This is a genomic window from Streptomyces sp. NPDC006711, from assembly GCF_042869775.1.
GTDB lineage: Bacteria > Actinomycetota > Actinomycetes > Streptomycetales > Streptomycetaceae > Streptomyces.
This window is the reverse complement of sequence record NZ_JBIAGO010000004.1, coordinates 1-57,671: the sequence shown is the minus strand read 5'-3', so window position 1 is coordinate 57,671 and position 57,671 is coordinate 1. Positions and strand designations below refer to the sequence as shown.

The 57,671-nt window shown below is 71.7% G+C and carries 32 protein-coding genes (1 of these 32 running past the window's edge); 12 read left to right on the top strand and 20 right to left on the bottom strand.

What is annotated here, in order from left to right; translation table 11 throughout:
• A protein-coding gene (gene meaB, locus ACFYM2_RS10770; protein ID WP_388462259.1) for a methylmalonyl Co-A mutase-associated GTPase MeaB crosses the window boundary here: on the top strand, positions 1-950 show its 3' portion. Its footprint begins 34 nt before the window's first position; 950 of the gene's 984 nt are visible here — the last part of the coding sequence; the start codon falls outside the window, past its left edge; its stop codon occupies positions 948-950.
• A gap of 102 nt (positions 951-1,052) precedes the next feature.
• Here the strand turns inward: meaB and ACFYM2_RS10765 are convergent, their stop codons facing one another.
• Entirely contained in the window at positions 1,053-1,406 is a 354-nt protein-coding gene (locus ACFYM2_RS10765; protein WP_388462261.1) for a VOC family protein, read from the bottom strand.
• 461 nt (positions 1,407-1,867) lie between these two features.
• Between ACFYM2_RS10765 and ACFYM2_RS10760 the strand changes: the two genes are divergently transcribed.
• Together ACFYM2_RS10760 and ACFYM2_RS10755 are read left to right on the top strand one after the other, a co-directional pair.
• On the top strand, positions 1,868-2,125 hold the full coding sequence (locus ACFYM2_RS10760; protein ID WP_388835178.1) for a hypothetical protein: 258 nt from the start codon (positions 1,868-1,870) through the stop codon (positions 2,123-2,125).
• Between the two features lie 110 nt (positions 2,126-2,235).
• The gene (locus tag ACFYM2_RS10755; protein WP_388835175.1) at positions 2,236-2,754 is read left to right on the top strand and encodes a hypothetical protein; all 519 of its coding nucleotides are present in this window, start codon (positions 2,236-2,238) and stop codon (positions 2,752-2,754) included.
• A 106-nt stretch (positions 2,755-2,860) separates the two neighbouring features.
• Here ACFYM2_RS10755 and ACFYM2_RS10750 read toward each other — a convergent pair whose 3' ends face one another.
• Positions 2,861-3,010, bottom strand: coding sequence for a hypothetical protein (locus ACFYM2_RS10750; RefSeq protein ID WP_359002404.1), 150 nt, complete (start codon positions 3,008-3,010; stop codon positions 2,861-2,863).
• Between ACFYM2_RS10750 and ACFYM2_RS10745 the strand changes: the two genes are divergently transcribed.
• A complete protein-coding gene (locus ACFYM2_RS10745; RefSeq protein WP_359002402.1) occupies positions 3,009-3,782 on the top strand; it encodes an SAM-dependent methyltransferase in 774 nt (257 codons plus the stop codon). The genes ACFYM2_RS10750 and ACFYM2_RS10745 overlap by 2 nt on opposite strands.
• Here the strand turns inward: ACFYM2_RS10745 and ACFYM2_RS10740 are convergent.
• The 4 genes from ACFYM2_RS10740 to ACFYM2_RS10725 all read right to left on the bottom strand — a co-directional run bounded on the left by ACFYM2_RS10740 (position 3,779) and on the right by ACFYM2_RS10725 (position 6,238).
• Positions 3,779-4,711, bottom strand: coding sequence for a helix-turn-helix domain-containing protein (locus tag ACFYM2_RS10740; protein ID WP_388462266.1), 933 nt, complete (start codon positions 4,709-4,711; stop codon positions 3,779-3,781). The two genes, ACFYM2_RS10745 and ACFYM2_RS10740, sit on opposite strands and share 4 nt — an antisense overlap.
• An 88-nt stretch (positions 4,712-4,799) precedes the next feature.
• Complete coding sequence (locus tag ACFYM2_RS10735) at positions 4,800-5,036, bottom strand: DUF397 domain-containing protein (RefSeq protein ID WP_359002398.1); 237 nt, start codon at positions 5,034-5,036, stop codon at positions 4,800-4,802.
• A 229-nt stretch (positions 5,037-5,265) separates the two neighbouring features.
• On the bottom strand, positions 5,266-5,640 hold the full coding sequence (locus tag ACFYM2_RS10730; protein ID WP_388462267.1) for a VOC family protein: 375 nt from the start codon (positions 5,638-5,640) through the stop codon (positions 5,266-5,268).
• Positions 5,641-5,761: 121 nt separating this feature from the next.
• Positions 5,762-6,238 (bottom strand): MarR family transcriptional regulator, encoded by a 477-nt coding sequence (locus ACFYM2_RS10725; protein WP_359002394.1) that lies wholly within the window; start codon positions 6,236-6,238, stop codon positions 5,762-5,764.
• A gap of 89 nt (positions 6,239-6,327) precedes the next feature.
• Here ACFYM2_RS10725 and ACFYM2_RS10720 point away from each other — a divergent pair, with 89 nt between their 5' ends.
• Positions 6,328-7,266, top strand: coding sequence for an alpha/beta hydrolase (locus ACFYM2_RS10720; RefSeq protein WP_359002392.1), 939 nt, complete (start codon positions 6,328-6,330; stop codon positions 7,264-7,266).
• Complete coding sequence (locus ACFYM2_RS10715) at positions 7,263-7,715, top strand: OsmC family protein (RefSeq protein WP_359002390.1); 453 nt, start codon at positions 7,263-7,265, stop codon at positions 7,713-7,715. Before ACFYM2_RS10720 ends, ACFYM2_RS10715 begins: the two co-directional genes overlap by 4 nt.
• A 54-nt stretch (positions 7,716-7,769) precedes the next feature.
• On the opposite strand, the gene ACFYM2_RS10710 is transcribed toward ACFYM2_RS10715, so the two are convergent.
• Both ACFYM2_RS10710 and ACFYM2_RS10705 read right to left on the bottom strand, forming a co-directional pair.
• Positions 7,770-8,729 (bottom strand): SDR family NAD(P)-dependent oxidoreductase, encoded by a 960-nt coding sequence (locus ACFYM2_RS10710; protein ID WP_388835172.1) that lies wholly within the window; start codon positions 8,727-8,729, stop codon positions 7,770-7,772.
• A gap of 65 nt (positions 8,730-8,794) precedes the next feature.
• On the bottom strand, positions 8,795-10,216 hold the full coding sequence (locus ACFYM2_RS10705) for an APC family permease (RefSeq protein WP_388835169.1): 1,422 nt from the start codon (positions 10,214-10,216) through the stop codon (positions 8,795-8,797).
• Positions 10,217-10,436: 220 nt separating this feature from the next.
• Here ACFYM2_RS10705 and ACFYM2_RS10700 point away from each other — a divergent pair, with 220 nt between their 5' ends.
• The 4 genes from ACFYM2_RS10700 to ACFYM2_RS10685 all read left to right on the top strand — a co-directional run bounded on the left by ACFYM2_RS10700 (position 10,437) and on the right by ACFYM2_RS10685 (position 13,517).
• Positions 10,437-11,405: a LysR family transcriptional regulator gene (locus tag ACFYM2_RS10700; protein WP_359002384.1), complete on the top strand. Its 969-nt coding sequence runs from the start codon at positions 10,437-10,439 to the stop codon at positions 11,403-11,405.
• Between the two features lie 80 nt (positions 11,406-11,485).
• The gene (locus ACFYM2_RS10695) at positions 11,486-12,028 is read left to right on the top strand and encodes a DapH/DapD/GlmU-related protein (protein ID WP_388835166.1); all 543 of its coding nucleotides are present in this window, start codon (positions 11,486-11,488) and stop codon (positions 12,026-12,028) included.
• 27 nt (positions 12,029-12,055) lie between these two features.
• The gene (locus ACFYM2_RS10690) at positions 12,056-12,688 is read left to right on the top strand and encodes a class I SAM-dependent methyltransferase (RefSeq protein ID WP_388835163.1); all 633 of its coding nucleotides are present in this window, start codon (positions 12,056-12,058) and stop codon (positions 12,686-12,688) included.
• Positions 12,689-12,884: 196 nt separating this feature from the next.
• Entirely contained in the window at positions 12,885-13,517 is a 633-nt protein-coding gene (locus tag ACFYM2_RS10685; RefSeq protein WP_388462275.1) for a hypothetical protein, read from the top strand.
• Here the strand turns inward: ACFYM2_RS10685 and ACFYM2_RS10680 are convergent.
• From ACFYM2_RS10680 to ACFYM2_RS10670, 3 genes are read right to left on the bottom strand one after another with little or no spacing between them, the layout of a single operon-like run.
• Positions 13,495-14,814 carry an MFS transporter gene (locus ACFYM2_RS10680; protein ID WP_388835160.1) on the bottom strand — a complete coding sequence of 440 codons (1,320 nt, stop codon included), beginning with the start codon at positions 14,812-14,814 and terminating at the stop codon, positions 13,495-13,497. The genes ACFYM2_RS10685 and ACFYM2_RS10680 overlap by 23 nt on opposite strands.
• A gap of 17 nt (positions 14,815-14,831) precedes the next feature.
• Positions 14,832-16,841, bottom strand: a complete 2,010-nt coding sequence (locus ACFYM2_RS10675) for a PEP/pyruvate-binding domain-containing protein (RefSeq protein WP_388835157.1) — start codon at positions 16,839-16,841, stop codon at positions 14,832-14,834.
• Positions 16,838-18,211, bottom strand: a complete 1,374-nt coding sequence (locus tag ACFYM2_RS10670; protein ID WP_359002373.1) for an ATP-grasp domain-containing protein — start codon at positions 18,209-18,211, stop codon at positions 16,838-16,840. The genes ACFYM2_RS10675 and ACFYM2_RS10670 overlap by 4 nt, the downstream gene beginning before the upstream one ends.
• Before the next feature lie 404 nt (positions 18,212-18,615).
• Here ACFYM2_RS10670 and ACFYM2_RS10665 point away from each other — a divergent pair, with 404 nt between their 5' ends.
• Positions 18,616-19,911, top strand: a complete 1,296-nt coding sequence (locus tag ACFYM2_RS10665) for a PAS domain S-box protein (RefSeq protein ID WP_388462279.1) — start codon at positions 18,616-18,618, stop codon at positions 19,909-19,911.
• Positions 19,912-19,957: 46 nt separating this feature from the next.
• On the opposite strand, the gene ACFYM2_RS10660 is transcribed toward ACFYM2_RS10665, so the two are convergent.
• The 4 genes from ACFYM2_RS10660 to ACFYM2_RS10645 form a co-directional block, all read right to left on the bottom strand.
• The gene (locus ACFYM2_RS10660; RefSeq protein ID WP_388835154.1) at positions 19,958-22,051 is read right to left on the bottom strand and encodes a xanthine dehydrogenase family protein molybdopterin-binding subunit; all 2,094 of its coding nucleotides are present in this window, start codon (positions 22,049-22,051) and stop codon (positions 19,958-19,960) included.
• An 82-nt stretch (positions 22,052-22,133) separates the two neighbouring features.
• Positions 22,134-23,120, bottom strand: a complete 987-nt coding sequence (locus tag ACFYM2_RS10655) for a xanthine dehydrogenase family protein subunit M (protein ID WP_359002368.1) — start codon at positions 23,118-23,120, stop codon at positions 22,134-22,136.
• Positions 23,117-23,731 (bottom strand): 2Fe-2S iron-sulfur cluster-binding protein, encoded by a 615-nt coding sequence (locus tag ACFYM2_RS10650; RefSeq protein ID WP_359002366.1) that lies wholly within the window; start codon positions 23,729-23,731, stop codon positions 23,117-23,119. Before ACFYM2_RS10650 ends, ACFYM2_RS10655 begins: the two co-directional genes overlap by 4 nt.
• A gap of 174 nt (positions 23,732-23,905) precedes the next feature.
• The gene (locus ACFYM2_RS10645) at positions 23,906-24,376 is read right to left on the bottom strand and encodes a Dps family protein (protein WP_388462284.1); all 471 of its coding nucleotides are present in this window, start codon (positions 24,374-24,376) and stop codon (positions 23,906-23,908) included.
• Positions 24,377-24,796: 420 nt separating this feature from the next.
• Between ACFYM2_RS10645 and ACFYM2_RS10640 the strand changes: the two genes are divergently transcribed.
• Positions 24,797-27,733 carry an AAA family ATPase gene (locus tag ACFYM2_RS10640; RefSeq protein ID WP_388835151.1) on the top strand — a complete coding sequence of 979 codons (2,937 nt, stop codon included), beginning with the start codon at positions 24,797-24,799 and terminating at the stop codon, positions 27,731-27,733.
• A 39-nt stretch (positions 27,734-27,772) separates the two neighbouring features.
• On the opposite strand, the gene ACFYM2_RS10635 is transcribed toward ACFYM2_RS10640, so the two are convergent.
• The 5 genes from ACFYM2_RS10635 to ACFYM2_RS10615 all read right to left on the bottom strand — a co-directional run.
• Positions 27,773-28,930, bottom strand: coding sequence for a hypothetical protein (locus tag ACFYM2_RS10635; RefSeq protein ID WP_388835148.1), 1,158 nt, complete (start codon positions 28,928-28,930; stop codon positions 27,773-27,775).
• A gap of 604 nt (positions 28,931-29,534) precedes the next feature.
• The gene (locus tag ACFYM2_RS10630) at positions 29,535-33,575 is read right to left on the bottom strand and encodes a type I polyketide synthase (RefSeq protein ID WP_388835790.1); all 4,041 of its coding nucleotides are present in this window, start codon (positions 33,573-33,575) and stop codon (positions 29,535-29,537) included.
• Between the two features lie 103 nt (positions 33,576-33,678).
• Complete coding sequence (locus ACFYM2_RS10625) at positions 33,679-50,019, bottom strand: SDR family NAD(P)-dependent oxidoreductase (protein WP_388835146.1); 16,341 nt, start codon at positions 50,017-50,019, stop codon at positions 33,679-33,681.
• A 105-nt stretch (positions 50,020-50,124) separates the two neighbouring features.
• Positions 50,125-55,185, bottom strand: a complete 5,061-nt coding sequence (locus ACFYM2_RS10620; protein ID WP_388835143.1) for a type I polyketide synthase — start codon at positions 55,183-55,185, stop codon at positions 50,125-50,127.
• A gap of 160 nt (positions 55,186-55,345) precedes the next feature.
• Positions 55,346-57,671 (bottom strand): type I polyketide synthase (locus ACFYM2_RS10615; protein ID WP_388835141.1); only part of this gene is annotated, 2,326 nt, incomplete at its 5' end.

The following is a 57,671-nucleotide window of genomic DNA, read 5'->3' as shown; positions in this document are numbered from 1 at the left end:
TCGACGGGAAGCGCGCGATCGTCGCGCGCGCCATCACGCTCGTCGAGTCCACCCACCCCCGTCACCGGGCGCCGGCCCAGGAGTTGCTGACCACGCTCCTGCCGCACAGCGGCAAGGCGCGCCGGATCGGTGTGAGCGGCGTGCCCGGTGTCGGCAAGTCGACGTTCATCGACGCGTTCGGCACCCGGCTGACCTCGGCCGGCCACCGGGTGGCGGTGCTCGCGGTGGACCCCTCCTCCAGCCGTACGGGGGGTTCGATCCTGGGTGACAAGACCCGGATGGAGCGCCTGGCCGTCGACCCGGCGGCGTTCGTACGCCCCTCCCCCACCGCCGGCACGCTCGGCGGGGTCGCCAAGGCGACGCGCGAGTCGATCGTGGTGATGGAGGCGGCGGGCTACGACGTCGTCCTGGTGGAGACGGTCGGCGTCGGCCAGTCGGAGACGGCGGTCGCCAACATGGTCGACTCCTTCCTGCTGCTGACGCTTGCCCGCACCGGTGATCAGCTCCAGGGCATCAAGAAGGGCGTCCTCGAACTCGCCGACGTGATCGCCGTCAACAAGGCGGACGGGCCGCACGAGCGCGACGCGCAGTCCGCCGCGCGGGAGCTGGCGGGCGCGCTGCGCCTGATGCACGGCAAGGACGCGTTCTGGACGCCGCCCGTCCTGAGTTGCAGCGCCCGGGAGTCGAAGGGCCTCGACGCGGTCTGGGAACGCCTCGAACACCACCGGGGCCTGCTCGAATCCACCGGCCGGCTCGCCGCGAAGCGCCGCGACCAGCAGGTCGACTGGACGTGGACGATGGTGCGCGAAGAACTCCTCGCCCGGCTGCGCTCCGACCCCGGCGTCCGCGCTCTGACGCCCGCGCTCGAACAGCGGGTCAGGGAAGGGGAGTTGACGGCCACGCTCGCCGCCGAGCAGATCCTGGAGACGTTCGGCGGGCTCCGGGACTGAGGCGGGGGTCCTCGCCCGGCCCGGGTCGTCAAGGTCGTGCGGCAGCCGCGCCTCGCTCCGAAACGGCCGCCCCGCGCCGGTTCCCCGCTGTCCGCCCGGCCCTCAGGGGTGGCTGAGGACGTTGATCACGCGGCCGTTCGGATCGCGCACGAAGAAGCGGCGTACGCCCCACTCCTCGTCCGTCAGGGGGTGGACGATCTCGGCGCCGCGCTCCACCATCGCCCGGTGGACCGCGTCCACGTCCGCGACCTCGATGCTCACATCGGGCGCGACCGGAGCCGTGAGGTCCTTGCTCATCAGGCTCAGCTGCACGGCGGGGTTGTCCCGGGAGGCGAGCGTGACGATCCAGCCGTGATTCATGACCTCCTCGAAGCCGAGCGCACCGTAGAAGTCCGAGCTCTCGGCCAGGGCCTCGCCCTCGGACTGGAAGTTGGGGACGATCCGGCGGACGTACATGGGCCACTCCCTGCGCTGGGGGAACATGCGGACGCCCCACGCTATCCGCCGCGCCCCCTGGGCCCCGCGTGAAATTGCGGACGACATTGGTGACGTTGTTCCCATGTTCATACGTTCGGGTTGCATGGGGGCGCTGATTCGAGGACCGGCTCGCGCAAGCCCCCGGTCTCGCCGCCGCTCAGCTCACCCCGCCCTGAACGGACATGCTCGCTCCTGACCGCTCCGGTCGCTCCTTGTCCGGCGATGACAACTGTGTGGCGCCATAGCCCGGTGGGACAGCGGGGGCAGCGGAATTCCCGTCCGCTTTCAGGGATTTCCCGGGGTTTGCGGGGCGCGCGCCGTGCTGATTGTGTTCGGGCCCCGGACATCAGTAAGGGCTCCGAAAGGCTGTCGGGCATCGCTCGCCCGACTCGAAGCCCTGACGCGTCCGGTCCCCACGCATCCATCTCCAGGAGGACACCGTGCTCGAACGCGTCTACCGGAAGCTCGCCATACTGCTTCCGGAGCGGCCCGGCCTCAGCGTTCCGCTGCATGTGATCGCCCAGAGCGCCGTGGTCGCCATCCTCGCCGTCACCGCCCATTGGGCCTCGGTGCTCGTGACCGCGACCGTGGCGGGCGTGGTGTGGAGAGGGCTGCCGCCCGAGGCCCTGATGATGGCCGCGCCGATGGCGTGGGCGGACCGGACGACGGTCACCTACCTGCGCGTCACCCGCCTTTAGCGCGGCCGCAGTTGGCGCGGTTCCACCCCCACGGTTTTCGGTCATTGTGCGCGGACCGTCCGCCCGCTTTCCGGCGGACGCGGTGTGCGCCCCCGCCGCGAGGAGTCCCGGTGCCATCGGGCCACTTACCCCACCCTTCCCCGCGCCGCGCCCTCCCGCGCCGCGCCCCCGGCACGACCACCCTCCGCCCGGCCCGCAGGGGTGCGACGCCCCCGGCGGCGAGCGCCCCCGAGATCGTCTTCGAAGCGTTCCGCACGCGTTACGGCGAGGTCTATGTCCGCTACGCACGGGTGCGCCTTGACAGCGTGGAGGCGGCGGAGCTCACCGTCCGGTCCGCCCTGGAGAGCGTCGCCTCCCAATGGCATCTCGTCCTGCGGGAGGCGTCACCCGCCGCCGCGTGCTGGTCGCTGGTCACCGCGCACATAGCCGCCCGAGCCCAAAAGCCGTACCTGCTGGGGCTGATGCGGCCGTGCGAGGCCGACATGTTCGTGCTGCGCCACCGGCTCGGGCTTCCCGTGGCTGAGGCGGCGGCGGTCATGGGGATGGGCGTAGCGGAGTTCACCGTCCGCCTCGGCGGCGCGATCCGCCTCCTCGCGTCTCCGGCCGGGATCCTCATACCGGATGAGTGAGGCGCGGGGAAGCGCGGGTCAGGGACTGACCGCTGCCGACCGGTCGGCCACCGGTCGCGTCCGCGTGGTGACGTACGGCGTCCGGAATACTCCCCCGCGCGGCCCGTCACCCCTGAGCGGACTGGTCGGCGTCCGGCGCCGCTCCTAGCATCTCTCCTGTCAACCAGCGGTCTTCGCAACCCTGTTGGCCGTGGCCGCGCCTGAAGAGGGAGAGCATCATTTCCATCGACGTCAGCACGCCCAGCGTGGCGCGCATGTACGACTTCCTCATCAACGGGACCGACAACTACGCATCGGACCGGGACGCGTGCCGGACCCTGCTGGAACTGGCGCCGAGCACCCGCGAACTCGCCCTGATCAACCGGGCGTTTTTGGTCCGCTCGGTGCGCTACCTCGCCCAGGAGTGCGGCATCCGTCGCTTCCTCGACCACGGCTCGGGCCTGCCGACCCGGCCCAACGTCCACCAGGTCGCCCAGGAGTTCCAGCCCGGCGCCCAGGTCGTCTACCTCGACAACGACCCCCTGGTGCACGCCCACGGCCGGCTCATGCTCGCCGAGGACATGAAGACCACCGCCGTGATCGAAGCCGACATGCGGGACGTGGCGGGCAACTTCGCGCGCCCCGAGGTGCGCCGGCTGCTGGAGGACGGCGAACCGGTCGCGGCCCTGTTCGTGTCGGTCCTGCACTGCGTCCCCGACGACGACGATCCCTGGCAGCTGGTGAAGGACGTGGCCGACCGCCTGCCCGACGGCAGCTTTCTGGTCATCTCCCAGCTCACCAGCGACGACGCCCAACTGCGGGAAAGCGTCACGGAGTTCATGCGGGAGACGACCGGCGGCACCTGGGGGCGCGTGCGTTCCTCGGCGGAGGTCAGGCGCTACTTCGACGGTCTCGTCCTGCACAAGGCCGACGGACCCGTCGAGGTCTCCACCTGGTATCCGGACACCGACATCGCACCGCGTCAGGCCACGCAGGAGTGGATCGAGTACGGCGGCGTCGGCAAGGTGGTCCGGGGCGCGAAACCCTAGTCCTCGTCCGCGAACGCGGTGATGAGCCGGTCCAGCAGGGCCAGCGTCTCCTCCTTGCCGAGGCTGTGCTGGATCAGCTCCAGCATGGACGCGGCATGCAGATCGACATCGGCGGTGTCGCTCAGCCAGGCCCCGCCACTGTTCATGCCTTCCCGGTACACCATGTCCGCCTCGCCGGGCCCGGCGAACTTGAAGACGGTCATCGAGGTGGTCAGCGGGCACGCCTTCTCCCACGCCCGGTCCGTGAAGATCCGGATGTGCACCCGGTCGCGGTTCTCGGCCAGGTTGAACAAGTGCCGCAGCTGGCCGCGCATCACCTTGCGGCCGCCCACCCACGTACGCAGCGCCGCCTCGGCGATCACCGCCGAGTAGTCCGGCGCGTCGGGCGCCTCCAGCACCTGCTGGCGCCGGCGGCGCACCTCCCAGCGGCGCTTGATCGCCGGGTTGTCGGGCTTTCCCATATAGGGGACCTGCATGATCGCGTGCGCGTAGTCGGAGGTCTGCAACAGGCCGGGCACCAGCGAGCCGGAGTACGTACGGATCTCCTTGGCGGCGCTCTCGACGGTCATGAGCTCGTCCAGGGACGTGTCCACCACGTCGCTGTAGTCGGTCCACCACCGGCGCTTGTTCGCGTCGTCGAAGAGGCGGGTCAGGGTCCGCAGCGACTCCTCGTCACCTCGGCCGTAGAACTCCGCGAGCCGCACCACCGTCCGCAGATCGGGCCGCGCGGCCCGGTTGCCGGTCTCGTACCGGCTGAGCATCGACGTGGAGCTGATCACCCCGGCGGCCACCACGTCCTTGCCGCGCTGGTTGGCCGCGATCCGCATCGCCCGCAGCTTCAGACCCAGTACGCGCGCGGGCGGCGCCGCGCCGAAGTCCTGGCTGTCCGGTTCCTCGTCCGGAACCGGAGAAAGAACGCGTGCGGCCACCCTGATTCCTCCCACGCACGGCGACCGTCGCCGGTGCGTGCCCATCCTGAGGAACCGGGGTGGCCATCACAACCCTCAGCCAGGTCTTTCAGCCAACCATCGGGTCGAACTCGCCCTTGCGCGCGCCGTCGAGGAAGGCCGCCAGCTCGGAGGAGGTGAAGATCAACGCCGGCCCCGCAGGGAAGCGGGAGTTGCGCAGTGCCACCTCGCCCTCGGGTAACCGCGCAATTTCGACGCAGTCGTTGTAGGCGTCGCTCGCGGTCGCCTTCACCCACACCGCGTTCGCGATCGCGTCCGCCCGTACACCGTTGTCGTAGTCCGCCATCAGCTGTCACCTTCCGTCGCTTGAACTGCGCGGAGCCCGGATCGGCGCCGCGCGCCCGGAAAAGCCCCCGGAGCCGGCGGCGAAAGCGCGCCTTGACCGCTGAAATTTCACGGCCTCCAGGAGTGCCGCCGATGGTAGCGAGGCCGCGCCGGACCACGCTGTCCCTCGAAAGTGGGCAATTCCCGTCCCTCGCAAAGGTTTCAGCGTCCCTCGACGGTGCGGGGCGCGTTCAGTGGACGCAGAGGCAGAACGGGTGGCCCGCCGGGTCGGCGTAGACCCGCCAGTTGGCGTCGGGGCGGGACTGATCCGTCCGTTCCAGCAGGGTCGCGCCGAGGGCAAGCGCCCGCTTCTCCTCGACGTCGAGGTCGTCCACGTCGAAGTCGAGGTGCATCTGCTGCGGACGCTGCTGACCGGGCCACGCGGGCGCCCGGTATCCGTCGACGCGCTGGCAGGCGAGCGGCGTGCCCTCGAACCCGCGCACCTCGACCCAGCCGGGGTCCGTGGGGTCCTCGACCACGTGGCCGCCCAGCAGCTCCGCGTAGAACTCCGCCAGCCGTACCGGATCGGCGCAGTCCAACGCGACGGCCTGGAGCTTGCGAATCATGTCCGACACCCTTCACTCATGGCCCGCTTCCGCGCGGCCCCGTACGGGAGGGGTCGTACCCGTCACCGCCGGGGGAATGCGCGCGCCCCCCCTGACGGCGGGCGACGGCGGGCAGGGCGACTCACCCGGTGGGCAGGCCGACCTGGTCGCGTTCGAGTGCGGAGCGCAGGTGCGCGACGGCCTGCGCGGCGGCCCGCCCGCCGGGGCCGTCCAGCGCGCCGGCGGTCAGCTCGGCCAGCGTCCGGTCGAAGGTGGCCTGCGCCGCCTCGACCAGCCGCAGGCCGTCGTCGGTCAGGTCCAGGAGGGAGGAGCGGCGGTCCGACGGGTGCGGGCGCCGCACGACCCACCCCTGTTTCGCCAGGCGGTCGGCGCCCTTGCTCGTGGCGCCGATCCCGATGGCGAACTCGGCGGCGAGTTCCGCCACCCGCGAGCCGGGGTGGGCGCGTAGGAAGCTGAGGAACTCGTACTGCGAGGTGACGATCCCGTGGCGGTCCCGCAGGCGGTCGTTGAGCGCGTTGTAGAGGCGCGTCTCGCAGCGGACGAGGTCGGCGAAGAAACCCGGGAGGTCGACCCGGCCGTCACGTGACTTGGTTGCCATGGCATATATCGTAACTTACATTCCTAGGCAGATACTTCCTCGGCATGCGAATGGCATGTGGGTGGCATGTGGATACTCCGGAGGCGACCATGAGCAGACAACAGCGCGCGCGGATAGACGAGTTGGTCCGACACCCCGGGGGCGAGCAGCCCCGTTCGATCGAGGGCCTTCGCGCCGCGTTCAGGGAGCTGATGGCCCGGATGACCGTCCCGGACGGGATCCGCACCCGGCCCACCACGCTCGGCGAGCGGCCCGCGCTGCTCGTCGAGCCGGACCGCGCGGCCCGGCCCGGGACGATCCTCTACTTCCACGGCGGCTCCTTCGTGGCCGGCTCCCCCCAAACGGCCATGTCGCTGACGGGGAACCTGGTGGTCAGGACCGGGATCAGGGCGCTCTCGCTCGATTACCGACTGGCCCCCGAGCACCCGTTCCCGGCCGCGATCGAGGACGGGGTGGGCGCCTACCGCGCCCTCCTGGACAGCGGCGAGGACCCTTCGGCGATCGCGTTCGCCGGGGACTCCGCGGGCGGCGGTCTCACCATCACCACCTGCCTCGCCGCGCGTGACGCGGGCCTGCCCCTGCCCGCCGCGATCGCGGCGTTCTCGGCCGGGCTCGACATGACCCGTACGGGCGCGAGCATGCGCACCAAGGCGGATCTCGACCCGTTCCTCACCCGCGCGGGTCTCGACCGCACCGGGTCCCTGTATCTCGCGGGGCAGGACCCCCGCCGGCCGTTGCTCAGCCCCGCCGTCCTCGGCGACCTGACCGGGCTCCCCGCGATGCTTCTGCAAGCGGGCACCCATGAAATGCTCCTGGACGACTCCACCCGCATGGCCGCCCGCGCACGGGACGCGGGCGTGGACGTCATCCTGGACATCACCGCCGACGTACCCCATGTGTTCCAGGCGTTCGCCGGCGCCCTGGAGGAGGCCGACGAGGCACTGGACCGCGCCGCGCTCTTCCTCTGCCAGCGCCTACGCGTGGCAGGGGACGGTTCACGGGGCGTGGCGCTACCGTCGTCGCCATGACCGACAACGCACTGCGCTCCGTCGCCATCGAACGTGCCGGACCCGGCCGGTTCACCGCGACCAATGCCCGTGGGGGCACGCTGACCTTCGGCACCGGCTCCGGCTCGGGCCCGGACACCGACTTCACGCCGGTCGAGCTCTTCCTCGCCGCGATCGGCGGCTGCACGGCGGCCGACGTGGAGGTCGCCACGAGCCGCCATGCGGATCCAACGGTGTTCACCATCACCGTGACCGCGACCAAGATCGAGGACGAGAGCGGCAACCGGCTGTCGGACCTCGCGGTCGCCTTCACCGCCGCGTTCCCGGACGGAGCCCTGGGAGACCGCGCCCGGGCGATCCTGCCCCGGGCCGTGAAGACCTCGCACGACCGGCTCTGCACGGTCAGCCGCACCATCGAGGCGGGCACACCGGTCGGCGTGGCCGTGACCGACGCCGCGCGGGAGACCTGACGCGGACTCCTCGAAGTCATGGGCAGGGCGCGGCAGTTGGGGCCAGGGTGACGGTCAGTTGTGGGGCCTCGGCTCGCCCAGGCGGCGGCCGGCGCGGTCGCCGAGGGTGGTGACCCAGCGCGGCAGCCTCGACTGCGCGGCCGCTTCGGCTCCCCGCACGTCACGGCGCGGCCGCTCCCCCGGGCCGGGCAGCGCGCGGTCCGAGAGCGACAGGAGCCGGGCCATGGAGGCGGGCGCCAGACCCTGAAGGCGTACGCCGATCTTGGCGGCCGGGGTGAGGACGAGTTCGGGCCGGCCGCGCTCGGCGGCCCGCACCACGGCCCTGGCCGCGCGCCCGGCGTCCATCGACAGCAGCGGCATGGTGGCGGCCGCGCCGAACCAGCCGTACTCGGCGCCCGGGCGGCCGTGGAAGCGGGCAGCGGTGTGCGAGCCGGTCCGCATCAGCCCCGGGAACACCGTGGTCACGCTGACGCCCGAGCCGGTGAGCTCGGCTCGCAGCCCCTGGGAGAAGCCGGCGGCGGCGAACTTGGCGGTGACGTACGGCAGCAGGTGCGGCGCCGGGATGCGGCCGCCGACCGAGGAGATGGTCACCAGCGTGCCCTGCGCGCTCGCGCGCAGATCGGGCAGGGCCGCCAGGGTGAGCCGCAGCGGGGAGAAGAGCATCGTCTCCATCGCCTCGCGGAAGTCCGCCTCCTCGAAGGTCTCCATCGGACCCACCTGGATGATGCCGGCGCTGTTCACCAGGATGTCCAGCGGCCCGAACCGTTCGTGGACGGCGTCGAGCAGCTGTTGTGGCGCGTCCTCGTCGGTGATGTCGCAGGCAGACGAGGCCACCTCCGCGCCCACGGCCCGCAGCTTGCGTTCCGCGAGGCCCAGCCCCTCGGCGCCCCGGGCGCAGAGCATCACGCGGCAGCCGCGCGAGGCCAGCTCACGGGCGATGAGGAGCCCGAGGCCGCGCGAGGACCCGGTGACGAGTGCGGTGCGGCCTTCGAAACGATCACGTCGAGGGTTCATGCTGCTGCTCCCGGGGGTGTGGGCGTGAGGCACCGCCGCCCTCCCGGTTCCCGCCCTGGGCGTTCCTACACGAGGCGTCGCGGATCATTCGGGTCGGCGTCGCCGGCGTCCTCCGGTACGGGGCGGGGCGGCTCGGCGGCCGTGGTGGCCGCGCGGGTGCGCCGCGAGGCGACGGTGGAGACGAGCCCGAGGACCGCGCCCACCGCCAGCAGGGCCAGGCCGCGCAGCCATACCGCGCCGTCCACCTGGGTGGCCAGCAGGACGCAGGACAGCGCGCCGAGCACCGGTATGACCGCCGGGGCGCGGAAGTGGTCCGGATTGCCGCTGTCGGCACGCCGGCGCAGCACCAGGACGGCCGTGTTGACCGTGAAGAACACGACGAGCAGGAGCAGGACCAGGGTCGCCGCCAGCGTCTCGATGTCGCCGGTGAGCGCGAGCAGCAGGGACAGCGCCGTGGTGACGGCGATGGCGGCCCAGGGCGTGCGTCGCCGGGGCAGCACACGGGTCAGGAACGCCGGAAGCAGGCGCTCGCGGGCCATGCCGAACGCGAGGCGTGAGCACATGATGCCGGTGAGGAGCGCGCCGTTCGCGACCGCGACCAGGGCGATCGCCGAGAACAGCCACTCGGGCACCGCGCCCGCCGCGCGGACGACTTCCAGGAGGGGGCCGTCGGAGCGGGCCAGGACGCCGGTGGGCACGGCGGCGGAGGCGGCCGCGCCGACCGCCGCGTAGACGAGCCCGGCCGTGCCGAGGGCGCCGAACAGGGCGCGCGGGTAGGCGCGGCGGGGATTGCGCGTCTCCTCTGCCACGTTGACGGACGTCTCGAACCCCACGAAGGAGTAGTAGGCCAGCACCGCGCCGCTGAGCGCGGCGGCCACCGGGCCGTGCTCGGGCGTGCCGAGCCGCAGCAGCCGGCCCGGGTCGCCGTCGCCGCGTACGACGAGCCAGACACCGAGTCCGATGATCAGGAGCAGCCCACTCGTCTCGATGACCGTGGCCACCACGTTGGCGCGGGTGGACTCGCTGATGCCCCGCGCGTTGAGCAGGGCAAGGGCCGCGAGGAAGAGGACCGCGACCAGGGCGACGGGCAGGTGCACGAAGGCGGTGAGATAGGTGCCGCCGAACCCCCGCGCGAGGGCCGCGACCGAGACGATGCCGGCCGCCAGCATGCAGAACCCGGTGAAGAACCCCACGAACGGCCCGTAGGCGAGGGTCGCGTAGTACGAGGCTCCGCCGGCCCGGGCGTACTTCGTGGCGAGCTCGGCGTACGAGGCCGCGGTCAGCAGCGCCAGGCCGAGGGCCACGGCGAGCGGCACCCACACTGCGCCGCCGGACTTGGCCGCCACCTGCCCGATGAGGACGTAGACACCGGCGCCCAGGACGTCGCCCAGGATGAAGAAGTACAGCAGGGGTGTGCCGAGGGCTCGCTTGAGCGTGCCAGGGGCGTCGGGCGCGGCTGGCACCGTCTGGGTTCTCTGCGTGCTCATGGGGGACTCGGCTTCCTTCGTGCGGTGTCCGGTGACGGGAGGCGGCAGGGGACGCGCCTGCGGACGCGGCCCATCCGTCACGGACCGGGCGCGTCGCCCTCCCCGTGTGACCGCGATGGCCGCGCGCCAAACCGGGGCACACCGCCCTCCTGCCGGCCACCCGCACAACGCGTCTTCGCAGTCACGACAACCATCGGTTGGGCGTCCCTACGATGGCCCGATGGACACGGAGGCATTGCGATCGTTCGTCCGGGCGGCCGAGCTCGGGCAGTTCCGGCACGCGGCGGACGAGCTGGGCGTGACGCAGCAGGCGGTCTCCAAGCGCATCGCCGCCCTGGAGCGTTTCCTCGACGTACGCCTCTTCTCGCGGACCACGCGCGGCGTCGAGCTGACGCTCGACGGCCAGGCGTTCCTGCCTCATGCCCGGAGCATCGTGGCGAGCGTCGAGCGCGCCGTCAACGCGGTCAGGCCGGGCTCGCGGGCGCTCCGGATCGACGTACTCGGCCTGCGCAGCGCCCAGGCCGTGACGCTGCACGACTACTGGCGGTCGCACCCCGGAGTCGATCTCGATGTGGTGACCCTCAGGGTCGACGACCCGCGCGTGGCGGTCGCCGCCGTCGAGTCGGGCGACGTCGACGCCTCGTTCCGTAGCGTCACCGCCCCGGCGACGCTGCCGCCCGGCGTGCGGATGATCCCCGCCTTCGACGCCCCCTTGGAACTCCTGGTCGGCCCGGCCCACCCGCTCGCCTCGGCGCGCGCGGTGACACCACGACACCTGCGTGGGCACCGGATCTGGGTGCCCGGCATCGCACCGGGCAGCGAGTGGTCGGAGTTCTACGACGAGCTCGCCACCGCCTTCGGCCTGCGCATCGACGCCGCCGGCCCGCACTTCGGAGACGAAGTGCTCCTGGACACCCTCGCGGACTCCGGCGACGTGGCCACCCTCATCGGCGCGCGCGACCGTTACATCTGGCCGACCCACTACGACCTGCGCCGGATCCCCGTCGTCAATCCCACCCTCGCCTACCCGCTCTCACTCCTCCTCCCCAGCACGAATCCCCACCCCGGGCTCCGGGGCGTCATCACGCACCTCAGGAGCCTGCCGGCCCTCCCCGATCCGGTCTGGCTCCCGTCCTGGGCCGCCGCGCGCCGCCACGAGGGTGCCGTCGGCCGGAGTGACGGCTCGTAGGGGCCGCATCGAGGCCGCTGGAGAACCCCAACGCCCGGCGTCCCGCGCCCAGTTGCCCCTCTCACCGAAAGGTTCACCGCATGCCGAGCGACCGGCTCATGCGCATCCACGGCGACGAGTTCCAGGCCATGGCCGACAGGGTCCTGCGGGTGACCGCGCTGACCTCCCGCCTCAATGCCCTGCCCTTCGAGGACGAAGCGGGCAAGGCGGAACTCTTCACACGGATCCTCGGCAAGCCACTGCCGCCCAGGGTGACCATCCATCCCCCTTTCTTCACGGACCACGGCCTGCGTCTCGACATCGCCGAGCGGGTGTTCATCAACCAGAACTGCACGTTCCTGGATTACGCCGGGATCCGGCTCGGTGAACGCGTCATGATCGGACCGAAGGTCACGTTCATCACCAGCGGCCACCCCGTCGATCCCGAGGAGCGCCGGCACTACCTCACCGGCGCGCCCATCGACGTGGCGGAGAACGTGTGGATCGGCGCCGGTGCCACGATCCTGCCGGGCGTCAGCATCGGCCGCGACGCCGTTGTGGCAGCCGGCGCCGTGGTGGCCGACGACGTCCCCGCGGCCAGTCTGGTCAGCGGCCCCAAGGCCGGTGTGCGCCGCCGGTGGTGAGGGCCCGGTCCCCGGTAGCCTGCGTCCATGATCACTGACCCCAAGTCGCGCCCCGGCACGGCCGGTTACGCCGAAGCGGCCGATCTGCTCGCCGCCCAGTACGAGAGCGTGTCGTTCGACGAGGTCCACCGCGAGGTGCTGCACCTGCTCCCCCGCCGGCCCGGCGCGGTCCTGGACATCGGGGCGGGCAGCGGCCGGGACGCCGCGGCGCTCGCCGCTCTGGGGCACCGCACCGTCGCCGTCGAACCGACGGCCGAGCTCCGCTCCCTGGGGCAGCGCATCCATGCCGGCCGGGCCATCGAGTGGGTGGACGACGCCCTGCCGGAGCTCGGGGTGCTGCGCGGCCGGCGCGAGCGCTTCGATGTCGTACTCCTCACCGCCGTCTGGATGCATCTGGACGACCGGGAGCGCGGGCAGGCGATGAGAAGCGTGGCCGAACTCAGCGCGCCCGATGGCCAGTTGTTTCTGACCCTGCGCCACGGCCCGGTCCCGGCGGGGCGGCGGATGTTCGACGTGTCGCCGGACGACACCGTGCGGCTCGCCCGCCGCCACGGCCTGACCCCCGTGCACCTCGGCGAACGGGAAGATCTCCATGGCCGGTCAGGAGTCCGGTGGAGCCATCTGGTGCTGCGCAAGGACGCGGACTCCACCTCCCTGTAGCGGACCCGGCCTCCATCCGGGCTGCCACTCAACTACCTGACGTACTAGGAGAGTTCGAGACGCGCGGCACAGGTCAATGGCGCCACGCTTTCGGCCATCGCATGAGAGACTTCGCCGCATCTGTATGTCATGCACCGGACAGACGCAGGACCAGGCGCGCACTCTCGCGGTGCGCTCGACGATGGGGGACCACGCCATGGACAGAACCGTCTCCAGGACCTTGGGGCGGGTGGGCCTCGCGCTGTGCGCCGCCCTCGCGTCGACGGTGCTCTGCGCTCCGGCCGACGCGGCGGCGCCGACGGGCGTCGGCGGCGCGACGGGATCCGTCGCGCGCACGGCGGCCCAACAAGCCTGTCCCATCGTCTACTTCGACCTGGGCGAGACCCTGGTGCACACGGCGGACGACGGCAGCACCGGCTATGTGCCCGGCGCCGCCGCCTATCTGCGCGCCCTGCGCCGCCACCACGTCAAGGTGGGTCTGATCACCAACGTGCCGCCTTCCTGGGGCGCCACCGACGCCGAGCGCGCCGCCCGCCTCAAGAAGGAGGTCGACGCCACGTGGCGGGATTCAACGCCGTTCGCGTGGCAGGACTTCGGCGACCGGATCCTGACCCCGCGCACCGAGGCGGAGCGCAAACCCGCACCCGTCCTGTGGCAGCGCGCCATGGCCGCGTCCGGTCACTGCTCCCTCGTCTACCAGGCCGAGACGGCCGAAGAGGTCGACGTGGCGGGGTCGCTCGGCTATGTCCCGTACCAGATCGGCCGCCCCCACCGGCCCGCGTTCCTGCCCGTCGGGCTTGTCGAACTCATCGGCCGCCTGCCTCGCTGAGGGGCGTCCGCGCGTCCCGCGCCGTACCGTCCGCCGCCGGCATGCCCGCGTCGGGGTGGTTCTGCCGCACCACCCCGGCGCGCAGCAGCAGTTGGACGCCGCCCAGGAGCACCGCCGTGGCCAGCGCGCTGTGCAGCAGCAGGGCGTCAAGACGGCCCGCCGAGATGTACACCCCGACCGCGATCGCGGCCAGGGCGCACACCGCGCGGTCCACGATGCTCTCGACCGAAAGCAGCGTGGCGCGCGGGGCGTTCGCGGGCACCGCGTCGTTGACGAGCTTGCGCTGGACCGGATACACGAACCCGGTCGCCAGGGCGAACACGCACAGCAGCGCGACCACCGTCCAGGGTCCGCCGATCGCCATCGCCGCCAGGGTGCCCGCGAGCGCGAGGCTGAGGATCGACACCCAGGCGACCGGAGGCAGGCGGCGGCTCAGCCACTGGGGGCGGGCCGAGCCCACCGCCTCCGCCACCGTCATCGCCGCCAGCACCCCGCCGCTCGACGCCTCCCCGATGCCGTGGTCGAGCAGGATCGGCTGGAAGAGGTTGACCTGACAGATCCGGGACAGCGTGAAGACGGCCACGCCCTGCACCATCACCAGGGCGAGCCAGCGCGAGGAGGCCACGCACCGCAGCGCTGCGCCCGCGTCCCGCAGGAAGGCCCCGCCCGCGCGCCCGGCCCCGCCCCGCCCCGCCGCACCGGCGCCGTCCGCCTTGGCGAGCCGGGGCAGCGCGACGGCGCAGGCCAACGAGCCCGCGGCGCTTGCGGCACTGAGCACGTACGGCGCCGTGTGGGCGACCGCCATGAGAGGACCGACCAGCGGCCAGCACACGACCTTCGCCGCGAGCCCGAGCGCTCGTGCGGTGCCCTCGGCCCTCAGGTAGTGCTCGTCGCACTTCTCCGCGCGCAGCCCGTCGTACAGATAGGCGCTCGCCGCCCCCGAGGTCAGGGACCGGCCCAGGGCGATGGCGAGGAAGTGCAGGAGGAAGCCGGTGTAGGAGGCGTTGATGACCGGAGCCAGGTTGGCCGCCGTCATCACCACCGCGCCGGCCCGCAGACAGTTGCGGGCGCCGATCCGGTCGGCGATGAGTCCGGTCGGGATCTCGAACAGGCAGAAGGCGACGTAGTAGATGCTCTGGATGCCGAAGATCTGTCCGTCGGAGAGCCCGGCCTCCTTCTGGTAGGCGTAGAACACCGGCATCCACCACAGCAGGTTGAACAGCAGCTGGAAGCCGTAGTTGAGCCGGATGATCCGGTGCGCGACGGGCGTGAGGCCGCCCGCGCTCGGGCGCCGCACTCGCCAAGGACGCGCCCTCACAGCGCGTAGGGGCGGATCTGGACGAGCCGGAAGTCGCCGTCCTCGGTCATCAGCCACTCGATGTCCAGCGGCTTGTCCACATCGGCCGCGCTGAAGTGGGACTGCAACAGCCGCCCGGTCAAGGACAGGTCCGCCAGCCGGCCCCGGGTCCCCGCGGGCAGCCCGTCGCCCCAGGAGCCGAGCGCGACGGTGCGGCCGCCGCCCTCCACCACGTTGTACAGGTACTGCTGGGGCAGGACCGAGCCCTCGACGACCTGTTCCGGTGAGCCGGGGGAACAGTTGAGGTAGACGTTGCGGAAGTCCGCGCGGCGCGTCGGGTCGCAGGTGACGAGGACGCCGCCGAGGGAAGCGGGAACGTACTTCTGGATGATCACGCCCATGTAGGTGTCGTCGAGGGAGATCCCGACCTGGTGGCGCAGCCGCACGCTGCGGGGGGACACCAGGGAGGCCCACACCTGCCGTACGGCGTCCAGGAGTTGAGCGGTGCCGTGGACGGTGGTGACGGAGTCGTAGACGCCGGCCGCGGAGAAGCCGGGAAGGTCCTCGGCGTTGGAGGAGGAGCGCACCGCCAGGCGCCCGTGCTCGGCCGGCGGCGCCGTGAAGGCCTGGCCGATCTGCCGGGTGACGGACTCGGGCACGGGCGTGTGCCGGATCAGCTGCTGAAGTCGCAGACAGAGCGAGTCGAGGACGTCGGTGGCGTCGAGTTCGAGGGCCATCTTCAGCTTGCCGATGCCCTGCTGGATGGCGGGCGAGGAGGCGAGGAAGTGCTGCTGGAGCGCGAAGGGGAGCGCGACTCCCTCGGGGGCGCCGACGGTGGCGGCCACGAAGTCGGCTGCCCGGGCGCGCAGTTCGTCGGCCGAGGGAGCGGTGAGGCCGAGCCGGGCGGCGAGGTGTCCGTAGAGGTCCCCGCGCGGCGGCCGGGGCCGTCCGTAGAACGCGGTCAGGTCGGCGCTGCGGCTGTCGAGCACGTGGTGCAGCTCGCCGAGGTTGGCCGCCTTGGTGCCGTAGCGGTCGCGGTCGGCCGCGCGCAGCCGGTGCAGGGACAGGACGGGGGCGTCTTCGAGCAGGGGCGGCTCCAGGCGGATGCGCTGCTGGTGCCAGGCCGGTGCCCGCAGGTCCGGCTCGCGCTCAAGGCGCTCCAGCACGATCTCTTCCTCGTGCACCCGGTAGCGCACCCACGCGCCGTCCAGGCCGTCCCGCGCGACGATCTCCTCCAGATCGAGCACGATCGCGTTGGGTATCCCCCAGCCCGATGCCAGGACGTTGGTGTGCGAGAGCGGGGTGATGGGCGCGGTGTTGAGGAATCCGGCCACGCGCGGCACGTCGTCGGGCAGGCAGGGCATGGCGACGATGTCGGCCCAGCCGAGTCCGGCCTCCGCTGCGGCGTACTCCTCGTGCGTGCGGAAGTACCGCAGCCGTCCGGTGGCTTCGCCGGGGTTGAGCGGGGTGCGGACCCGGGAGCCGAAGAGCTCGTGGCTGAGGATGCGCGGCACGAGCTGTTCGCTGATCGCGGCCAGCTCCTCCTCCTGCCCGTGGTTGGCCGGCTTCAGCAGCACCGGCAGGCGCCCGTCGACCCGTACGCGGACGAACTCGTAGAACAGCGTCAGGAGTTCGCCGTTCATGGTGTCGGCCTCGGTCGTCTCCAGGACGAGGAAGGTCCGCTCGCGGCCCTCACTGTCCTCGTCGGTGTGCAGGGACAGCACACCGAGCAGGAAGCGGCGTTCGGGATCCATGTAGACGGAGGCGTTGAACGCGTCGAGGTCCGCGTCGAGTTCGGCGAGTTCCATGCCGAGGACGCGGGTGGCTATGTAGTTGACGTGGAAGGGGTGGGCCGCGGTGTCGAGCAGGTGCCAGGTGTTCTCGGCGCGGTCGACGACGACTTTGAGGTAGGGGTGGCCCGCGAGGACCCCGGAAAGGGTGCGAAAGAGCGGCAGGGAAAGGTTCTCGCCGACGACCGTGCGGTCGGTGACCGGGTCGGCGGCGCCGGCGAACAGCTGGGCGGTCACGCGGAGACCTCCTCGGACGTGGCGGCGGGCAGGATGCGGGGCAGGGCGTCCACCACCGTCTCGAAGTCGCGCAGCACCGTACGGGCGTCGGTGGCCGAGAGCAGGCACAGGGCCGCCATGGTGTTGGCGCCCGCCGCCGGGTCGTAGACCGGCACGAGGCCGCCGTCGGGCAGCGAGCTCTCGGTGACCACCGACAGGTCGCTGCCGGGGCTGAGGACCACGTCCTTGGTGACGGCCGAGAAGTCCCAGATCTTGCGCTCCCGCCAGGCCTCGCCCGCGCCGTCGACCGCGAGGACGACGAGGGAGCCGGCCGCGCCGCGCGCCTGGGCCGGGGTGAGGGCCCGCTCGGGCCACGCGACCGGCCGCCCCGCGAGGTGGTCGACGAGCATGCCGACGAGGTCGAGCCCGAAGACCTCCTCGATCTGCGGCACCGTCATCGCGCCGCCGAACCGGGCGGCCGTCTCGATGAGCCACATGCCGCCGTCCGCGCCGAGCTTGATCTCGGTGTGCGTCCCGCAGTCCCGCAGCCCGAGGGCGTCGACGGCCTCGCGCGCCAGCGCCACCACCCGGTCCTGGGCGTCCTGGGACAGCAAGGCGGGGGTGATGCCGGCGCGCTCGGTGAACGGCTCGACCGTCGGCATCCGGCCACTGACGCAGACCGGGTGGAAGGTGCCGCCCGCCACCACGCCCTCGACGCTGACGTAGTCGCCCCAGCCGGGCTCGTCGAACCAGTGCGACGCGGTGCCCGTCACGATCTCCTCGACCACGAAGTGGCCCTGCGCCTCCGCCACATGGAGTTCGGCGTACCCCAACTCCGCCGATTCGGCCATCACTTCGCGGGAGCGGCGCCAGGCGGCGGACAGTTGGTGCGGGGCGCGGATGATCTGGTGCGCCGTGGAGCCCGCGCTCCAGGCCGCCTTGAGGAGCAGCGGGAAGGACAGGGCGCGGGCCGCCTCGTGCAGGTCGGCCTCGGTGTCGACGGCACGGAACGCGGGCTGCGACAGGCCGTGCTCCTGCCAGGTGCGGCGCATCAGACGCTTGTCGCGGGCCAGCGAGGCGGCTTTCCCGGCGCCCGCGAGTCCCAGCACTTCGCACGCCTCGGCCACGGCGACGACGGCGTACTCGGAGAAGGTGAGCACCGCGTCCGCGCCCACAGCCTCGGCCCGCGAGACGATCAGGGACACCAGGTCCAGCTGGCGCGCGTCGCCCGGCGTCACGACCGAGGCGCACAGGTCCCGGGCGGCGCCCGCGACCGAGGGAGGAAGAGCGCTGAGCGCCAGCAGGTGCACCTCTGCCCTCGCGGCCGTCCGGGACAGGACGTGACCGAGCGGCGGACCACCCTTGGCATGCACTAACAGCACCTTGCTCACTGAAGTTCGTCTCCATTCGTCTCGTGTGTCATGCGTCCGCGCCGGACGCGCCTCGCGCGCCGTGGGCGCCGGCGCCGTACGCGTCCCGCGTGTCGTCGTACCGATCGGTGATGCGCGTCGGGCGCGGGGCATCTCCCGGTGTACGTGTCGGGGCGTAACCACCCGCACACTCAAGGAGACCACGCGGCAGGCGTCCTTATCCTCACCCGGGGCGCCGGCCGTTCAGGCAAATGCCTGAGTCGCAGGCCGTGTTGGGGTCCATGGACGCTCCCGCGCGTGCTCACGCGCGGCCCGCACATGGGCCGAGAAACGAGCATGCGCGGGACCGGGACGGGATACCCATCGCGAGGTGACTGTGTGTCAGCCGAGCACATACGGGCTGTATACGGACGGAGAGACCGCTGATGGACGATTCCAGTCTCAAGGCACTGCTTGAGCACCTGCCGGTGTTCTGGTGGGAGGTCGACGAGCCGTGGCAGGTCGGAGAGCAGGGCGGCGGCGCCTTCGCCGACGCGGACACGGCGCGGCGCTTCCTGGAGCGGATGCGCCAAGAACTCACGGCCCCGGGAGGTCCGGCGCGTGCGGGCAGCAGACGGGCCCACTTCGACGGCCGCACCTTCGACGTGAGCTGGCCCCTGGACGAGAGCCGGATTCCGGGCCGCACGCGCGGCCTGGCCGTGGAGGTCGACGCGCGGCCCGACGTGCCGCGGCAGTACGCCGCGTTCGCGGGCCTGGTCAACCTCGCCCCGGCCGCCGCGTTCATCCGGGACAGCGAGGGACGCTACGTGTGGGCCAACCACGCCTACGCGCATCTGTACGGCACCGTCCCGCAGGCACTTGTCGGCAAGCGCATCGAGGACTTCGACGCTCCCGCCGAGGCCGCCCAGTTCCGCGCCCTCGACCAGGACATCCTCACGCGGGGCACGCCGGTGCGCCACACCCTGGACTACCGGCGGCCCGACGGCAGCGCGGGCCAGGCGGTGGGCCACCGCTTCCCCGTGCGGGAGAACGCGCGGACGTGCGTCGCCGGGATCTACGTGGACATCACCGATCATCTGCGCGCGATGGTCCAGCGCCAGGAGGCCGAGGACGACCTGCGGGCGCTGCGTGACCACAGCGGCCTGCCCTGCGCGCTGCTGTCGGCGAACGGACGGGTGGTCAGGGCGAGCGCCGCGGCGGCCGAGCTGTTCGACCTCAGCCTGCCCGACCTGGTGGGCCGCCGCGCGCACACCCTGCTGGCGCCCGAGCCCGGTCTCGACCGGCTGCACCGCAGGTGGAACGGGCTCATAGCGCGCCGCACCAGACGGGTGGAGACCTCGGCGGTGCTGGTGGACGCCCAGGGCCGCCAGCGCCGCGCACAGCTCCATCTGACGACGGTCGGCCAGTCCCTGGGCCGGGCCCGGCACGTCTGGGCCGTCGTCACCCACCAGAGCCTGGCGCACGAGGCGCACCCGTCCCTGACCGCCGCGCAGATCCGCATCCTGTCCCTGCTGGCGGCGGGCAGCAGCAACGGCGACATCGCCACGTCCCTGAACCTGTCCCGGCAGACGGTCGACTACCACCTCAGCCGTCTGCGCGACTTACTGGACGCCTCGACCCGGCCCGCTCTGGTGGCCAGGGCCTATGTCCTGGGCATCCTGGCCCCGCGCGCCTGGCCCCCGCGCTCCGCCACCGCGGCCCACCCGCTCAGCGCCGTCTGAGGCCACCTGACCCGCCCGGGCGCCCTCGCGGGCCCGGGCGGGTCCGTTACAGCCCCGCGTGTACGCGGTCGGGCGTGAGCGGCAGTTCCCGCACGCGGACGCCGGTGGCGTGGTGGACGGCGTTGCCGATGGCGGCGGCCGTCCCGACGATGCCGATCTCCCCGATGCCCTTGCTTCCCATGGGGTTGAGGTGGTCGTCCCGCTCGTCGATCCAGTGGGCCTCGATGTCGGGCACGTCGGCGTGCGCGGGCACGTGGTAGCCGGCGAGGTCGTTGCCCATGAAGGCGCCGGAGGCGGGGTCCACGGTGCCGCGTTCGGTGAGCGCCATCCCGAGCCCCATCACCATGCCGCCGATGAACTGGGACCTGGCGGTCCGTGCGTTGAGGATGCGGCCGGCCGCGTACACGCCGAGCAGCCTGCGCACCCGTACCTCACCGGTGTCGGTGTCGACCGCCACTTCGGCGAAGTGCGCGCCGAAGGCGTGCCGCGCGTAGGCGGACTCCTCGTCGGCCGTCCCCTTGGTGTCGGCGGTCGCCGTCAGACCCTCGGGGGGCAACGGGCCCGTGTGCTCCTGGAGTTGACGCACCAGCAGGCGGCAGGCCTCGTGCACCGCCCAGCCCCAGGAGGCCGTGCCGGAGGACCCGCCGGCGAGCGGCGCCTTCGGCAGGCCGGTGGTGCCGATCTCCGTACGGACCGACTCCACACCGACCCCGAGCGCCTGCGCCGCGACCTGGGTCAGGACGGTACGGGCGCCGGTCCCGATGTCGGTGGCGTTCACCCGCACCACGTGCAGCCCGTCGGGGTGGGCGGTGACGGTGGCGCGGCAGGGCGAGACGAGCACGGGGTAGGTGGCGGCGGCAACGCCGGTACCGCTGAGCCAGCGGGCCGCGCGCCGCGCCCCCGGCCGGGGGTCGCGGCCGGCCCAGCCGAAGCGCTCGGCGCCCTCACGCAGGCACTCCACGAGGTGGCGGCTGCTGAACGGCCGTTGGCTGTCGGGCTCTTGGGCGGGCTCGTTGCGCACCCGCAGCTCGATGGGGTCCATGCCGAGCGCGTCGGCCAGTTCGTCGACGGCCGACTCGAGGGCGTACATCCCGGACGCCTCGCCGGGCGCGCGCATCCAGGACGGGGTGGGTACGTCCAGAGCGGCGACGCGGTGGCTGGTGAGGCTGCTCGGGCTGCCGTACATCACGCGCGCGGGGACGGCCGCCTGCTCGACGAACTCCTTGACGCGGGAGGTGTGGGTGGTGACTTCGTGGATCACCGAGAGCAGCGTGCCGTCCGGCCGTGAGCCGAGGCGCAGCCGGTGGTCGGTCGGCGCGCGATGGCCGACGAGCTCCGGCAGGAGCCTCCTGGCCAGGGCGAGTTTGACGGGCCGGCCGGTGTGCAGGGACGCCATCGCCGCGAGCACGATGTGCGGCCGGGGCGTCCCCTTGGAGCCGAACCCGCCGCCGACGTGCTCGCACACGACCGTCACGCGTTCCTCGGGGAGCTCGAACAGCTCCGCGAGGACGGCGCGCACCGTGTCCCCGCCCTGGCTCGTGTCGTACGCCGTGAGGCGGCCGTCGTGCCAGTGCGCGGTCGCCCCGTGCGGCTCCATCGGGTGGTTGTGCAGGGGCGGGATCCGGTAGCGGACGTCGACGGTGACCGGGGCCTCGGCGAACGCGTCCAGTGGATCACCCCGGCGGCGCTCCGCCGGATGGCCGCCGTTGGCCTCGTCGGGGCGGTAGGCGTCCGCCAGGTTCTCGGCCAGGACCGACGCGTGCGGCTCCGTCTCGTAGGTGACCCGCACGCTCTGGGCCGCGGCGCGGGCAGCTTCGAGGGTGTCGGCGACCGCGAGGGCGATGGGCCATCCGTGGTGCGGGACCCGGAAGTCCTGGAGGATCGCGAGGGTCGGATCGTCGCTCTCGGCGAGCCGGGGCGCGGTGTCGGGGGTGAGGACCGCGAGCACTCCTGGCAGGGCGAGCGCGGCCGCCGTGTCGAGGGCGGCGACCCGGCCGCGCGCCACGGTGGCCGTGACCGGCCACGCGTAGGCGCATCCGGGGGGCGCGTACTCGGTGGCGTACAGGGCCTCCCCCGTCACCTTCGCACGGCCCTCGCGGCGTTCGATGGGCGCGCCGAGCGCGTTCGCTTGCGAAGCCATGGCGGGTCTCCTCGACGGTGGTTGGAGGGCGCGGTGGTTGGGGCGCGGTGGTGGGGGGGGCGGGGCCTCGATACGGCGGCGGTCAGGCCGTGGGGGTCAGCGAGGCGAGCACCTGTGTGGCCAGGTCGCGGGCGAGCGGCACCTTGTAGGCGTTGTCCCGCAGCGGCCGGGCCGCTTCGAGTTCGGCCTCGACCGCCCGCGCGAAGACGTCGGGGCCGGGGCGGGCGCCGAGGAGGGCGGCCTCGGCGCGCCGGGCGCGCCAGGGCCGGTGGGCGAGCCCGCCGAAGGCGAGGGCCGCGTGCCGGATCTCGCCGTCCTCCACGTGCAGCACGGCGGCCACCGAGGCGAGCGCGAAGGCGTACGAGGCCCGCTCGCGCGCCTTGCGGTAGCGCGAGAGCGCGCCGCTCGGCAGGGGCGGCAGCACCACGGCGGTGATCAGTTCACCGGGGCGGATCACGGTGTCCAGTTCGGGCCGCTCACCGGGCAGGCGGTGGAACTCGGTCACCGGCACGCTCCGGTGGCCTCCGGGACCGGCCAGCTCCACGACGGCGTCGAGGGCCGCGAGCGCCACGGACAGGTCGGACGGGTTCGTCGCCACGCAGTGCGGCGAGTGGCCGAGGACGGCGTGGTCGTGGTGGACGCCGTCGATCGCCGCGCAACCGCTCCCCGGCACGCGCTTGTTGCACGGTTTCGACAGGTCCTGGAAGTAGGCGCAGCGGGTGCGCTGGAGGAGGTTGCCGCCGGTGGTCGCCATGTTGCGCAGCTGACCCGATGCGCCACTGAGAACGGCCTGCGAGAGCAGGGGATGGCGCTCGCGGATCAGGGGGTGCGCGGCGAGGTCGCTGTTGCGTACGGTCGCGCCGACCACCACCGTGCCGTCGGGCCGCTCCTCGACGGTGTCGAGCGGGAGGCGGGTGACGTCGATCAGCACCTCGGGGCGCTCCACGCCCAGCTTCATGAGGTCGACGAGGTTGGTGCCGCCGCCCAGATAGCGGGCCTCGGCACGACCGCCGTGGGCGGCCGCGGCCTCTTGCACGCTGCGGGCACGCAGATAGGACACCGGCTTCACGTGATCACGTCCCGTACCGCGTCCACGATGTGCGGGTACGCCCCGCAGCGGCACAGGTTGCCGCTCAGGCGTTCCCGGATCTCCTCGTCGCTCAGCGCCACCGGCCCCTGCGGCGGCTGGGCCGCGTCGGTGACGGCCGAGGGCTGGCCGGCCCGCGCTTCGGAGAGCATGCCGACGGCCGAGCACAGTTGGCCCGGGGTGCAGTAGCCGCACTGGAAGGCGTCGCGTTCGAGGAAAGCGCGCTGGAGGGGGTGGAGATCGCCGTCGGCGCCTTCGGTGTCCGCAAGGCCCTCCACGGTCACGACATCGCAGCCGTCCAGCGCGACGGCGAGCAGCAGACAGCTGTTGGCGCGCCGGCCGTCCACGAGCACCGTGCACGCCCCGCACTGGCCGTGGTCGCAGCCCTTCTTGGAGCCCGTCAGGGCGAGGCGTTCACGCAACAGGTCCAGCAGGGTGGTGCGGTGGTCGACCTCGACGGCGTGGTCCGCGCCGTTCACGCGCAGGGTCACCTGTGATCCGGTGGCGCCGGGTGGAGCGTCATCGGGGCGCGGCCAGGGCGCGTAGCGCACCGCCGTCCCGGGGCCGCTGCGGGGCCCCTCGCTGCTTTCCATCGTTTCTCTGTCCCTCGCTCGGGACGGCCGGCCGCCGCCCGCGTCACCAGCGTCGTACAGCTCGCCGCGTGCGGCATCCCGACAGCCGCCGGACCGGAACGGGAGGGGCCCGCCGAGGCCGCCCCCCGTTCCCGGACCCGATTACCGCCGGCTTCGTGCCGGGCCTCACGGACCTCAGCTGTTCTCGGCCCGGAACATCCAGGCGTGCTTCTCCAGGTCGGCGGTGAGCGCGATGAGCAGGTCCTGGCTCACCGGGTCCGGCTCGTCGGTGGCCGCGATGCGCTCACGCATCCGCTCCACCACCCGGCCGAGCGCCACGACCATGACCTCCACCGCCTCGGAGTCCTTGATCCGTCCTTCGGGCACCGTGCCGATCACGCTGGATCCCGCCACGGTCGCCGCGCGCCCGTCCGGATTGACGCCGAGGGCCGAGGCCCGCTCGGCCACCGTGTCCGAATGCCGGCGCGCCGTGGTGACCACGTCGTCCAGCTGGAGGTGTACGGAGCGAAAGCGCGGGCCGACCACGTTCCAGTGCACCTGCTTGGCCGCGAGCGACAGGTCGACCAGGTCGACCAGCGCGCCCTGGAGGGCCGGGCCGACCACCTTCACCTGGGCGTCGGACAACGAGCTCTTCACCACAGTCACCGCTTCACTCCATCTCGCATCGCTTCGGCGCGCGGACCGACGTGCGGTCCGATATGTCGCCTTCCACTGTCCGCCTTCCTCGGAAAGGCGATTCCAAACAGGGGCGCGTCCAGGCCCGCCTCACCCGCAACCCGGGGGCCGTAAGCGGATGTAAATAATCCGTAAAGGCGCCGACCTGCGGCAAGCTGGTGAGCGCGGCGGCGCGGACGGCTATTGCGCGTCCTTCGTTACCTACATTTTCGGCCATTCACAACACCAACAGATGAACACCAGCCGACGCCGGATGTGCCCCCTTACCAGCAGAATTCAGTTTTTATAAATTGATCAAGACGTCTCCTTTTGATCGAATCTGCTTGCTATGTTTACAGCCCTGGGAGAGACGCGATCGCCGCACTGGGGGGCAGGATGGAAGCTCAGCCGATGTTTCAACTCGTCGACAGAGAAGCCGAGTTGACCGCACTCGACACGCTACTCGCCGAGGCGGCGGCGGGGCGGGGCGGCATCGCGCTGGTCAGCGGGCCCACGGGCAGCGGGAAGACGCGACTGCTGCAAACATTCTGTAAACAAGCGGAGAACTCCGGGGCTGTTATGTTGACCGCGGTGGCGTCCCGCGCCGAATGCGAGCTCCCCCTGGGAGTGATGGACCAGCTCTTCAGAAGCGAGACCCTTCCCGCCGAGTTCCGGGACCAAGTCAACGAACTGCTGGCGGAAGAGTTCCCCACCAGCCACGCCAAGGGCGCCGACCCAGCGCCGATGAATCAGCCGAGCATCACGGTGGCCCACGGGCTGCGGTCGCTGCTCCTGGAGCTCGGTGAGCGCGGGCCCGTCGTGGTGAGCATCGACGACCTCCAGTACGCCGACGAGCCGTCCCTGCAAATGCTGTTGTTCCTGCAACGCCGGATGAAGGCGTCACGAACACTGCTGCTGCTCGCCGAACTGTCCACGATCCGCTCCCCCCATCCGGTCTTCCACGCCGAGCTGTTCCGTCAGCCCAACTGCCGCAAGGTACGGCTGGAAATGCTGTCCCCCTCCGGCGCGCACGCCATGATCGCGGCCCGACTCGGACCGGCCAAGGCGCTGGAACTCACCGAGGCCTACCAGGAGGCGTCGGGCGGCAGCCCGCTGTTCCTGTCCGCGCTCCTCGACGACTACGAGGCGGTCCACCGCCTCCAGGCCGCGAGCCACGAGAGCGAGCCCGCCGTCCCGCAGGAGGCGTTCCGCAACGCGCTGACGGGCTGCCTCTACCTCGCCGATCCGGCGGACCTCAAGGTGGCCCGGGCGGTGGCGGCGACGGGCAAGGTCATGTCGCCGGTCTCGATCGGCCACATGCTCGGCCTGAACACCGCCACCGTGGAGCACGCCATCGCCTCGCTGACGGCGACCGGCGTACTGAACGCGGGGCACTTCCGCCATCCCGCCGCGCGGACGGTCATCCTGGAGCAGGTGGCGCCCGAGGACCGGCACGAACTGCATCTGCGCGTCGCCTCCGCGCTCCACAACGAGGGCGTCCCGCCCGTCCTGGTGGCCGAACAGCTCGTCGCCGCGAGCCGGGCACCCGAAGAGTGGATGATCAACGTCCTGCGGGACGCCGCCCACGCCGAACTCGCCGCCGGCCGAACGGGGATGGCCGGCGAATACCTCAAACTCGCCCTCACCGACTGCACCGACAGCCGTCAGCTCGCCGCCCTCACGGCGGACCGGATGCGCCTCGACTGGCAGAAGTCACCCCTGAAGGCCATGCGTCACGCCGTCCGATTAAAGATCGCGCTGCGCGAGGGCCACTTGAGCGGCCAGGACACCGGCGTGCTGATGCGCAGTCTGCTGTGGCACGGCCGCTACGACGAAGCACGCGAGACGCTGGCCCTGTGGGAGGCGATGGACGCCACGTCCGACCGGCCGCCCTCGGAGGAACTGGCCGCCTTCATCAACTGGATGACGTACTCCCATCCCTCGTTACTCACCCGCCTCTCCCCTTCCAGCGAGGCCGACGGTCCTGGCAGGGGTTCCGGGTCCGCCGGAGCGTGGGCGGGGGCCGAGGCGAGGACGGGCCAGGACCTGGTGCGTCCCATCGGGCCGCAGGCGGTGGCCGTTCTCTCCGATCTGCTCGACCAGGGTGCGAGCGACGAGGCCGTGACCAGCGCCGAGGGCGTCCTGCACAGCGTCGGCCTCGGGGTCGCCACGCTGGAGTCGCTGCATGCCGCACTGCTGACCCTGATCTGCGCCGACCGCCCCGACAAAGCCGCCTCCTGGTGCGAGGAACTGCTGAAGGAGGCCACGGAACAGGGCGCCCCGACCTGGCAGGCGGTGTTCGCCGCCGTCCGGGCGGAGGCGGCCTTCCGCCAGGGTGACATGGCCGCCGCCGTGCAGTACGGCGAGGAAGCCCTCACCCGGATACCCATGGCGGCCTGGGGGGTCGCCATCGGCGGTCCGCTGGCCAACCTGATCCTCGCCACGACCGTGCTCGGACAGCACGAGAAGGCGGTGAAGTACATCAGGCTCCCGGTGCCCGACACCCTCTTCGACGCCCGGTACGGACTGCACTATCTCAACGCGCGCGGCCACTTCCATCTCTCCACCGACCGCCCGGCGGCGGCCCTCGCGGACTTCGAGAGCTGCGGGCGCCTGATGAGCGCCTGGGGACTCGATCTGCCGTCGCTCATCTCCTGGCGTGGCGGAGCGGCGGAGGCCGCACTGGCCCTGGGTGAAAAGCAGCGGGCCCGCTCGCTCATGGAGGAGCAGCTGACCCGCCCGGGCACGCACCAGCCACGTACCCGCGGCGCCTCCCTGCGTCTGCTGGCCGCCGCCGCCGACCTCAAGGACCGCCCGGCGCTCCTCCAGGACGCCGTACGCCTCCTCAAGCCGGACACCGGGCGCTTCGAGCTCGCCCGCGCGCTGGCCGATCTCAGCGACACCTACTGGCAGTTGGGCGACCCCGCCAGGGCACGCGGCACGGCGGACCAGGCGGCCGAAATGCTCCAGGCGTGCCGGACCCATGCGCGCCCGCAGTCCGAACAGCCCTCCCAGCTCGCGCGGCCGGCGGGCCTGCCGTGGCCACAGCCACCGACCGGGCCGTCGCCGTCGGCCACCCCGCGTGAGCCTGCCAAGCCGGCGGGAGGCGACGAGCGGAAGCCGGCCGGCGCCGATGTGCTGACCGAGGCGGAGCGGCGCGTCGCCGAGCTGGCCGCGATGGGCGCCACCAACCGCGCGATCGGACGCAAGCTCTACATCACGATCAGCACCGTCGAGCAGCACCTCACCCGGGTCTACCGCAAACTCGGCATCAGCCGGCGAAGCGCGCTGGCCGCGCGGCTCAACGTGGAGCCGCCTCAGGCCGCCGCGGAGGCCGAGTCCGCCTGAGCGGGGCCCCGGGCTCGCGCGCCGGTCGGCCCCGCGCGGTCACGGCTGGTAGATCCATTCCAGATAGCGCTCGATCTCGTCCGCCGCGCGCCGTGTGCCTCCCGCACGGCGCGCCCGGCGCTGGAACTCTCTGACCCGACGGCCGGTCTCCCGGTCCTCGACGAGCGCGGCCGCCGCGTCCACCAGCGCCCGGGGTTCGGCGGCCCCGGGCGTCAGCCGCACGCCGAGTCCGAGCTCCACCATCCGGTCGGCCACGGCCCGTTCGCGCTCGCCCGAAGGGACCGCGACAAGTGGCGTATTGAAATAGAGGGATTCCATGACGCTGTTCAGATCGGCGTGACAGATGAATGCCGAGGCGCACCGCAGCACGACCGAACGCGGGGCGTGTTCATGGACTTCCACATTCGACAACGGGGCGGCTGCCTCGCGTACGGCATCCGCGTGACCGCCCGCCGACATCACCACATGCAGGGGCTTCCCGGCAAAAGCGTCCACGCACCGACGCAGGAACTCAGGCCCTGATTCCAGGAGTTCGGGGTCGAGAGCGAAGAACACCACGGGAAGTCCGCTTTTTGGGGGAAGCCAGCGCTCGTCCATCCGGCGTTCCGGTATGCAGGGGCCGACGAATGCCACGCGCCCGTCGAAGGAGTATCCGTCGGTCTGGAACTCCTTGGGAAGCAGGGCTATTGAAAGGGGCTCGGGCCGCGTACAGAAATCGTCCGGCGACAGCCCCGCGTTCGCCGCGGGGGCGACGAAGGAGAACAGCCTCTCGCGCACTCCCGCGGGCAGACCGCTGACACAATCGCCGGCGGGGGCAGGGGAGTCGGAGCCGGGAGTGCCGTCGGCCGCGGGGAAGTCGCCGGGGAACGACGGGAAGACCTCGGCGGCCGGACGCTTCCAGCGGCAGGTCAGCAGGCGCGCGGTGATCCGGGCGGAATCCTCGTACAGGACCAGGTCGGGCACGTCGTCGGCGAAGGCGGCATGGATCGACTCCGCGCAGTCGAGGGTGTCTTCGACCAGCACGGGATCCTGCGGCCCGGCACAGCGGCCGGGGCCGCCCGAGGGCGCGGCGGCGACACACGAGTCGTGTACCAGGACATTGACGCCGCAGGTGACATCGCGCCCGGCGAACTCCTGAGTGGTGACGTAGGTGACCCGGTGATCCCGGCGGTTCAGCTCCTGCGCTATCGGCAGCATCGAACGGGTCCCCGCATCGGCCGGACCACTGAGAAAGACAATGCTGTATCGCGACAGGGGGGGCACTTCGGCCATGCGTACGTTCTCCCCTTGCGTCCGGGGTACGGTTCCTCGCCTCCCGTGGCAGCCGGGGGCACGACAGGGAACTTGATTCGCCAACAACGCGCTCACGACGAGATCCCACCTGCGTTCAGGCGCCGGAGCGTACCACGCATGGCGGCCTCCGCGAATGGAGTCGGCCACCGTCATCCGAACCGCTCCAAATATGCCCGGTCCACCCGGGAATTAACCGAATGCACTACAAATATCCACACTTCCGGAATAAATATACTCGGCAAGTAAAAGTTTCACGGCGGGCGCTTGAGGTGCAGTGCACAGAGATGGGCCCGCCATCTCCATTGACGTTAATTAACTGTAAGCGTTTTCCCTGGACTCGACATATCCCCTAACCCCCCTAAGGGGTGTTTATTGCTGAATTCACGCCAAGCGCGGACGCATCTTGGCCGAGTCGCGCCAGTCGAGTGGGGACAGCGCAAAGCCCCGGTGCGCTGTAGGCGTCACCGGGGCCGGTCGCTCTCGGGGCCGGGGCCCCTAATCCGGTTGGTCAGTTTTTTTCTAGCGAGCCGAGCCACCTTTCGACGGCCAGAGCCGTGTCAGGTGCCGCGTTCTCCAGCAGAGTGAAGTGGTTCGCCTCGATTTCGCGCAGCGTGTGCCGAGCCGGCCAGGAGGAGCGCCAGCTTTCGTCGTTCTCGACCCGCGCGCTCACGCGGCGTGCGCTCTGCTCCATGAACGACTGCGTCGGGCGCACAAAAAGAACGGGCGCTGCGACCGGCTGGGGATCGCACCGGGTGATGAGCGAGCTGTAACGGCCCATGGCGGACAGCCGCGCCGCGGTGAAAGTGCCGAACGCGTCCTCGCGCTCCATCATCCCGCCCAGCATCTGCGCCCAGAGACCGTCGGACGCCCCCTCCCCCGCATCCGGTTCGCCTCCCGTCGCACTACCATCTTCGTCGCCGCTTGCGTCCGTGGGCAGATAGGTGTCGAGCAGCACGATCGCGGAGGGCGCCGCCCCCTCGCTCTCCAGGCGGGACGCCGTCGCGTGGGCGAACTGGCCGCCGGAGGAGTAGCCGACCAGCACGAACGGCTCGTCACCCGCCAGCCGCCGCACACTCGCGGCGAAGTGGTCGACGACCGCGTCCACCGACACCGGCAGCGGCTCCCCGTCCACGAACCCGGGCGGTGTCACGACGTGTACGTCGCGGACCTCCCTGAAGTTCGCGGCGAGCCGCGCGTACTGCTGGGCTCCGGCGAGCGCCATGGGCGAAGGGAAGCAGATCAGCATGGGCCCGCGCGGGCCACGGGCCAGCCGCACCGGTGCGCCCACGCGGTGCGAGGTCTCCAGTTCGGCGGCGGTCCTGAAGGCGGGACGCAGATCGGCCACCGCGTTCAGGACGGCCGTGCCCTCGGCCATCTTGCCCGCCTTCACGGCGGCCCGGAACAGCTCACTGAGCGTTTCGGGCAAGGGCGATGCCCCGACGGGCGACGCCCCGGTCACGGAAGCGACGGAGGAACGGACCGGCGCCACCGAAGGCGCAGAGCCCAACGCGGTACGCAAGTACGCGGCGAACCGGACCGGGTCGCCGAGATCGAACACCGCCGAGGCCGGGATCTCCACGCCGGTGGCGCGCTGGAGCCCCTTCCGCAGCTCCATGGCGGAGAGGGAGTCGATGCCGGACTCGAGGAAAGCCCGCTCGGGATCGACCTCTTGCACCGAGTCATGGCCCAGGACCGCTGCCACGTGTTCCAGCACCAGCTCCGTCAGGAGCTTGTCCTGTTCGGCGTCCGGGAGTTCGGCCAGGCGCGCGCGCAGCCGGTCCGCCTCCTGAGCGTCGGCAGCGGCGTCCTCCTGCCGAAGGGACACGGGAGCGATCCCGTCGGTGACGGTCCCGCCGAAGAGCGCCGGCGAGTCGATCCAGTAGCGGCGGTGCTGGAAGGGGTAGGTGGGCAGATCCACCGCCCGCGCTCCACTGTCCTCGTACAGTGCCCGCCAGTCCACCGGGGCTCCGCAGGCGTGCAGCAGTCCCACCCCCGCCAGTACCGTCCGGACCTCGTCACGCCGCTTGCGCGCCAGGGGAACGACGGTCGTCCGCTCGGCAGCGGCGGGTTCCAGGCAGGCCTGCACGAGCCCCGACAACACCGCGTCCGGCCCGACCTCCACGAACCGCGTCACCCCTCGCGCGGCAGCGGCGCGCACCCCATCGGCGAAGCGGACGGCTTCGCGAACGTGGGTGACCCAGTACTCGGGGGAGGTCAGCTGATCGGGTGTGGCGGTGTGGCCGGTGACGTTGGAGACGATGGGGACGCGGGGCTCGTGGTAGGTGAGTCCGGTGAGTACGTCCCTGAAGTCCTCCAGCATGGGGTCCATGAGGGGGGAGTGGAAGGCGTGGGAGACCTTGAGGAGGGTGGTCTTGCCGCCCTGGTCCCGTACCGCTGACACGACCTTGTCCACGGATGTGGCGGCGCCTGAAATGACAATGGCTCGGGGGCCGTTGACGGCGGCGATGGCCACGTCCTCGATGCCTTCGAGGAGTGTGAGGACATCCTCCTCGGTGGCCTGGAGCGCGGCCATCACACCGCCGTCGGGCAGGGCCTGCATCAGCCGTCCGCGTGCCGCGACCAGGGTGCACGCGTCCTCCAGGGAGAACACACCGGCCGCGTGGGCGGCGCTGATCTCGCCGATGGAGTGCCCGGCCAGCAGGTCGGGGCGTACACCCAAGGCTTCGGTCAGCCGGAACAGCGCGGTCTCGATCGCGAACAGGGCGGGCTGCGCGTACGCCGTCTGGTCGAGCAGCGCCGCTTCCGCCGACCCCTCCGCCGCGAACAGCACGTCCTTCAACGGCCGGTCCAGGAGCGGGTCCAGGTGCCCGCACACTTCATCCAGGGCGGTCGCGAACACCGGGAAGGCGGCGGCCAGTTCGCGGCCCATGCCGATCCGTTGCGCGCCCTGCCCGGTGAAGAGGAAGGCGGTCTTTCCTGTGGTGCGGGCGGTGGCTCGGGTGGTGTGGGGATGGGGGGTGTCGGTGGTGAGGGCGGTGAGGGCGGTGCGGAGTTCGGCGGGGTCGATGGTGGTGATGACCGCGCGGTGGTCGTGGTGGGCGCGGGTGGTGGCCAGGGCGTACCCGATGTCGGTGAGAGTGGGGCCCGTGGCGTCGTCGAGGAGGGGCAGGAGGCGGGCGGCCTGGTCGCGCAGGGCAGCGGGGCTTGCCCCGGAGAGCGGCCAGAGGATCGGGGTGGTGGTGGCCGGCCCGGGGCTCTCACTGTCCGAGGGTGCGGTGGCCGGGGCCTGCTCCAGGATGACGTGCGCGTTCGTCCCGCTGATCCCGAACGACGAGACGGCGGCACGTCGGGGCCTGTCCGCCGTCCATGGCCGGGATCGCGTCAGAAGTTCCACGCCGCCGGCGGTCCAGTCCACCTTCGACGACGGCTGATCCACGTGCAGGGTCTTGGGCAGCACGCCGTGACGCATCGCCATCACCATTTTGATGATCCCGGCGACACCGGCGGCGGCCTGGGTGTGACCCAGGTTCGACTTCACCGAACCCAGCCACAACGGGCGCTCCTCCGGGCGGTTCTGCCCATAGGTGGCGAGGAGCGCCTGGGCCTCGATCGGGTCGCCGAGGACCGTGCCGGTACCGTGCGCCTCCACGGCGTCCACCTGGTCCGACGACAGCCGCGCGTTCGCCAACGCGGCCCGGATCACGCGCTGTTGGGCCGGGCCGTTGGGCGCGGTGAGACCGTTGCTCGCGCCGTCCTGGTTCACCGCGCTGCCCCGTACGAGGGCGAGCACCCGATGACCATTGCGCCGCGCGTCCGACAGACGCTCCACCACCAGCACGCCGACGCCCTCGGAGAAGCCCGTGCCGTCGGCCGCGTCGGCGAACGACTTGCACCGGCCGTCCGCGGACAGACCCCGCTGCCTGCTGAAGTCGACGAAGGTTCCCGGCGTGGACATCACGGTGACGCCTGCCGCGAGCGCGAGCGAGCACTCACCATTGCGCAGGGCCTGCGCCGCCAGGTGCAGCGCGACCAGGGACGACGAGCATGCCGTGTCCACCGTCGCCGCGGGCCCCTCGAATCCGAAGGTGTAGGAGACCCGGCCCGAGACGACGCTGCCGCTGCCGTAGCTGTTGATGTAGTCGTGGTACATCACACCGGCGAACACACCTGTCCTGCTGCCGCGCAGGGTGCCCGGGTCCATCCGCGCGTGCTCAAGCGCCTCCCATGACGCCTCGAGGAGCAGCCGTTGCTGCGGGTCGATGGTGGGGGCCTCGCGCGGCGCCACGCCGAAGAAGGAGGGGTCGAAGTCGCCCGCGTCGTGCAGGAAGCCGCCGTGGCGGGAGTAGGAGGTCCCGTCGTGCTCCGGATCGGGGTCGTACAGGGCGTCCAGGTCCCAGCCCCGGTCGTCGGGGAACCCGGAGATGGCGTCGGTCTCCTCGCTGACGAGGCGCCACAGGTCTTCGGGCGAGCGGACCCCGCCCGGGTACCGGCAGGACATGCCGACGATGGCCAGCGGTTCGCGCGCCATCGCGGTCAGTTTTCGGTTCTGCTCGCGCAGGCGCTCGGTCTCCTTGACGGAGGTACGCAGCGCGTCGACGAGCTTCGCCTCGGGCGTCGCTTGGGACGCCGCGTGGGAGGTCCGCGCGGGCTGTGGAGGCCGACTGGGACGACTGGGCTCAGTCATGGCAGTGTCACTTCTCCCGCGTCGTGTCGTCGACGTCGACGTCGACGTCGACGTCGACGTCGAATGTGTCGTAGTCGTTCTCGGAGCCGTACTCGGAGCCGGATGCGTAGGACGTGTCATAGGCACTGCCGTCGCCGGTGGTGGAGCCGTCGGCGTCGCCGTACGGGGAGGTGTCACCCGAGCCTGAGCCCGGACCGGAATCCGCGAGGGCCATGCTGATCAGGGCCTCGGCGTCCATCGCGTCGATGGAGTCCGCCGCCTTGTCCGCGTCACTCGTCGCGAGGCCGGCCTCGACCCCGGCGAGTTCCAGCAGGCTGTCCATCAGACCTGCCTCCCGCAGCCGGGACAGCGGAATCGCGGCGAGCGCCGTACGGATGCGGTCCTCGGCCGAGCCGGCACCCGGTTCTCCCGTCTCGTCCTCCACTTGGGGAGCGAGCTCTTCCCACAGGTGATCCGCGACCGCGCGGGTGCTCGGGTAGTCGAAGATCAGCGCGGCCGGAAGGCGCAGCCCCGTCGCGGCGTTCAGGCCGTTACGGAACTCCACGGCTGTCAGCGAATCGAATCCCAGGGCGTTGAACGACTGGTCGGGGTCCACCGTCTGGGTGTCGGCGTGTCCGAGCACCACCGCCGCCTGTGTCCGTACCACCTCGATCAGGAGGTCCTTCCGCTCCGACGCCGGAGTCCGTGCGAGGCGCGCGCGCAGACTCTGCGCGTCCGCCGGCGATTGCGTCTGCGCCTGCGCGGTCCTGCGGGCCGGCGTGCGCACCAGGCCCCGGAAGAGCGGAGGCAGCTGCCCGTCCCCGCCCTGCGCCATGGCGCGTACGTCCAGGAGGGCCGGTACGAGGAGCGCGTCGGCCGGTGAGCCTGCGGGGTCCTGACCGAGCACGGCCGCGTCGAACAGCGCGAGGCCCTGTTCGGCGGTGAGTGCCCCGGCGCCCGACCGCGCCATCCGGTGCGTGTCCGCGCCGCTCAGGCCGCTTGCCATGCCACCGTCGTCCGCCCACATGCCCCAGGCCAGCGAGCTTGCCACCAAACCCTGGGCCCGGCGGTGCTGGGCCAAGGCGTCGAGGAAGGAGTTGGCCGCCGCGTAGTTGCCCTGCCCCGGCACGCCGAGAGCGCCGGCGATGGAGGAGAAGAGCGCGAACGCGGACAGGTCGAGGTCACGGGTCAGCTCGTGCAGGTTCCAGGCCGCGTCGGTCTTCGGCCGCAGCACCGTGTTCATGCGCTCCGGTGTGAGCGAGCCGATGACACCGTCGTCGAGAGTGCCCGCGACATGCACCACGCCGGTCAGCGGGCGGTCCGACGGGACGGCCGCCAATACGCCGGCGAGCTGATCGCGGTCGGCGACGTCACACGCGGCGAACGTCACGGCGGCGCCCAGTCCGGACAGCTCGGCCTCGATCTCGGCGGCGCGGGGTGCCTGCGCGCCGCGCCGGCTGACCAGCAGGACGTGGCTCACTCCGTGCTCGGCGACCAGGTGCCGGGCGACCAGGGCGCCCAGGGCGCCGGTGGCGCCGGTCACCAGAACCGTGCCTTCGGTGTCCCAGACCTTCGGTTCTTCGGCGCTCCGGGCGGCAACCGCCGCCCGCGCCAGCCTCGGCACGAACAACACGCCCTCGCGGACGGCGAGTTGTGGCTCATCCGTCTGCACGGCCCGGGGCAACGCGGCGAGGGACGCCTCGTGGCCGTCCACGTCGACCAGCACGATCCGGCCCGGATTCTCCATCTGCGCCGACCGTACGAGACCGCCCACGGCCGCACCCGCGAGATCGCTGACGTCACCGGCCGCCGTGGGCACCGCGCCCCGCGTCACCACCACGAGGGTCGCGTCGGCGAACCGCTCGTCGTCCAGCCACAGTTGAAGGTCGGCGAGGGCCCGATGCGTGCGCTCGCGTACGGCTTCCGCCATGGCGCTGCCGCCTCGGGTGCCGCTTCCGTCTTCCGTGCGTACGTCCGCGAGGACGGGCAGCACGATCACGCCCGCGTCCCCGGCGTCCCGCAGCTCCGGTACCACCGCGCTGCTGGGCACGGTGGTGGCCAGAGTCTCGGACCACTCGGAGGCGGCGCCGGTGCCGACGACCACCCACTTGCCGAGCTCGGCCGTAGTAGTCGGAGCGGTGACGGAAGACACCGGCGTCCAGTCGACACGGAACAGCGAGTCGTGGAACTCGGTGCGCACCTGGGCCAGTTGCTCTTCCGTGATCGGCCGGACGTCCAGCCGTTCCACGGAGGCGACGGCGCGACCGGCGGCGTCCGCCACCTCGACGGACACCGCGCCCACACCAGCACCCGCGCCCAGGCCCGAGGCCGGGGACACCGGGCGAACCCGCACCCGCAACGCCGACGCACCCGTGGCGAACAACTCCACACCCGACCACGCGAACGGCAGACCCGCCCGCTCCTCCCCCACACCCATCAAACCCACCGCATGCAACGCCGCGTCCAGCACCGCCGGATGCAACCCGAACCCCTCCACACTCACACCCTCCGGCAACACCACCTCCGCGAACACATCCCCGCCCAACCGCCACGCCGCACGCAAACCCCGGAACACCGGGCCATACACCAACCCACCCTCCGCATACCGCTCATACACACCCTCCACCGCGACCGGCACCGCCCCCACCGGAGGCCAGACGCCGAACTCGGTCTCCTGCGAGCCGTGCTCCGCACTCGTGCCGAGCACACCGGTGGCGTGTCGCGTCCACGACGCGTCACCGGACGCGTCCTCGACGCGCGAGTGGATGCTGAAGGCACGGTGACCGGCGTCGTCGGGCGCGTTGACCACGAGCTGCGTGTGAACCACGCCGTGCTCCGGGAGCACCAGCGGAGTCTCCAGGGTCATCTCGGAAAGCACCCCTGCCCCCACCTGGTCACCGGCTCCGATCGCCATCTCGACGAAGCCGGTACCGGGGAAGATGACGGTGTCACCCATGGCGTGGTCGGCGAGCCAGGGCTGCGTGCGGGTGGAGAGCCGCCCGCTGAAGAGCAGCCCGTCGGACTCGGCGAGTACGACGGCCGCGCCCAGCAGGGGGTGATCGCCGGTGCCGGAGGCCGCCCCGAAGGGCGAGTAACCGTCGATCCAGTAGCGCCGGCGCTGGAAGGGGTACGTGGGCAGGTCGACCGGCCGGGTCGGGGCACTGGTGAGCAGGACGGGCCAGTCGATCGTGTGGCCGGTGGTCCAGAGACGGGCCAGCGCGGTGAGGGTTTCGGCTTCCTCGGGACGGTTGCGGCGCAGGAGCGGAATGAACACGGCGGCCGTGTCGTCGTCCAGGGCGCTCGGGGCCATGGCGGTCAGGACCGCGTCGGGGCCGATCTCCAGGAACGTACCCGCACCTTCGGCGGCCAGCGCCTGGATGCCATCGGCGAAACGGACGGCTTCGCGGACGTGCGTGACCCAGTACTCGGAGGTGGTGAGTTCACCCGGCGTCGCGGTGCGGCCGGTGACGTTGGAGATGACCGGGATGCGGGGCTCGTGGTAGGTGAGACCGGTGAGTACGTCCCTGAAATCCTCCAGCATGGGGTCCATCAGGGGTGAGTGGAAGCCGTGAGAGACCTTGAGGAGGGTCGTCTTCCCGCCCTGGTCCCGTACCGATGCCACCACCTTGCCCACGGAGGCGGCGGCGCCCGAAACCACCACCGCACGCGGCCCGTTGACAGCGCCGATCGCCACGTCCTCGACGCCTTCGAGGAGTACGAGGACATCCTCCTCGGTGGCCTGGAGCGCGGCCATCACGCCGCCCTCGGGCAGGGCCTGCATGAGCCGTCCGCGCGCCGCGACCAGGGTGCAGGCGTCCTCCAGGGAGAACACGCCGGCCGCGTGGGCGGCACTGATCTCGCCGATGGAGTGCCCGGCGAGCAGGTCGGGGCGTATGCCCAGGGCTTCGGTCAGCCGGAACAGCGCGGTCTCGATCGCGAACAGTGCGGGCTGCGCGTACGCCGTCTGGTCAAGCAGCGCCGCTTCCGCAGACCCCTCCGCCGCGAACAGCACGTCCTTCAACGGGCGCTCCAGGAGCGGGTCCAGGTGCCCGCACACCTCATCAAGAGCGGTCGCGAACACCGGGAAGGCGGAGGCCAGTTCACGACCCATGCCGATGCGCTGCGCACCCTGACCGGTGAAGAGGAACGCCAGCCGTCCCTCGGCCCGAACCCCCCGCACAACGTCAGGGTTCGTCTCACCGGACGCCAACGACCGCAAGGCCACGAGCAGTTCGTCGCGCCCAGAGCCAACCACTACCGCACGGTGCTCCAACTGCGCCCGCTTCGTCGCAAGCGCCACTCCGACGTCGACCGGGTCCGGGGCACCGGCACCCTCCAGCAGGTCCAGCAGACCTGCGGCCTGCGCGCCGAGTGCCGCCGTGTTGGCCGCCGAGACCGGGAGGGCCAACCTCCTTACGGCGGACGGGAGTTCCGGCGACGGGGTCGGCTCCGGCGTGGTCGGTTCGGGGGCCTGCTCGATGATGACGTGGGCGTTCGTGCCACTGATACCGAAGGACGAGATCGCCGCGCGCCGCACTCTCTCGGTGTCCCAGGGGCGGGACTCCGTCAGCAGCTCCACCCGGCCGGCCGACCAGTCCACCTTCGACGACGGCCGGTCGACATGCAGGGTCTTGGGCAGGACGCCGCTGCGCATCGCCATGACCATCTTGATGATGCCGGCCACACCGGCAGCGGCCTGCGTGTGACCCAGGTTCGACTTGATGGACCCGAGCCACAGCGGTTGCTCGGCGGCACGGTCCCGCCCGTACGTGGCAAGCAGGGCCTGCGCCTCGATCGGGTCACCCAGAACCGTGCCCGTACCGTGCGCCTCCACCGCGTCGATCTGGTCGGGCGACAGCCGCGCGTTCGCCAACGCCGCCCGGATGACGCGCTGTTGGGAGGGACCGTTGGGCGCCGTCAGACCATTGCTCGCGCCGTCCTGGTTGACCGCGCTGCCGCGTACCACCGCGAGCACCTGGTGGCCGTTGCGGCGCGCGTCCGACAGCCGCTCCACCACCAGGACGCCCACGCCCTCGGACCATCCGGTGCCGTCAGCCGCCTCCGCGAAGGACTTGCACCGGCCGTCACCCGCGAGGCCGCGCTGCCGGCTGAACTCGATGAAGGTGGCGGGCGTCGACATCACCGTGACGCCGCCGACGAGCGCCAGCGAGCACTCGCCGCCCTTCAACGCCTGGACCGCGAGGTGCAGTGCCACCAGGGACGACGAGCACGCCGTGTCGACGGTGACCGCCGGGCCCTCTAGGCCGAAGGTGTAGGCGATGCGCCCGGAGACGATGCTGCCGGCGCTGTGGCTGGTCGGGTAGTCGTGGTACATCAGGCCGGCGAAGACACCGGTCGAGCTGCCCTTGACGGTCGCGGGGTCGATGCCCGCCCGCTCGAACGCCTCCCAGGATGCCTCGAGCAGCAGTCGCTGCTGCGGGTCCGTGCTCAGCGCCTCGTTCGGGCTGATGCGGAAGAAGGCGGCGTCGAAGTCGGCGGCGTCGTGCAGGAAGCCGCCCTTGTTCACATAGGTGGTGTTCGGGCGCTCGCCGCTCGGGTCGAAGATCGCGCCGGTCTCCCAGCCACGGTCCTCCGGGAACTCGGACACCGTGTCGAGTCCGTCGGAGACCAGTTTCCACAGGTCCTCGGGGGACTCGACGCCGCCGGGGTAGCGGCAGGACATGCCCACGATGACGATCGGGTCGTCGCTGACGGGCCCGGCGCTCTCCACCGGTGCGATACCTGTGGTGTCGAGCGTGCCCAGGAGTTCGTCGTGCAGATGGGCGGCGAGGTCTCCGGCGGTCGGGTAGTCGAAGACGAGTGTGGCCGGCAGGCGCAGACCGGTCGCCGCGTTGAGGCCGTTGCGCAGTTCGACCGAGGTCAGCGAGTCGAAGCCCAGGTCGTTGAACGCGCGGTCGGGCGCGATGGCGGCGGGCGTCGCATGGCCCAGTACATCAGCGACCTGCCCGCGCACCAGGGTGAGCAGCGCGCGCTCCCGCTCGGCCGGTGCGAGGGCGGACAGGTGGTGGTGCAGGTTGTCGGCGGTGGCGCCATCTCCTACGGCAGCGGTACGCCGCACGGTGGGTACGAGCTGATGGTAGAGGGGCGGAAGGGCCGGGCCCTGTGCTCGCAGTGCGTCGACGTCCAGACGTACCGGCACCAACGCCGCGTCCGCCCGGGCCCCCACACCGAACAAACGCAACCCGTCATCCTCCGTCAGAGGCAACACACCACCCCGCGCCATCCGCGCCACATCACCCTCCGACAAACCACCACCCATACCACCCACACCACCCCACAAACCCCACGCCAACGCCGCACCCCGCAACCCCGAACCAACCCGCCACTCCACCAACCCATCCAAAAACGCGTTCGCCGCCGCATAACCCCCCTGCCCCGGAGCACCCAACACCCCAGCCGCAGACGAAAACACCACAAACGCGTCCAACTCCAACCCACACGTCAACTCATGCAAATTCCACCCACCCAACACCTTCGGCCGCAACACCGACTCCAACCGATCCACCGACAACGACCCCACCACACCGTCATCCAACACACCCGCCGCATGCACCACCCCACACAACGGAAACTCCTCCGGAATCCCCGCCAACACACCAGCCAACTCACCCCGATCCGCCACATCACACGCCACCAACTCCACCGACACCGCACCCAACCCCAACAACGACTCCACCAACTCACCCGCACCCTCAACACCCCCACCACGCCGCGACGTCAACACCAAACGCCGCACCCCACACACCGCCACCAAATACCGCGCCACCACCACACCCAAACCACCCAAACCACCCGTCAACAACACCGTCCCATCCTTACTCCAACCACCCACACCCGCGCCCACGCCATCATCAACACCCTCAACCGGCACCGGCACCGCCGCCCGCACCAACCTCGGCACAAACACCCCACCACCCCGCAACGCCACCTGCGGCTCACCCACACCCAACACACCCACCACATCACCCACCGCGAACCCAGACTCCTCCACATCCACCAGCACAATCCGCCCCGGATGCTCCGCCTGCGCCGACCGCACCAAACCACCCACCGCACAACCCGCCAAATCCACCACACCCACACCACCAGCAGACACCCCACCCCGCGTCACCACCACCAACCGCGACGACACAAACCGCTCATCCACCAACCACGCCCGCAACCCACCCAACACCCGACCCAACACACCACTCACACCCACCGGAACACCACCCGGCACCTCACCCGCAACACCCACCTCATCAAACGCCCGCAACACCACCACACCAGGCGACCCCACCACACCCGCCACACCCTCAGCATCCCCCACAACCACAACACCACCATCAACCACACCACCCGACACCCCAGACACCGAACCCGCCGACACCCACTCCACCCGATACAACGACTCGGGGAACTCGGCCCGGGCCTGCGCCAGTTGCTCCTCGGAGATGGGCCGGACATCCAGTCGGCCAACGGTGGCCACCGGGCGCCCAGCCGCGTCCGCCACCTCGACGGACACCGCGCCCACGCCCGCACCCGCACCCAGGCCCGAGGCCGGGGACACCGGGCGAACCCGCACCCGCAACGCCGACGCACCCGTGGCGAACAACTCCACACCCGACCACGCGAACGGCAGACCCGCCCGCTCCTCCCCCACACCCATCAAACCCACCGCATGCAACGCCGCGTCCAGCACCGCCGGATGCAACCCGAACCCCTCCACACTCACACCCTCCGGCAACACCACCTCCGCGAACACATCCCCGCCCAACCGCCACGCCGCACGCAGACCACGGAACACCGGGCCATACACCAACCCACCCTCCGCATACCGCTCATACACACCCTCCACCGCAACCGGCACCGCCCCCACCGGAGGCCAGACGCTCAGATCCGACCCGCCGGCACCGCCGGGCGCGCCGGCAGCCAGTACGCCGGTCGCGTGCCGGATCCAGGACGTCTCCGTCCCCGCGTCCTCGCCGCGCGAGAACACACGTACCGCGCGCACACCCGAACCACCCTCGGGCGCGCCGCCCACCACCACCTGCACCTGCACACCACCACGCGACGGAAGCACCAACGGCGCCTCCAACGTCAACTCCTCCAACACCCCGCACCCAACCTGATCCCCCGCCCGGATCGCCAACTCCACGAACCCGGTGCCGGGGAAGAAGACCGAGCCGCCCACCACGTGGTCGGCCAGCCAGGGCTGGGTCTGCGCGGAGAGCCGGCCGGTGAAGAGGAACCCTTCCGAGTCGGCGAGCGCGACGGCCGCGCCGAGGAGCGGGTGGTCGGTCGCGCCGAGACCGATGGCCATCGGGTCGCCGTGATCGGTCGGGGTCTGGGACCAGAACCGGCGGCGCTGGAAGGCGTAGGTCGGCAGCTCGACCTCGCGGGCACCGCTGCCCTCGAACACGGCGGGCCAGGCGACGTCACCGCCCGCGGCGTACAGCCGGCCGAGGCCCGCCAGCAGGGATCGCGCCTCGGGGCGCCCCTTGCGCAGCAGCGGCACGCACACGGTCCCCTCGGCGCGATCCGTACCGTCGGGCGCCTCGGCCTCGGCGAGGCACGTCTGCGCGAGCCCCGTCAGTACGCCGTCCGGACCCACCTCCACGAAGCGTGTCGCTCCGCGGTCCGCCGCGCCGCGCACCCCGTCGGCGAAGCGCACCGCTTGGCCGACGTGCCGCAGCCAGTAGTCCACGGATTCCAGCTCCCCTTCCGCGGCCACGTCGCCCGTCACGTTGGACACCACGGGCAGGCTCGGCGCGGTGAACGTCAGGCCTTGGAGGACCTGGCGGAAGTCGGCCAGCATCGGCTCCATCAGCGTGGAGTGGAAGGCGTGCGACACCTTCAGGCGGGACGTCTTGCGGCCCTGGGAGCGCAGGCGTTCCGCGACCTCCTCCACAGCCGCTTCGGGGCCGGACAGGACGACGGAGCGCGGACCGTTGACCGCGGCGAGGCAGGCTCCCGCCGACGTCTCCAGCAGCGGAAGGACCTCCTCCTCGGTGGCCTCGACCGCGATCATCGCCCCGCCGTCCGGCAGGGCCTGCATGAGCCGGCCGCGCGCGGCGACCAGCGCGCAGGCGTCGGCCAGGCCGAGGACTCCGGCGACGTGCGCGGCCGCGATCTCGCCGATCGAGTGGCCCATCACGAAGTCGGGCCGTACGCCCCAGGAGCTGATCAGCCGGTACAGGCTCACTTCGATCGTGAAGAGGGCGGGCTGGGCGAACGCGGTGCGGTCGAGGAGCGCGGCGTCCGCCGATCCATCGTCCGCGAACAGCACGTCCTTGAGCGGTCGTTCGAGCTGTCCGTCGAAGTGCCGGCAGATCTCGTCCCACGCCTGCCGGAAGGCGGGGTACGTCTCGTACAGTTCGCGGCCCATTCCGGTCCGCTGGGCTCCCTGGCCGGTGAACAGGAACGCGGTCTTGCCGTTGACGCGCGCCGTGTCCTGCGGCGTGGTCGCCTCGGCGAGCGAGCGCAGACCGGCCACCAACTCGGCGGTGTCCGCGCCGAGTACGGTCGCCCGGTGCTCCAGCGCGCCGCGCTTCGTCGCGAGCGACCAGCCCACGTCCACCGGGCGGAGCGCTCCGTGGTCCTCGACGTAGGACGCGAGTCGCGCGGCCTGGGCGCGCAGGCCGTCCTCGCCCCGGGCCGAGACGACCCACGGCACCACGGTGTCGCCGGGCAGCACGACATCTTGCGTCGGCTCGTCCGCGCGGTCGGGGGCCGCCTCCTCGATGATGACGTGGGCGTTCGTGCCGCTGATGCCGAACGACGAGATGCCCGCGCGGCGCGGCCGGTCGACGTTCCATTCGACGTCCTCGGTCAGCAGCCGCATCGCGCCCGCCGTCCAGTCGACGTGGGTGGACGGCTCGTCCACGTGCAGGGTCCTGGGCAGGACGCCGTTGCGCATCGCCATGACCATCTTGATGATCCCGGCCGCGCCGGCCGCGCCCTGGGTGTGCCCGATGTTGGACTTGACCGAGCCCAGCCAGAGTGGCTGGTCGGCGGCGCGTTCCTGTCCGTACGTCGCCATCAAGGCCTGCGCCTCGATCGGGTCGCCGAGGACCGTACCCGTGCCGTGCGCCTCGACGACGTCCACGTCGGCGGGGCTCAGCCGCGCGTTGGCCAGGGCCTGGCGGATGACGCGCTGCTGGGAGGGGCCGTTCGGCGCGGTCAGGCCGTTGCTCGCGCCGTCCTGGTTCACGGCGGAGCCCCGTACGTGTGCGAGCACGCGGTGGCCCTTGCGCCGCGCGTCCGAAAGGCGCTCCACCACGAGCAGGCCCACGCCCTCGCCCCAGGCCGTACCGTCGGCACCGGCGGCGAACGCCTTGCAGAGGCCGTCGCGGGAGAGGCCGCGCTGGCGGCTGAACTCCACGAAGGCGGCGGGCGAAGCCATGATCGTCACGCCGCCCGCGAGGGCGAGATCGCACTCGCCGTTGCGCAGGGCCTGGATCGCGAGGTGCAGCGCCACCAGGGACGACGAGCACGCCGTGTCCACGGTGACCGCCGGACCCTCGAGGCCGTAGGTGTAGGCGATGCGCCCGGACACGATGCTGCCGGAGCTGTTGCTGCCGGTGTAGTCATGGTAGACGAGGCCGGCGAAGACACCGGTGTTGCTGCCCTTCAGCGTCGCCGGGTCGATGCCCGCCCGCTCGAACGCCTCCCACGAGGTCTGCAACAGCAGCCGCTGCTGCGGGTCGGTGATGAGGGCTTCGTTCGGGCTGATGCCGAAGAAGTCCGCGTCGAAGTCCGCCGCGTCGTGCAGGAATCCACCCTTGCGTACGTACGTGGTGTCCGGGCGGGTCTCGGTGGGATCGTAGAGGCGGTCGACGTTCCAGCCCCGGTTGTCGGGGAAGTCGGTGATGGCGTCGTCGCCGTCGGCGACCAGCTTCCACAGGTCCTCTGGCGACTCGATGCCGCCGGGGAAGCGGCAGGACATGCCCACGATGACGATCGGGTCGTCGGCGCGCGCACCGGCCGTCGGCAGGACGGTGGCGGCGGCCACGTGTCCCGAGACCTCGGACAGCAGGTGGGCGGCGAGGTCTCCGGCGGTCGGGTAGTCGAAGACGAGTGTGGCCGGCAGGCGCAGACCGGTCGCCGCGTTGAGGCCGTTGCGCAGTTCGACCGAGGTCAGCGAGTCGAAGCCCAGGTCGTTGAACGCGCGATCGGGCGCGATGGCGGCGGGCGTCGCGTGGCCGAGCACTGCGGCGACCTGCCCGCGCACGAGATCGAGCACCACTTCGTGACGTTCGGACTCGGCCAGCGGCGCGAGACGTTCACCGAGCGAGCCGGCGGCCGCGATCGCGGTGCGCGCGCCGGCCTGCCGACGCGCGGGCCGTCCGGTGAGGCGGTGGTAGAGGGGCGGCAGATCCGGGCCCTGTGCTCGCAGTGCGTCGACGTCCAGACGTACCGGCACCAACGCCGCGTCCGCCCGCGCCCCCACACCGAACAAACGCAACCCGTCATCCTCCGTCAGAGGCAACACACCACCCCGCGCCATCCGCGCCACATCACCCTCCGACAAACCACCACCCATACCACCCACACCACCCCACAAACCCCACGCCAACGCCGCACCCCGCAACCCCGAACCAACCCGCCACTCCACCAACCCATCCAAAAACGCGTTCGCCGCCGCATAACCCCCCTGCCCCGGAGCACCCAACACCCCAGCCGCAGACGAAAACACCACAAACGCGTCCAACTCCAACCCACACGTCAACTCATGCAAATTCCACCCACCCAACACCTTCGGCCGCAACACCGACTCCAACCGATCCACCGACAACGACCCCACCACACCGTCATCCAACACACCCGCCGCATGCACCACCCCACACAACGGAAACTCCTCCGGAATCACAGCCAACACACCAGCCAACTCACCCCGATCCGCCACATCACACGCCACCAACTCCACCGACACCGCACCCAACCCCAACAACGACTCCACCAACTCACCCGCACCCTCAACACCCCCACCACGCCGCGACGTCAACACCAAACGCCGCACCCCACACACCGCCACCAAATACCGCGCCACCACCACACCCAAACCACCCAAACCACCCGTCACCAACACCGTCCCATCCTTACTCCAACCACCCACACCACCCGAACCCGCACCACCATCAACACCCTCAACCGGCACCGGCACCGCCGCCCGCACCAACCTCGGCACAAACACCCCACCACCCCGCAACGCCACCTGCGGCTCACCCACACCCAACACACCCACCACATCACCCACAACAAAATCAGACTCCTCCACATCCACCAGCACAATCCGCCCCGGATGCTCCGCCTGCGCCGACCGCACCAAACCACCCACCGCACAACCCGCCAAATCCACCACACCCACACCACCAACAGACACCCCACCCCGCGTCACCACCACCAACCGCGACGACACAAACCGCTCATCCACCAACCACGCCTGCAACCCACCCAACACCCGACCCAACACACCACTCACACCCACCGGAACACCAGACGCCAGGTCCCCCGACACATCCCCCAGCACACCCACCTCATCAAACGCCCGCAACACCACCACACCAGGCGACCCCACCACACCCGCCACACCCTCAGCATCCCCCACAACCACAACACCACCATCAACCACACCACCCGAACCCAACCCACCAACCGACACCCCCGACACCGAACCCACCGACACCCACTCCACCCGATACAACGAGTCAGGGAACTCGGTGTCGCTGCCACTGGCGAGCTCGGACGCCTGGGTGGGCCGGACGGTCAGGGACGCGATGGAGGCGACCGGCGCGCCGAGCGAGTCGGCGACGGCGACCTCGAAGCTGTCCGCGCCCAACGGGGAAAGCCGGACGCGCAGCGCGGACGCACCGGTGGCGTGCAGCGTGACGCCGCGCCACTCCGCGTTCAGGCGCAGACCGGTCGCGGCACCCTCGCCGGGCGCGGCGTCCAGGAGTGCCAGCCCCTGGAGGGCCGCGTCGAGGGCGGCCGGGTGCAGGCCACACCGTTCGGCGTCCTTCGCGGCCCCCTCGTCCAGGGCGACCTCGACGTACAGGACTTGGTCCTCGCGCCAGGCGGCCTTCAGGCCCTGGAAAGCCGGACCGTAGGTCATGCCGGCCTCTGCGTACCGGCCGTACAGGCCGTCGACCGGAACCGGTACCGCCCCTGCCGGGGGCCACACGGCGAAGTCCGCGTCGGCCGTGTCATCGCGTGTCCCGGCGACGAGCAGACCGGTGGCGTGTCGCGTCCAGGACGCGTCGCCCACCGCGTCCTCGCCGCGCGAGAACACACGTACCGCACGCGCGCCCGAACCACCCTCGGGCGCACCCACCACCACCTGCACCTGCACACCACCACGCGACGGAAGCACCAACGGAGCCTCCAGCGTCAACTCCTCCAACACCCCGCACCCAACCTGATCCCCCGCCCGGATCGCCAACTCCACGAACCCGGTCTCGGGGAAGACGACCGAACCCGCGGCGGCGCGGTCGGCGAGCCAGGCGTGGGTCGCCACGGAGAGACGGCCCGTGAACAGCGCGCCGTCCGAGTCCGCCAGCATCATCGAGGCGCCGAGCAGGGGGTGATCAGCGGAGTCGAGCCCGATCGAGGCGATGTTGCCGACGTCCGCCACGTTCTTGATCCAGTAGTGCTGCCGCTGGAAGGGGTACGTGGGCAGGCTGACCGGCTGACTCGGCGTACTGGCGTGCAGGGCCGCCCAGTTGACGGCGTGACCTGCCGTCCAGAGCCGGGCCAGCGCGGTAAGCGCCTCCGTCTCCTCCGGGCGGTTGCGGCGCAGGAGCGGGATGAAGGCGGCAGTGGTGTCGTCGTCCAGGGCGCCTTGGGCCAGGGCGGTCAGGACCGCGTCGGGGCCGATCTCCAGGAACGTGGTCACGCCTTCGGCGGCAAGCGTACGGATGCCGTCGGCGAACCGTACGGCTTCGCGGGCATGGGTCACCCAGTACTCGACGGAGGTGAGCTGGCCAGCTGTGGCGATACGGCCGGTGAGGTTCGACACCACCTGCATGCTCGGCTCATTGAACGTCAGACCCGACAGTGCCGCCCTGAACTCCTCAAGCATGGGGTCCATCAGGGGCGAGTGGAAAGCGTGGGAGACCTTGAGCCGGGAGGTCTTGCCACCCTGGGCCCGTACCGCTTCCACGACCGTGTCCACCGACGCGGCCGCGCCCGAAACCACCACCGCGCGCGGCCCGTTGACGGCGCCGATCGCCGCGTCCTCGACACCTTCCAGCAGGGCGAGAACGTCCTCCTCGGTGGCCTGGAGGGCAGCCATGACACCGCCCTCGGGCAGCGCCTGCATCAACCGCCCGCGCGCCGCGACCAACGCGCACGCGTCCTCCAACGAGAACACACCAGCGGCGTGGGCGGCGCTGATCTCGCCGATGGAATGCCCGGCCACCACATCCGGCCGCACACCCAACGACTCCGCCAGCCGGAACAGCGCGGTCTCGATCGCGAACAGCGCGGGCTGCGCGTACGCCGTCTGGTCAAGCAGCGCCGCCTCAGCCGGACCCTCCTCTGCGAACAGCACGTCCTTCAACGGGCGGTCCAGGAGCGGGTCCAGGTGCGCGCACACCTCATCAAGGGCGGTCGCGAACACCGGGAACGCGGCGGCCAGTTCACGCCCCATACCGATTCGCTGCGCGCCCTGACCGGTAAAGAGGAACGCCAGCCGCCCTTCAGCCCGGACACCGCGCACGACACCACCCGGGTGCGCCTCGTCCGATGCCAACGCCCGCAATCCCGACACGAGTTCATCGCGTCCGGTGCCGACGACCACCGCGCGGTGCTCCAGCTGCGCCCGGGTCGTGGCGAGCGCCACGGCAACGTCCGCCGGCTCCGGTGCGTCCGCGTCCTCCAGCACGCCCAGCAGACCCGAGGCCTGCGCGGCCAGCGCAGCCGCGTTGGCCGCCGACACCGGAAGCGCCAACGCGCCGACGGCAGAGGGCCGTTCGGCCGTAACCGACTCGGCGGGCTCCGCAGCAGGCGCCTCCTCCAGGATGACGTGGGCGTTCGTGCCGCTGATCCCGAACGAGGACACACCCGCACGACGGGGCGAGGCCGTACCGTCCCACCGCACTTCCTCGGTCAGAAGACGCACCTGGCCGGCCGTCCAGTCCACCTTCGTCGACGGCTCATCCACGTGCAGGGTCCTCGGCAGGACACCGTGGCGCATCGCCATGACCATCTTGATGATCCCGGCCACACCGGCAGCGGCCTGCGTGTGACCCAGGTTCGACTTCACCGAGCCCAGCCACAGCGGGTGCTCGGCGGCGCGGTCACGTCCGTACGTGGCCAGCAGTGCCTGCGCCTCGATGGGGTCGCCCAGGACCGTGCCCGTGCCGTGCGCCTCGACCACGTCCACCTGGTCCGCCGACAGCTGCGCGTTCGCCAGGGCGTCCCAGATGACGCGCTGCTGGGAGGGGCCGTTGGGGGCGGTGAGGCCGTTGCTGGCGCCGTCCTGGTTGACGGCGGAGCCACGTACGACCGCGAGGACGGGGTGGCCGTTGCGCCGCGCGTCCGACAGACGCTCCACGAGCAGCATGCCCGCGCCTTCGGACCAGCCAGTGCCGTCCGCGGTTTCCGAGAACGCCTTGCAGCGGCCGTCGCTGGCCAGTCCGCGCTGCTTGCTGAACGCGATGTAGGGGCCGGGGGTCGCCATCACGGTGGCGCCGCCCGCGAGCGCGAGGGTGCACTCGCCCTTGCGCAGCGCCTGGATCGCGAGGTGCAGCGCCACCAGGGACGACGAGCACGCCGTGTCCACGGTGACCGCCGGACCCTCGAGGCCGAGCACGTACGAGATGCGGCCGGACAGGACGGCGGCGTTGCTGCCGGTGGCCATGTAGGCCTCGGCCTCTTCCGGCAGCTTCAGGTCGAAATAGGTCTGGCCGTTGGTGCCCACGAACACGCCGACGCGGCCGCCGCGCAGCGCGTCCGGTGCGATGGCACCACGCTCGAAGGCCTCCCAGGACGCTTCGAGCAGCAGCCGCTGCTGCGGGTCCATCGCCAGTGCCTCGCGGGGCGAGATGCCGAAGAAAGCGGGGTCGAACTCGGCGGCGTCGTAGAGGAAGCCGCCCTTGCGCGCGTAGTCGGTGCCGTCGTCCGCTCCCGTGCCGGCCTCGATGTCCCAGCCCCGGTCCTCGGGGAAGTCCCCTATGGCGTCGGCCCCTTCGGCGAGCAGCTGCCACAGCTCCTCGGGCGAGTGCACGCCGCCGGGCAGCCGGCAGCTCATCGCGACGATGGCGATGGGCTCCTGCCCGGCGTTCTCGATCTCCCGCAGCTGCTGCTTGGTGGCATGCAGGTCCGCGGTCGTCCGCTTGAGGTAGTCGAGGAGCTTCGCTTCGTTCACGTTCGCCATCAGGGCCTCGCCGTGTGTCGTTTCCCGGGAACTGCGCATGCGGGAGGTTCGGGAAGTGGAGTGGTAAGAGAAGGGGAGCGGGGGCGGATCAGCGGCTCAGGACAGCCCGAGTTCCTTGTCGAGGAAGTCGAAGACGTCCTCGGCCGACGCGGTGTCGAGGCGGTCGGCGACCGTGGGGCCGCCCGTGGGGCCCGTGCTGCCCGCCTCACTGACGGCACTGTCGGCGTGCGTGCGCGCGTTGAGCCGGGTGATCAGTTCCTGGAGCCGGTGGCTGATCCGGCTGCGTTCGATCTCCTCGACGGAGAGGGCCGCCGCGACGGATTCGATGCGCTCCAGCTCGGCGAGGACCGGTACGGCGGGTGCTGTCTCGCTCGCGCACAGCTCGCCGTGCAGGTGCCTGGCCAGGACATCGGGGTTGGCATAGTCGAAGAGCAGGGTGGCGGGGAGCTTCAGGCCGGTGACGGCGCCCAGACGGTTGCGGAACTCGACGGCGGTGAGCGAGTCGAAGCCGAGCTCGTTGAAGGCGCGGCTCGACTGCACGGTGCTCGCGCTGTCGTAGGCGAGGACGAGGGCGACCTGGCCGCGCACCAACTCCAGTACTTCGCGGCGCTGTTCACTCTCCGGCAGGGCGGAGAGCCGGGCGATCAGGTCGCCGGCCGCCTCGGCCGGGGCCGTCGGGCCGGTGGCGCCGGGGGCCGAGGTGGCTCCGGCGCGCACTTCCGGCAGGTCCGCGATCAGCGGGCTCGGCCGGGTCGCGGTGAATCCGGCCGCGAGCTGGGGCCAGTCGGCGTCCAGTACGCCGACGACGGTCGTTGTCCGCTCCAGGGCGCGCTGGAGCGCCGTGAGGCAGATGCCGGCGTCCATCGGGGCCAGGCCGCGCCACCAGGAGCGGTCCTGCGAGGCGTCCTCGCCGGCCATGCCCCCGCCGTCCCAGGGGCCCCAGGCGACGGAGGTGGCCGCGAGGCCGAGAGCGCGGCGGTGCTGGGCGAGGGCGTCCAGGTAGGCGTTGGCCGCGGCGTAGCTGCCCTGTCCGGCGCTGCCGAGCAGCCCGGCGATCGAGGAGAATGTGACGAACGCGGTCAGCGCGTGGTGCTGGGTGAGTTCGTGCAGGTGCCGGGCGGCTTCGGCCTTCGGGCGCAGGACACCGGCGAGGCGCCCGGGGGTGATGGACTCCAGTACGCCGTCGTCGAGGACGCCCGCGGTGTGCATGACGGCGGTCAGCGGCTGGTCCTCGGGGATCTGCTGGAGCAGCGCTTCCACTGCGGCGCGGTCGGCGACGTCGCAGGCCGCGATGGTCACCCGGGCGCCGAGCGCGGTGAGTTCGGCGGTGAGTTCGGCGGCGCCCGGCGCCTGCGGACCGCGCCGGCTGGTCAGCAGGAGGTGGGCGGCGCCGCGACGGGCGAGCCAGCGCGCGACGTGCGCGCCGAGCGCGCCGGTGCCGCCGGTGATCAGGACCGTGCCCTGGGGGTTCCAGGTGACGTGGCCGTCTCGAGCCGTGGTTCCCGCGATGGTCGTGTCGGCGGGGATGTGGACGAGCCGGCGGCCGAAGGTTCCCGACGCGCGTATGGCGATCTGGTCCTCCGGGGCGCTCTCCTGGCCGGTCTCGGCACGGGTGAGCGCGGAGACGAGGCGGGCGGCGGCGGACTCGTCGGCGTGCGGCGGCAGGTCGATGAGTCCGCCCCAGCGCTGCGGCTGCTCCAGGGCGACGACCCGGCCCAGACCCCAGACCGGGGCCTGCTCGGGGTGGGGCAGTTCCTCCGCCTCCCCCACCGCCACGGCGCCGCTGGTCAGGCACCACAGGGGGGCTTCGATGGCGGCGTCGCCCAGGGCCTGGGCGAGTGCGACGGTGGCGGGCAGGGCGTGCGGGCCCGTGGTGAGGGCGAGCAGGGAGACGACGGCGCGCACGGGTGCCTCCGCCTCGCACGCGGTCCGCAGGTGGTCCGTGAGCGCGCTCCTTGCGGCGTCGTCCGTTTGGTCCGCCGTGTCGGCCAGGGAGGTCAGGGTGGCGTCGTCCACCGTGATGAGACGCGGTTGCGCGCCGTGGGTGCCCAGGGTGTCGAGGAGCCGGTCCGTCCAAGCCTGGGCCTGCGGCCCTTCGGGGGCCACGATCAGCCAACTGCCCGCTGTGGACGTGGAGTTCGGGGCGGTTTCGGTGAGGGGCCGCCAGTCGATCCGGTAGCTCCAGGCGTCGGCGCTCGCTTCCTTCACCCGGCGCGAGCGCCACGACGCGAGCAGCGGGAGCAAGGTGTCCAGCGAGTCGCGCTGGGGACCGGGTTCAGCGCCGAGCGCGTCGGCGAGCGTCCCGGTGTCGGTGCGTTCCACGGCGTCCCAGAAGGCCGCGTCCCCCGCGCTGCCGGGTACGGTACGGGACGCGTCGGCGGCCGCGCCAAAGCCTTCGGCGGCCTCGCCCTCCCACCAGTAGCGCTGACGCTGGAAGGGGTAGGTGGGCAGCTGGACCCGGCGTCCGCCCCAGGTCTCGGCGACGGCGTGCCAGTCGACCGCGGTGCCGTGGACGTGCAGTTCGGCGAGGGCGCCGATCAGGGCGACCGGCTCGGGCCGGTCGGCGCGCAGTACCGGTACGAAGGTGAGGTCCTGGCGGTCGGCGTCATCGGCCAGACACTGCTGGGCGAGCGCGGTGAGGGTGGCGCTGGGGCCCAGTTCCACGAAGGTGGTGACGCCGTTCTCGCGCAGGGTGGCCACGCCGTCGCTGAAGCGGACGGTCTCCCGCACGTGCCGCACCCAGTAGTCCGCCGACGTCAACTCGCCCTCGCCGCAAAGCTTTCCGGTGAGGTTGGAGACGACGGGAAGGCGGGGCTCGCTCATCGGCAGGTCTGCGACAATCTTGCGGAAGTCCGCGAGCATCGGGTCCATGCGGGGAGAGTGGAAGGCGTGGCTGACGCGCAGGCGCGATGTCTTGCGGCCCTGCTCCTTGAGCTGCCGCGCGGCACTCAGCACGGCGTCCTCGTCGCCGGAGAGCACCACCGAACGTGGGCCGTTGACGACGGCCACACCGAGCCGTTCCCCGAGCAGCGCCCGCACGTCCCCCTCGGACGCCTCGACGGCGACCATGGCGCCACCGGCGGGCAGTTCCTGCATGAGCCGGCCCCTGGCCGCCACCAGGGCACAGGCGTCCGCGAGGGTGAACACACCCGCGACGTGCGCGGCCGCGAGCTCTCCGATGGAGTGGCCGATCAGCAGGTCGGGGCGTACGCCCCAGCTCTCCAGGAGCCGGAAGAGCGCCACCTCGACCGCGAAGAGGGCGGTCTGGGTGTATCCCGTGCGATCCAGCTCGTCCGCGCTGCGCCCCTCATCCGGCTGCTCTCCGCCAGGCCACATCACGTCGCGCGACGGCCGGTCGAGGTGGGGGTCGAGTGCGTCGCAGACCGCGTCGAGTGCGGCCGCGAACACCGGCTCGTGCGCGTACAACTCCTGTGCCATGCCGAGGCGTTGGGCGCCCTGCCCGGTGAACATGAAAGCGGTGCGCGCGCCGGGCCCGCGTGGGGTGCCCAGGATCAGACCCGCGCTGTCCTGCGCCGTGGCCAGCGCGTCGAGTCGGCGCAGCAGGCCGTCGCGGTCGCCGGCGACGACGACGGCCCGGCGGTCGAAGGTGGCGCGTGAGGTGGCCAGTGAGAACGCGATGTCGGCCGGGGTGTCCTGCCCGGCGGCGACCTGGGTACGCAGCCGGGCGGCCGCCTCGCTCAGCGCGTGGTCATCGCGTGCCGAGAGCAGGAAGGGCAGCGTCCGGGCGGCGGACGCGTCCGTCGCTACGTCCGCCGAGGAGTCGGTGGGCCGCTCGGGGTCCTCGACGGTGGCGGGCGCGGGGGCTTCCTCGATGATGACGTGCGCGTTGGTGCCGCTGAGCCCGAACGAGGAGATGCCGGCCCTGCGCGGCTGTTCGCTCCCCCACGCCACCGGCTCGGTCAGGAGCCGCACGTTTCCGGCGCTCCAGTCGACCTGCGGTGTCGGTTCGTCGACGTGCAGGGTGCGGGGCAGTACCTGGTGCTGGATCGCCTGCACCATTTTGATGATGCCGCTGACTCCGGCGGCGGCCTGCGCATGTCCCATGTTGGACTTCACCGACCCCAGCCACAGGGGCCTTTCGGCCGGGCGGTCCTGGCCGTAGGTGGCGATGAGCGCCTGCGCCTCGATGGGGTCACCGAGCACCGTGCCGGTGCCGTGCGCCTCGACCGCGTCGACATCCCGCGCGGTGAGCCCGGCGTCGCGCAGGGCCTGGCGGATGACGCGCTGCTGGGCGGGTCCGTTGGGGGCGGTAAGACCGTTGCTGGCGCCGTCCTGGTTGACGGCGGAGCCGCGTACGACCGCGAGGACGGGGTGGCCGTTGCGCCGCGCGTCCGACAGACGCTCCACGAGCAGCACGCCCACGCCCTCGGACCAGCCCGCGCCGTCCGCCGCCCCCGCGAAGGACTTGCAGCGTCCGTCCGACGCGAGTCCGCGCTGCCGGCTGAACTCGATGAACATCTCGGGCCCCGCCATCACGGTGACCCCGCCGGCCAGCGCGAGTGAGCACTCGCCGTTGCGCAGGGCCTGCGCGGCCAGGTGCAGCGCCACCAGCGAGGACGAGCACGCGGTGTCGACCGTCACGGCGGGGCCCTCGAAGCCGAAGGTGTAGGCGACCCGGCCGGACACCAGGCTGCCGGCCGTGCTGCCCCCGGCGTAGTCGTGGTACATCAGACCCGCGAAGACACCGGTCCTGCTGCCCCTGAGGGTGGCCGGGTCGATACCCGCCCGCTCGAACGCCTCCCAGCTGGTCTCCAGGAGCAGCCGCTGCTGGGGGTCCGTCTCCGGGGCCTCCCTGGGGCTGAGGCCGAAGAACACCGGGTCGAAGTCCCCGGCGTCGTACAGGAAACCACCCTCGCGCACATAGCTGCGGCCGGGCCTGCCGGGCGCGGGGTCGTACAGCGCGTCCATGTCCCAGCCCCGGTCGGTGGGGAACTGGCCGACCACGTCGGTGCCTTCGTCCACCACCCGCCACAGGTCCTCGGGAGAGGTGACACCGCCCGGATAGCGGCAGCCCATGGCGACGATCGCGATCGGCTCGTGCTTGCCGTCCTCGACCTCACGCAGGCGGCGCCGGGTCTCCTGGAGGTCGGCCGTCGCACGCCGCAGGTAATCACGCAGCTTCTGGTCGTTCGCCATCGGTGTCTGAGCCAATCTGAGGTCTGTCGAGCGATACGGGGGCAGGAATGCGGGGGTACGGATACGCGGATGTACGGATGCGTCGCGTGCGCGCGGGACCGGTGGCGGGCCGGCGGATCCCGGGCGTGGCCCCGGCCGTCGCGGCCGGGGCCACGCCCGGCTAGGGCAGTCCGATCTCGTCGTCCAGGGCCGCGAACAACTCCTCGTCCGTCGCCGACTCGTAGTCCCTGCGGACATCGGCGTCCGGCGCCGCGCCACGCCGCGCCCGCCAGGTCCGCGCCAGCGTCTCCAGCCGCGCGGCGACCTCCGTGAACTCGGCTTCGTGCTCGTCCTCCCCCGGGGGCGAGGCGAGCAGCGCCGATTCCAGACGGTCGATCTCGGACAGCAGCGATGCTCCCGGCGACGCCTCCGGCACGAGTTCGGCCGCCAGGTGCGCGGCGAGCACCGTGGGCGCCGGGAAGTCGAAGACGAGGGTCGCCGGCAGCCGCAGGCCCGTGGCCGCGTTGAGCAGGTTGCGCAGATCGACGGCGGCCAGCGAGTCGAAGCCGATGTCCTTGAACGCCCGCTCCGGGTCGATGTGTTGGCCGCTGCCGTGCCCGAGTACGGCGGCCGCGTTGTCCCGGACCAGGTCGAGCAGGAGGAGCTGACGATCGGCGTCCGACAGACCGGACAGCCGCAGCGGGAGAGCGTTGGCGGCAGCGGGCGCCGGGCCCGTGCGACGCACCGGAGTGCGGACGAGCGTACGCAGCAGCGCGGGCACCGGGCCGCCCGGCGAGCTCAGCGCCGCCGTCTCAAGGCCGACCGGTACGAGCACCGGGGCGTCGCCCGGCTCAAGGGCCGAGTCGAGCAGCGCGAGCGCCCGGTCGGTGGGCAGCGGGCGCATGCCCATCCGCCGCAGGCGCTCCAGGTCGGCGTCGGCCAGCTCGCCCGCCATGCCCTGGGTCTCCGACCACAGCCCCCAAGCGAGCGAGAGTCCCGGCAGACCCTGGCTCCTGCGGTGACGGGCCAGCGCGTCCAGGAAGACGTTCGACGCGGCGTAAGTGGCCTGCCCGGCCCCGACGAAGAGACCGGCCGTCGAGGAGAACAACACGAAGGCCGACAGTGGTTGACGCTTCGTCAGCTCGTGCAGATGCCAGGCAGCATCCGCCTTGGGCCGCAGCACTCCGTCCAGGCGCGGCGCGCTCTGCGTCTCGATGAGGCCGTTGTCGGCGATCCCGGCCGTGTGGATCACGGCGGTGAGGGGGCGGCCCGCCGGAATGTCGGCGAGCAGCTTCTCCAGCGCGGTACGGTCCGCCACGTCACAGGCCACGATCATCGTTTCGGCACCCAACTCCACGAGTTCCTGTCGGAGTTCGGCGGCGCCCGGCGCGCCCTCGCCTCTGCGGCTCACCAGCAGGAGCCGGCGCGCGCCGTGCCGGGTGACCACGTGCCGGGCCACGGCCGCGCCGAGGCCGCCCGTTCCGCCGGTGATCAGCACGGTGCCCTCAGGGTCCCAGCCCCGGGCGGCCGCCGTCGGCCCATCGGCGACGGCGCCTCGCTGTTCCCGTACGAGCCGTGGCTCCCACAACAGCCCTTCGCGCAGGGCGAGTTCAGGTCCTTCGGCGGAGGCAGCGGCCCGCAGGAGGCGGCCGGTGGAAATGGCGGGATCGGCGCTGGCCCGTCCGTCCCAGTCGAGAAGCAGCAGTCTCGCGCCGGGGTGCTCGGCCTGCGCCGAGCGCACCAGCCCCCACATCGGGGCCCGCGCCAGATCGACGGTGGTCCCTGCCCCGGCATCGGGGCCCTCGGCGCCGCTGGTGAGGATCACAAGCCGGGAGTCGGTGAGCCCCGGGTCCGACAGCCAGTCCTGCACGGTGGCGAGCACCCGGGCCGTCGCCTCACGCATCCGGTCCAGGAGACCGTCCCCGTCGGCTGCGCCGTCCCCGTCCGCGTCCGTGACCGCGTCATCGTCCACGCAGCTGAGAACCACGAAGTCCGGTACGGGACCGGAAGCCGCCCTGAGCTCCGCGAGGTCGGGGAAGACGGCTGCTTCGCCACCGAATGCCTGCGCGACCCGACCGCTGTCTCCACCGCCGACGATCGCCCAGTGGCCCACGGGCGCCTCGGCCGGTGACCACTCGGTCCGCTCGGTCCAGGTCGGCCGCAACAGCGCGTCGTCACTCCCGGCCGCCGCAAGTTGGCCGGCACTCACGGCACGCGCGGCGAGCGAGCGGATCGAGATGACCGGCGCGCCGCGCGCATCCGTGGCCGTGACCGTTGCCTCGTCCGCACTGTGCGAAATCACTCTCACCCGCAGCGATGTGGCGCCCGTCGCGTGCACGGTGACACCGCTCCACGCGAAGGGCAGCCGGGGCCCTGCGGCACCGTCCTGGCTGTCCCTCTCATCAAAGAGGTTGGCGTGGAGTGCGGCGTCGAGGAGGGCGGGGTGGAGGGCGAAGGTGGTGGCGTCGTGGTGTGCGGTGTCGGGGAGGGTTACTTCGGCGAGGATG

What these genes read in the sequence shown, in the direction of transcription:
- ACFYM2_RS10765 (WP_388462261.1), bottom strand. Translation starts at nt 1,406, where the DNA reads ATGTACGTCCGCCGGATCGTCCCCAACTTCCAGTCCGAGGGCGAGGCC.
- ACFYM2_RS10745 (WP_359002402.1), top strand. Translation starts at nt 3,009, where the DNA reads ATGTACGACTTCCTCATCAACGGGACCGACAACTACGCATCGGACCGG.
- ACFYM2_RS10750 (WP_359002404.1), bottom strand. Translation starts at nt 3,010, where the DNA reads ATGCGCGCCACGCTGGGCGTGCTGACGTCGATGGAAATGATGCTCTCC.
- ACFYM2_RS10735 (WP_359002398.1), bottom strand. Translation starts at nt 5,036, where the DNA reads ATGGCGGACTACGACAACGGTGTACGGGCGGACGCGATCGCGAACGCG.
- ACFYM2_RS10730 (WP_388462267.1), bottom strand. Translation starts at nt 5,640, where the DNA reads ATGATTCGCAAGCTCCAGGCCGTCGCGTTGGACTGCGCCGATCCGGTA.
- ACFYM2_RS10725 (WP_359002394.1), bottom strand. Translation starts at nt 6,238, where the DNA reads ATGGCAACCAAGTCACGTGACGGCCGGGTCGACCTCCCGGGTTTCTTC.
- ACFYM2_RS10720 (WP_359002392.1), top strand. Translation starts at nt 6,328, where the DNA reads ATGAGCAGACAACAGCGCGCGCGGATAGACGAGTTGGTCCGACACCCC.
- ACFYM2_RS10715 (WP_359002390.1), top strand. Translation starts at nt 7,263, where the DNA reads ATGACCGACAACGCACTGCGCTCCGTCGCCATCGAACGTGCCGGACCC.
- ACFYM2_RS10710 (WP_388835172.1), bottom strand. Translation starts at nt 8,729, where the DNA reads ATGAACCCTCGACGTGATCGTTTCGAAGGCCGCACCGCACTCGTCACC.
- ACFYM2_RS10705 (WP_388835169.1), bottom strand. Translation starts at nt 10,216, where the DNA reads ATGAGCACGCAGAGAACCCAGACGGTGCCAGCCGCGCCCGACGCCCCT.
- ACFYM2_RS10700 (WP_359002384.1), top strand. Translation starts at nt 10,437, where the DNA reads ATGGACACGGAGGCATTGCGATCGTTCGTCCGGGCGGCCGAGCTCGGG.
- ACFYM2_RS10695 (WP_388835166.1), top strand. Translation starts at nt 11,486, where the DNA reads ATGCCGAGCGACCGGCTCATGCGCATCCACGGCGACGAGTTCCAGGCC.
- ACFYM2_RS10690 (WP_388835163.1), top strand. Translation starts at nt 12,056, where the DNA reads ATGATCACTGACCCCAAGTCGCGCCCCGGCACGGCCGGTTACGCCGAA.
- ACFYM2_RS10685 (WP_388462275.1), top strand. Translation starts at nt 12,885, where the DNA reads ATGGACAGAACCGTCTCCAGGACCTTGGGGCGGGTGGGCCTCGCGCTG.
- ACFYM2_RS10665 (WP_388462279.1), top strand. Translation starts at nt 18,616, where the DNA reads ATGGACGATTCCAGTCTCAAGGCACTGCTTGAGCACCTGCCGGTGTTC.
- ACFYM2_RS10660 (WP_388835154.1), bottom strand. Translation starts at nt 22,051, where the DNA reads ATGGCTTCGCAAGCGAACGCGCTCGGCGCGCCCATCGAACGCCGCGAG.
- ACFYM2_RS10650 (WP_359002366.1), bottom strand. Translation starts at nt 23,731, where the DNA reads ATGGAAAGCAGCGAGGGGCCCCGCAGCGGCCCCGGGACGGCGGTGCGC.
- ACFYM2_RS10640 (WP_388835151.1), top strand. Translation starts at nt 24,797, where the DNA reads ATGTTTCAACTCGTCGACAGAGAAGCCGAGTTGACCGCACTCGACACG.
- ACFYM2_RS10635 (WP_388835148.1), bottom strand. Translation starts at nt 28,930, where the DNA reads ATGCTGCCGATAGCGCAGGAGCTGAACCGCCGGGATCACCGGGTCACC.
- ACFYM2_RS10620 (WP_388835143.1), bottom strand. Translation starts at nt 55,185, where the DNA reads ATGGCGAACGACCAGAAGCTGCGTGATTACCTGCGGCGTGCGACGGCC.